The organism is Chitinophaga arvensicola, from assembly GCF_900110835.1.
Taxonomy (GTDB): domain Bacteria; phylum Bacteroidota; class Bacteroidia; order Chitinophagales; family Chitinophagaceae; genus Chitinophaga; species Chitinophaga arvensicola.
In genome coordinates this window covers 2,572,556-2,630,226 of the sequence record NZ_FOJG01000002.1, presented here as the reverse complement: position 1 = coordinate 2,630,226, position 57,671 = coordinate 2,572,556, and the positions used below count along the sequence as shown (strand labels likewise).

Genomic DNA, 57,671 nt, shown 5'->3' with positions numbered 1-57,671 from the left:
TGTAAGCACTGACCTGGCTATCTTCGATCTGCCTTCCATGCAGCTCAGTCAGTTGATAAAAGACAAGGATGTACTCAGTAATTACAGCGCCGGTAGTATGAAAGCGCCTGATGGCTATACGTATTTGTACAGCACAGAAAATGGTTATCTCACGTCTTATATGTATGTAGCCCGCGCTGCCAACCAGGACCTCAGCGGTACCTGGGAATACTATGGTCAGAACGGATGGAGCAATACGCCGGTGAAATATAATGTGTGCAACGACATTACGCAGCCCAACGTTTTTTACAAAGATGGAAAGTATTACCTGGTATCCCAGCAGAACCTTTTCGGGCTGGACATCTATATTCTTGAGTCCAGTACGCCTGTGGGGCCGTGGACGAACAAACGGACGCTCTACCATATCCCGGATCAGTACAGCGGCGATTTTATCAGTTATAATTCATTTGTACATCATGCGCTGAGCAGGGAAGGGGAGTTGGTGATTTCCTACAATATCAACCCTACAGATTTTGCCAGCAACTTTAATCATCCTGGAAGTGCCGACAGGTACCGGCCGTTTTTTGTACGCGTATTCAATTGGAAATAGGAAAACATGTTTAATAGCAAAGGAAGAAAATTGCTGGCCGGGTTGATGCTTGCAGCATTAGCCATCAAAGCACAGGAAAAGGCGATCTCTCTGAACAGCAGTAATACAGCCGTACACTGGAAAATAAAAGCAGCCCCGGCAACGGGGCTGGAGGCGGGTATACACGAGCCCGGTTATAACGACAACAGCTGGGTCAATGGCGTGGTACCCGGCACCGTTTTCGGTGCATTTGTAGAAGCCGGGCTGGAAAAGGATCCTAATTTCGGCGATAATATTTACCAGGTAGATAAAACAAAATACGACCGCGATTTCTGGTACCGTGCCACGTTCACGCCCGTACGTAGTGAAGCCGAAAAGTGGTGGTTGAATTTTGAAGGTGTAAACCGCAAGGCAGAAGTATATCTCAACGGTCAGCGTATAGGCCTGCTCGATGGTTTTATGGACCGGGGTAAATTTGATGTAACCCATATCCTGAGATATGATCAGCCCAATGTGCTGTTATTGCTCGTACACTGGCCCGGTACACCAATTGTAAATTATTCGAGTCCTACCTATATTTCAAGTGCCAGTTGGGACTGGATGCCTTATGTACCCGGTCTCAATATGGGCATTACGGATGATGTGTACCTGAGCAGTTCTGGTCAGGTGACGATCGTGGACCCGTGGATCCGTACCGCATTGACTGATTCCGCACATGCGAAACTCAGTATCAGTATGGACCTGGATAATCATTCGGCTAAAATGCTGGAGGGAGAAGTATCCGGTGTTATTCAACCGGGTAATATCCGTTTTTCAAAAAAGGTGAAGCTATCAGGTGGACAATCGGAACAGGTATCCTTTCAGCCGGAGATCGTGCAGCCCAAATTGTGGTGGCCTAATGGTTATGGTGATCAGCCGTTGTATAGCTGCGAGCTGCAGTTTGTATCCGGCGAAAAAATATCAGACCGTAAACAGGTCACATTCGGTGTAAAACAGTATAGCTATGATACCCTTGGCGGCGTGCTGCACATTAGTGTAAACGGGCGTCGCATATTCATCAAAGGCGGCAACTGGGGCATGTCTGAGTACATGCTGCGTTGCCGTGGTGGTGAATATGATACCAAAGTACGCCTGCACAAGGAAATGAACTTTAACATGATCCGCAACTGGATTGGCAGCACCACCGATGAGGAGTTTTACAACGCCTGTGATAAGTACGGGATGCTGGTATGGGACGACTTCTGGCTTAACTCCCATCCAAATCTGCCAAAAGATGTTTTTGCCTTTAATAAAAATGCAGTGGAGAAAATCAAGCGGCTGCGTAATCATCCCAGTATAGCCGTATGGTGTGGTGATAACGAAGGATATCCTTTGCCACCGCTGAATGGATGGTTGAAAGAAAACGTGGGTACTTATGATGGCAACGATCGCCTGTACCAGGCCAACTCCCATTCAGATGGATTAACCGGCAGCGGTCCCTGGACCAATTTTATGCCTGCCTGGTACTTCACAAAGTATCCTGGTGGTTTTGGTGGCACACCTGGTTGGGGATTGCGCACAGAGATAGGCACCGCGGTATTCACATCTTTCGAAAGCTTTAAAAAATTTATGCCGGACAGCAGCTGGTGGCCGCGTAACAAAATGTGGGATCTCCACTTCTTCGGACCTTCCGCCGCCAACGCGGGCCCCGACCGCTACGATGATGCGATCAATAAAAGCTATGGCGCCGCCACCGGCATCGAAGACTATTGCCGCAAAGCACAGCTGGTAAATATTGAAACCAACAAGGCCCTGTACGAAGGCTGGCTACATCATATGTGGAATGATGCCTCCGGCGTAATGACCTGGATGAGCCAGAGCGCCTATCCCAGCCTGGTATGGCAAACCTATGATTATTACTACGATCTCACAGGTGCTTACTGGGGCGTGAAAAAAGCCTGTGAACCATTGCATATACAGTGGAGCGCAGCAGATAATTCAGTGAAGGTAATTAACACTACTTTGCAACAATACAAAGGTTTACAGGCAGAGGCCATTGTTTACAACATGGATGGCTCACCTGCAACATCTTTCGGCCGGAAAGCTTTCGTGGACGCACCTTCTAATACGGCTACGCCTTGCTTCGACCTAAATTTCAATATCGACAACCTTGCTTTTAAAAAATCGGCGGTGGCATCGTCTTCCTCCGCAGAAAGCGCTGGTGCGGATGCGGTGACTGATGGCAGTACCGGCTCCCGCTGGAGCAGTGAGTACACCGACAACGAATGGGTGTACGTGGACCTTGGCACAGCACAGGAGATCAGCAGTGTGATGCTGCATTGGGAAGATGCTTATGCCCGTGCCTACAGTATCCAGGTATCCGGTGACGCGCAGTCCTGGACGGATGTGTACAACACGGATGTGGGCAAAGGAGGACTGGAAACGGTTACTTTTAAACCCGTGAAAACGCGCTATGTCCGTATGGTGGGCCGCAAACGCGCTACAGAATGGGGCTATTCCCTGTTCGACCTGGAAGTATACGGTAACCGTAGTAAGGCGTTATCTGATGTACAATTTATTCGACTATTGCTTAAGGATGCAAAAGGAAGATTACAATCAGAAAATTTCTATTGGAGAAGCAGTCGCATGACTGATTACACTGCCCTGGAAAAACTGCCTTCTGCCATGCTGAAAACATCTTCCGTATTGAAACAACGGGGCGATAGCACCTGTATTACGGCCACCATCAGGAACCCTGCCGCAACACCAGCCTTTGCGGTGCATGTGCAATTGCTGAGAGCCGATAACAATGAACGTGTGTTGCCAGCGATTATGAATGATAATTATTTTACGTTATTGAAAGGAGAGCAGAAACAGCTTGAGATCACTTTTGAGACCAAATTGTTGAAGGACGCTCAGTATAAACTTATTGTGACGCCATACAATCATTAAATATGGAGAAAGTATTGTGCTGGATTTTTCAGCACAATACTTTCTCAAACCATCTCTTATTCTGCACGCAGGCTCTTTACCGGGTTCATCAACGCAGCGTGAATACTCTGGTAGCTGACTGTTAATAAAGCAATCAGTATAGCGCCCGCACCAACGACAGCAAAGATCCACCAGGGCATACCAGATCTGTATTGATAGTGTTGCAACCAGTTGTTCATCGCATAATAGGCAAAGGGTATCGCGATAAAAAGAGCAATAACAATCAGGATAATAAAGTCTTTGCTCAGCAGCCCCCATAAATTGAATACGGACGCCCCCAGTACTTTCCGCACACCTATTTCCTTAATCCGTTGTTCCGCCATGAAAGTAGCCATGCCAAACAATCCCAGGCAGCTGATAAAAATGGCGAGTATAGAAAAGAAGCTGGCCAGTTTACCGATACGTTCTTCCTCCGCGAATTTCTTTGCATATTCTTCATCTACAAATTTGAAAGAGAAGGGTACAGAAGGAGAGTAGGTTTTACAAATTGATGCAATAGTATTGATAGCATCATGGATACTTTTATCAGGGTTGATCCGGATGTTGACGTAGCCAAACCCATCTCCCGTAATATAAAAAATGGTTTGTTTAACCGGTATGTAAGGCGATTGCATCACCATATCTTTTGTAACACCGATGATGTTTAGCGCTCGTTTGCCTACCCGGATCGTTTGTCCGACCGGGTTTTCAAGTCCCATGTATTTCACTGCCGCTTCGTTCAGGATCACTGCAGTTGAATCTGTCCGGAAGTCCGTGGAGAAATCCCTGCCATCCACAAACTGCCAACCCATGGTTTTGCCAAATTCAGTTGTGACACGGATGTTGGCAAAATCGACCGTCATGCCGGGATCTTTTCCTTTCCAGGTTATATCGTCCCGGGTGTTGTTGATTTCCGTTGCCGGGCTCGAAGAAGCCGCCACTGATGCTACCGCGCCGGACTGCAGCAGATCTGTTTTCAGTGCATGAAAATGATCACCTAAATCATCCGTGATCATCTCGATATGAATCAGGCCATCCCGGCTGTAACCTACCGGTCTGTTTTTGGCAAACTGTATTTGTTTGAAAACGATGATAGTGCCTATAATCAGGACTACAGATACTGTAAACTGTACTACCACCAATACTTTCCGCGGAACAGCCGCAAATCGTCCTGCTTTAAAAGTGCCTTTTAATACTTTTACCGGCTGAAAGGAGGTCAGGTAAAACGCAGGATAACTACCAGCTATTAAACCGGTGAATAAGGTAAAGCCTGCACTTATCATCCAGAAGAGGGGACTAGTCCACAGGATCATTATTTCTTTGTCTGCCACCTGGTTAAAGAAGGGAAGCGCCAGCATCACGAATACAATTGCCAGTACAAATGACAGCACTGCAAAAAGCAACGATTCGCAAAAGAAACGGATGATCAATTGCGATCTGAAAGCACCAATCGCTTTCCGAAGTCCCACTTCTTTTGCTCTTTTTTCACTACGTGCCGTACTGAGATTCATGAAATTGATACAGGCCAGCAGCAATACAAATAAGCCGATGATACCAAACAACCACACGTATTGAATATCGCCGCCAGTATTAATGCCATCCTTAAATTCACTGAACAGGTGCCATTTGCTCATGGGCTGCAGGAAGATAACCGGTTTCAGGCCGGGGAGTTTATTCAGCTTGATATTTTTTATCTTTTGTGAAACAGTGGCCATATCCGTATTCGCAGCCATCTGCACATAGATCAGGAAGGAGTTTTCATTCCAGTTATCCTGCCCCTCCCTGATCCATGGTTCAGATGCTACGTAATAATTCCAGGGCGCAATAAAGGCAACATTCTTTAGGGTAGTATTGCGTGGGAGGTCCTCATACACACCTGTTACTTTTAAACTGCCTTTATTATCCAGTGTGATCAGTTGGTTGATGGGATCTGTGTCGCCAAATAATGATGTCGCTACTTTTTGTGAAATTAGTACCGCAGAAGGATCTGATAATCCATTACGCGTACCTTTCAGCATATGGAGGGTAAACATCTCTGCGGCATCCGGGCTCATAAAGTTACCGGGAAATGATAGCTGCTTATCACCAGTCGTGAGGATATGATCATTGGTCCACGACGACATAACAATATGCCTGAAATCACTTCCGTAGCTATTGCGTAATGCTGCGTCCAGCGGCATCGGTAAAGCTACATCTGTAGTAACCGATCCATTATACACCTGTTGCTGCATCACCTGTGCAATGTCGTTGTAGTGCCGGTGGTATTTATTAAAGGATAATTCATCCCGGATCCATAAGCCAATCAGCATTGCCACCGCCATGCCGATAGATAAACCAGTGATGTTGATAGAGGAATGTATTTTATCCCTGTAGATATTACGCAGGGCGAGCTTTACATAGTTCAGGAACATGCGTTTGGATTTGGATTGCCTGGAACATGCCGCCAGAACGGTGCCGGAATAGTTATCGGGTGTAAGTCAGAGATGTAATACGTGGTGTTTTTTTGTAAGTTGTTCGGATTTGGACAAGGGATGTCCGGTAATACGGAGCAGGAAATTATGGCGCAAGATAAATTTCTTTCAGTGCGCGCAGCTGTATTTATGGTAATAAAAGGTATCGTCTTATGGTACGTTTTAGGATATAGCATTGTATTTTTATTGTCTGCCTGATGATCATAATGTTATTACTATGATCAATTTTACTTATATTTTAGCTATATTTTTGAAAATCCGGTGTTGGATTCAATGGATTTTACCCGGATATTTTTAACTGAGATCCTATGGGAATGACTTTAAATGATGCAATTATTGCATCTCTCGATGAAATTAAGGAGCCTACTACTTATATGCAGGTGTATAAGAAAATCATGGAGAGAAACTACTATGATTTCAGGGGTGGAAAAACGCCCTGGTCTACGGTTTCTGCGTCATTGGGAAACTTCATCCGTAATCGTGACTCCCGCGTGAAAAGGATTCCTCAGAAGGGAGGGAATTTCACCTACTTCCTGTCTAAATATGAAAGTGAGATTAGTATTACTGCCTTGGAAGTAGTGGATAATGTTTCCACCACCGCCCCTGCACAGGTATCCGGTCCGAATCAGGGATTCGACGAAAGAAGTTTACATAAGTTGCTGAGCAGTTTCCTCAAATCAACCGGTGTATTATCTAAGACCATCTTTCATGAGCAATCAAATGCGAAGGATAGTAATCAAAAATGGATTCATCCTGATATGATAGGTATCCGGTTCCTTAATCTGCATACGCAGACAAGCCAGGCATTTCTGAAAGCCATCAATCGGCTGGGAACATTTGAATTGCTGGCATATGAAATAAAAAAGGAAATTAAAACGGACTATGAGCTGAAGAAATGTTTCTTTCAGGCAGTTTCAAATTCAAGTTGGGCGAACTATGGGTACCTGGTAACTTTTGAATTGAATGATGTTTTAATTGATGAAATCAAGCGTTTGAACCAGGCTTTTGGCATTGGCATTATCCGGTTGAGCAGTAACCCGTTTGAGAGTGAGATTGTATTTCCGGCAAAATATAAGGAGCTGGACTTTATAACTATTGATAAGCTCTGCAAAATAAACCCCGATTTTGAGCGTTTCGTGGAACAGGTAGAGAAATACATTACCGCAGATTCCAGGTATATTTCTGCATTGGGAACAGAATTGACAAATTTCTGTGATAGCTTCTTTTCCTCGGAAACAGAATCAGCAACATACTGTAAGCAAAAGAATATTCCTTTAGATAAACTACTGGAAGATAACGGTGTTTTCTGACGCCGGCCTTTATAATGTTCATCCTAAAAACATTGCTAGAAATGCCTGTTCCCTTCGGTATTAAGGGGATCAATCAGTGACCTGTTGCTATAAGTAGCCGGATCAAATTCGCTTACATTCATGGACAGAAACGAAATATCCGGTAACAGCGGCGCCAGTTGCCGGATGACTACCCTGGAAAGGTTGGCCCGTTGTTCGGGCGTCCGTCCACCCATAATACTGGCGAATATGTGCAAGAAGCTGTCTTTCCCTTCTCCTAGTCTGTAATGTTCATAGCTGTTAATCCGGACTTTGATGTCATTCTCCGCAAACAAGCCGGTAGACTCAGCAGCATGGTATACAGTATTCATGATTACATCTGCGGGTTGCTGTTGTAAAATGTTGCGGGAACATTCTATTACGAAGTGAGGCATGTGTTTTTTGCTTGAGTGAAGTACTAAAATTAATTGTTTTGCGCTTATGCCACTCCGCCTTTTAAACAAAGCAATTTCCGCCTGCTGAACAAAACAGCGTGCCTTACCCGCCTGTAATTTTGCTTTATCAAAACAAGGAAACAAATGGAAAATAAAGCAAATAATTATTACGGCGCGCTGCAACAGGCTACCAGTTCAGGTTTCAACGCGGCCACAACAGCTATGGAAGTTGTTAAGGACATTGATCTCCGGGGAAAAACGGCCATCGTAACGGGCGGTTATTCCGGTATCGGCGTGGAAACCGTGAAGGCGCTGGTGGCCGCAGGTGCAGAAGTATTTGTACCAGCCAGGTCCATTGGCAAAGCGGAGGAGAATCTTGCCGGAATACCGGATGTGAGTATATGGGAGATGGATCTGATGGATACTGCCTCCATTAAGGCATTCAGTGATCGTTTCCTCGCCCTGGGCAAGCCCCTGCACTTACTGATCAATAATGCAGGCGTTATGTGGACGCCTCTACGCCGGGATGCCCAAGGTAATGAGTCCCAGTTTTCCACCAATCACCTGGGGCATTTCCAGCTGACTGCCAGGCTGTGGCCGGCGCTCAGACATGCAAATGGCGCGCGGGTGGTCAATGTATCGTCCTGGGGCCATCATATGGCATCGCTGGACCTCGATGATCCCAATTTTGATCATCAGCCTTACGACCCTTCTGTGGCGTATGCACGTGCCAAGGCGGCGAATATCCTGTTTACCGTGGAGTTGGATCAGCGGGCGCAGCATCATGGCGTAAGGGCATATACCTTGCATCCAGGCGCTATTTCAGCTACCGATCTTGCCCGAGAAATGCCTGCAGAAGTACTGGTCGGTTTAGGTGTGTACGATGAAAACGGTGGTATACGTCATGATCCTCACAATGGCTATAAAAGCATGGAAGAAGGTGCTTCAACCACTGTGTGGTGCGCTACCAGTCCAAAGCTGAACAACATAGGTGGTGTTTACTGTGAGGATACGGAAGTGGCGCCAATTGATACTACCTGGAAGGGATTTGATCCTTCAAATTTTGCGTTTACCAAAGGCGTAACCCCGGAGGTGCTGGATCCGGGGAATGCCAAAAAGCTCTGGACGCTTAGTGAGCAACTGACTGGTGTAACATTCGCTATTTAATAAATATTCAAAGGAGCGCACCGGTTGATTGGGAATTTGTGCGTTCCTTTGTCATATCAAAAGCTGTAGACCATGTCTGTATATTGGAATGCGCCGCAGGAAATTATGTTGCCCTGTGAACAGGACAAGTATTTTGAGCGGGAACTGATTTCTGGTGATCACACGTTCGGCCGTCTTATATCCGGCGAGGTGAAAATAATTGTTGCCGATCAGACCTATCTGTTAAAGCCTGGAGATACCTGGTTTTGCCCACGTAACCAGTTGGCAACATTTATCAAATATTCAAAAGATGGTAAACCATACAAATCAGTAACGATCTACCTACGGACGGAAAGGCTGAAGGCTTATTATACCCGTTATCCATTTGAGATGACCCCCGATCAGCATCATGGCATCAGACGTTATGAGAATCATCCGTTGCTGGAGAGTTTTTTCGGCTCTTTGCTTCCCTATTTTGAAATGGAAGAAGGAATTCCACCCGCTATTGTGTCTGTAAAGATAGAAGAAGCCATTACAGTACTACGTACACTAGACCATCGCATAGACCGTTTTCTGGCAAATTTTTCTGAGCCTGGGAAGATTGATCTGGCAGATTTTATGGAGAAGAACTTCATGTTTAACATGCCTCTCCAGAAATTCGCCTATTTTACGGGCCGTAGTCTGACCACCTTTAAAACAGATTTTAAAAAAGCGTTCGATGTTAGTCCGCAACGATGGCTCACGCAAAAACGCCTTGAACTGGCGCATTATCACCTCAGTGAAAGGCATCACCGGCCAGCGGATGTTTACCTGGAAGCAGGATTTGAAAACCTGTCGCATTTCTCTTTTGCTTTCAAAAAACACTTCGGCTATTCGCCGACGGAAGCCACAGGACGTAATCAGCGGCCATCGTTACTTTAAACTTAAAAAAAAGGAAACGTATTTTTGCCATTATGGATGTGACCCGGATTTATCAGCGTAAAGACTGGAATGCGCTATCTGAAAAAGAAGCCACAGCAATACTGACATTTTTAACTGAAACACAATTACCGGAGTTCAGCATCCGGTCTTTTGAGCGATTCAGTAAATTCAATCAGCACACGTTCACTGTGGTGCTGGACTACAAAGGCAGTGAGTTTGTTTTTGTACCCGGAGATACCGTTACACTTGGCCTGAATGAATACCCGATGACCAGCGCCAATAAAGAGCAGCTGGCAGCATTAAACGGAACAACACCAACGGAAACAGATGAATGGCTGCAGGCCCGTCTTTCACCGTTACGAACAGTAACCATTGCGCCAATGATAGTGGAGCGGTATGCGCAAGAGACAGGCTATTTGCCGGTTTCACCGGACGACGGGCGCTTAGTATCAGATAAATATTTTAAACAGGCCCTGAATGATCTCCTGAATTCATCCCGCGAGAAATATGCATATACTGTAAACAATAGTTTTCGTCTGAATAAAGATGGACAGGATATAACAGCATTCCTTTACCAGCCGGCTACTTACGATGAACTGGTAGCCGACGTAGCAAACAACGGCTTCCGGTTGCCGACGGAGGATGAATGGGAGTATCTGTGCGGCGGCGGTTCCCGGACCATCTTTCCCTGGGGGAATGAGATAGACCCCACAAAAAAGTACCGGCATTTCGCAGCAGATCATCACCCAGATGAACCTTTTTTCCTGGATACCTTCAATCACTTCGGCATTGTGATTGCGAATAATCCATATCACTACGAAATCACTATGGATAGTGAATGGTTTTTAAAAGCAGGAGATGGTGGTTGTAATATCTGCGGTGGTAGTGGCCTGGAATTAGGCTACCTGAGTGCAGGTACTTACTACAGGGATCCCTATATATTCGATGAAGAAATGAATTACAAAGAAGAGATCGCAGGGGAATATACTTACAGGAGGCGGCTGAAAAGACTCTTGTAAAGTATTTTTCACAGTGTTTCAGAAGGTAAACCTGAGATAGCATCTGCATAGCTACTTCAAAAAATCTCCGTCAATGATCAGCAGCTTAACCCCCAACTCCGTACTGGAACGATGATTGCTCAGATCATCAGAAACTACGTAGGTCATGCCCTGATCCAAAACAAATTCTTCCCCGTTGTCCAGTTCACTGGTAAAGCTACCTTCCAGGCAATGCACAATATGCCCTTTCTTACACCAATGATCTGCCAGGTAGCCTGGAGAGTAGGTTACTATTCGTATGCGCAAGCCCGCTAATTGAAGTGTTTGCCATAATGCGTTGCCGGTAATGCCAGCATGTGTAGTAGGAGTAATCGTACTCCAGTCAATACACTGGAAGGGATGTTTCATATCGTGAAAATACAAAAATCTACTTGTCAGCAACGTTATGTGTCGCTTTTTAATGTTGTCCTAAATTGATTGAAATTTGTCATTTCGGACAAAACGAACTAAGATTACCTTTGTCATACAGTTTAAAATCAGATAGTATGATAAAAGTTGCAATAAACGGATTCGGAAGAATCGGCAGAATGACATTCCGGAAGCTGCTGGGTAATAGTGACGTGGAAGTAGTGGCAGTAAACGATCTGAGCTCTCCTGAAATGCTCGCCTACTTACTGAAATATGATTCCGTCCACGGGGTACTTCCACATACTGTTCATAGCACAGACAAATCGCTGACCGTAGATGGCAGGGTAGTGGCTGTATACGCAGAGCGAAATCCTGAAAACCTTCCCTGGAAGGCGCTGAATATAGATGTGGTACTGGAATGTACCGGTATTTTTGAATCGAAAGAGAAGGCCGGACTGCATTTAAAAGCAGGCGCCGGAAAAGTGATCATATCCGCACCTTCTGATAAGGACGTGAAAACGATTGTATACAATGTTAATCATCAGTTGCTGAATAAGGAAGATGTATTGATCAGTGCCGCCTCCTGTACTACCAACTGTCTGGCCCCCATGGCAAAAGTATTGAACGACCGCTTTGGCATTATTACCGGCCAGATGAATACCATTCACGCCTATACGAATTCGCAGCCGCTGATGGATACACCTGATCCTAAAAATGGTTTCCGCAAGTCGAGGGCAGCAGCCGACAGCATCATTCCCTATACCACGGGAGCAGCGAAGGCCATAGGTCTGGTCATCCCTGAGCTGAATGGAAAACTGGATGGTGCTTCGCAACGCGTTCCTGTTCATTCGGGTTCTGTGGTAGAACTCTATACCTTACTGAATAAAACAACCAGTGAAAAGGAAGTAAACGAAGTAATGAAAGCCGCCGCCAACGAATCATACGGCTATAACGAAGACCCCATCGTATCGCAGGATATAGTAGGAATGAGTTATGGCTCACTGTTCGACGCTACGCAGACGAAAATCACCGGGATGGGAGATAAACAACTCCTGAAAACGGTAGCCTGGTACGATAATGAGATGTCATTTGTTTCCCAGCTGATAAGATTACTGATCTGTTTCGGTCATCTATAAATCAGGCAAAGGCTTTCCGGTAGGCGGCCGGTGTAGTATTAAGGTGGCGGATAAAAAGCCGCCTTAAGCCATTGGCATCGCTGGTACCACATTCTGCCGCTATTTCTTCAAGACTTAAACGGGTTTCTTCCAACCGGCGGCGGGCAGCTTCCACCCTGGCTTTTTCAACAAATTTGGCAGGTGTTACGCCTGCTTCCCTGTAAAATACCCTGGAGAAATTACGGGCGCTCATGGAAGCCCTGGCCGCCAGTTGTTCAACGGATAAATCTTCATCGAGGTGTTCCTGGATCCACTGCAGACTATCTTTTACAGGTCGGTAATCCGTTTTTTGTGTCTGGAGGATATTGCTGAACTGGGATTGATTACCGGGTCGTTTCAGGTATAACACTAATATCCTGGATACTTCAATGGCCACCTCTCTTCCCAGATCTTCTTCCACCAGTGCCAGTGTAAGATCAATGCCGGTAGATATCCCTGCTGAGGTGTAGATATTGCCCTGTTTGATATAGATAGGGTCTTTCTCCACTTTAATTAACGGAAATTTTTCAGCAAATTGATCGTGGAGCTGCCAGTGCGTCGTAGCGCGGCGACCATCCAATAAGCCTGTTTCTGCCAGGATAAAAGCGCCTGCACAAATAGAAGCAATGCGGGGTTTCGATTTACTCTTATTGACCTTTTGTATCCATTTTAATATATGAGCTGGCGCTCCCTTCCTATATTCCCCTCTGCCGGCAATGATAACAGTTTCTATCGGGTACCGGATCCCTCCGATACCTCCTTCGCAGATAACAGGCATCCCGGAAGAAGTAGGTACTGCAGTTGTATCATCCATGGATACCAGGTGCGTGGTATAGTATTTATCTTTTACGGTTCTATATTTCATCATGTAATCGGAAGTTTTCGAAAAAACTTCCAGTGGACCGGCAACGTCTAACAAGGAGGTTTGCGGAGGAACGAGTATAACGATGTGTTTTGTTTTATCCATGTTGGCGGAAAATGAATATTTGTGTAAAAATAAGACATTTTGCGACAATGGTCGGGTGGCAGCACCTCTTCACTGTTTTCTTAATCCTTTTGCCTTTTGATATTGGATCATTTTTTTTGACGTCCGCGCTGTTTAAATTGCGCCCAGGATTTATCAACGGCAGCTCTCTTCTGCTTCAGGTACTCCTGCATCTCTTCACTGCTTTGGTATTCTTTTTGTTTATCATTTATGTTTTTGAGCGATATTAAAAATGCAACTGCACCAATCAGGAATAGTATTCCCCAAAAGGCAATTTTCTGATGGTCTGGTTTCCATTGAAATAACGCATTAATTCCACAGGCTCCACTCACTATTGCCAGGCATCCGGCTAATATAAATGGAATTACCGGAGCGAATGGAGGGGCCGGTTTAATGGGATAAACTACTTCTGTCATATCCACTTTTTCTTCCTCCTTTTCATCTTTCACTTCTGTTATCTTTGGTTTAGCCTCCTCTGTACTCGAAGTAGCAGCAAGTATGAAAAGAGCGCTGCAATAATTGCATTGAGCCAGATCGTTGCGTTCAGGTAAGAGTTTAACAGCAGAACTGCCGCATTGAGGACAAGTCAGAACAAGTATTTCCATAGATATAGCGGATAAGGTTGAAGTGTAAAATTAACAATCCTTGTGAGAATATATGCTTGTTTGTCTGGCTGGAGAAGTTAGTTTGGATGATGATAAAAGGTCGGATCAGTCCAGTGAAAAGTTCCGTTCGCATTGTTCTGGCGCGGGATTACTCAACATCCTTCAAAAAGGTAATGATGTGTAGAAATTCAACAACAAACCTTTTATATCTGATGAACAAATCTGACTCAATGTGCCACCTCTCAATTTACCGGAATAAACAGAAGCAACGGATATTTAAAAACCAGTTGATAATTCGGCATCTGTCAACAATGAAAAAGCCGTTTGAAAGGGTCCTTGCATCAACTTTATTCCTGCAGTTTCCCGTAAGTTGTTTGTTTTGCTATTTGAAGCTGTTAAGTGTTCGTACGATGCAAAACAGGTTAAGTCTACGTTAATATAAATATAGCATTTCTTTCATAAACAAAAAAGGCACCGATTTGCATCGATGCCTTCTAAAACCTAAGAGCGTCTGCTCTAAAATGTACCCCAGATGGGAGTTGAACCCACACTCGCATTGCTGCGAACGGGATTTTAAGTCCCGCGTGTCTACCAATTCCACCACCAGGGTCTGTAGGGAATAATCAGAGCGAAAGACCGGGCTCGAACCGGCCACCCCGACCTTGGCAAGGTCGTGCTCTACCAAATGAGCTACTTTCGCATTATTTTAAGAACTTTTTCCCTTCGTCTTTTTTCGTTGGGATTGCAAAGATAGGAATCTTTTTGAAGCTGCAAAATTTTTTTACTCCCTGAACCAAAATATTTTATAGATCTCGTTTTTTTAACCTGTATCTAAGGATTCAGCTCATAGCCATATTTTACCATGCCTAACAGCTCTTTTCCTTTGCCATAGCACGTTTCACTCAAAGGTAATCCATTCGCCTGATATTCATATTGCCAGATCGTATACGTCGACGTTTGTGCGTTCACGGTAGTCATCTTCGTGAGCTTTCCCTGTGCATTGTATTCAAAGATATAATCCGGTAGCATACGTTTCTTCGCAGGCTGATAACGGTACACGTCTGTCAGTCGCCCGGCTTTATCGTAATTATAGTAAATACGTGTCCCCCGGCGCTTATCCAGTTCTTCTGTTACATGCCCTGCACTATCGGTTTTGAATGCAACTACAGTAGAATCATTTCCCTTGCGCTGTGTCAGTTGCTGCAGGTTGCCACTGGCATCATAGCTGTAAGTCCTTGATTCATCAAAACGCAGCTTGCTGTCGCGGGCAGTGGAGGTACTGCTGATATATTGCAGACGTCCCCCGTTATCATAACGGTACAACGTAGTGGTGATACTGGCGCCGGAACTGTCTACGGTTTTGGTCAGCTGTCCGCCTGGGCCAAAGGTCGCAGTCATGGCAGAATAGCCGGTAGAGCTGGACTGCGTCTGCGTCTTCATCTGCCGGTAGGTAGGGTTCAGGGTCCGTTCACAACGGAAATCCCGGTCTTGTTCCATATTGGCGTCTAATGTCATTACCTGCTGGGTTTTTACCTTGTTAGCCTTCAGCAGCGCCATAGTGGCTGCAGTTTGCCCGGTATTGTAGATGTCCTGGAAGTAATATTGACTAAATCCTCTGACTGCAATGCCCAGTATACCCAGTGCCAGTAAAATCGTTTTCTTCATGCCGTATAAATCGCTGATTGGAAATGTTTCAAAGGTAAAACGCAAAAATCATATTAAAATTTTTTAACCGGACTTTCTCGGGAGATAATTCTTGTTTATCTTTCCACTGGCAGCAGCCTTATATCAGCCAACAATAAAAGGCAGACGACCAACCAAAATTAAGTTACAACCAAAATTCTGAATCGCTTGAAATCGCAACCTTTACGTAAAGATAAACATTGTCTTAACTGTGGCACCGAAGTGCCTGAACGCTATTGTACACACTGCGGACAAGAAAATACCGTCCCTCATGAAACATTCTCCCACCTGGTTAAACACTTCGTGGCAGATATCTTTCATTACGACTCCCAGTTCCTGACCACCCTTAAATACCTCTTGTTCCGCCCTGGATTTCTCACACGGGAATATATGGCCGGTCGAAGAGTACGTTACGTAAATCCCATAAAACTATACGTTTTCGTCTCCTTTGTATTCTTTTTTGGCGTTTTTTCGCTGTATCATGACGAAAAACCGGAGCAGGAGAAAAAGGAGGCTGCCCTCGTGGCAACCAGGAACAGCAAGGATTCACTTAGCGCAACAGATGGGCCGGAAGCCATCCGGCAGGCTTTTAAGGACGATAGTTCCGCCGTTGGAGAAAATATGAACAGGCTTGCAAATGACATGGATCAGGTAAGGACGGTCGCGCAGTTCGATTCCCTGCAAAAAGCCCTGCCTGACTCAGAGAAACTCCACGGTACCGCTCGACTGGCATTCAGAAGACTTATCGGCATCAAGGAAAAATATGGCGGTGATACAAAGAAAGCCATGATCGAAATGTTTACCCACAACATTCCAAAAATGATGTTCGTACTGCTGCCACTGTTCGCACTGTTTATGAAATGGATTTACGACAAGAAGAAGTGGTTATACGCAGACCATGCCATCTTTGCTATTCATCTGCACTCTTTTGCATTTATTGTCGGACTGGCAGGCTTCCTGCTTGATCTGATCTTCCATATCGACTTCTTTGTATCTCTCGCCTGGTGGCTGTTTTTCGGTTACCTCGTCCTGGCACTTTATAACAACTATAAACAATCACTCTGGAAGTCCTTTCTCAAAAGTATCTTCCTTTTTGTGGCTTATTTCTTTGCTATTTTACTCGTTTTCGCTGGTTTTGTTGGACTCATGTTTGCGATATTTCTTTAACTTTAAAGGATGCAACCGGAATTTATCATCATACACCAGCAAGTGGCGCCTTTTGTTGCCCACATCCAGTTAAATCGTCCAAAGGAATTAAACGCACTGAACCTGCAACTGATGGGCGAACTGAGAGATGCCCTGAAACTCCTCGATGCTGATGATACCGTCAGGGTCATTGTGCTCAGTGGTAACGAAAAAGCTTTCGCCGCAGGCGCAGATATCAAGCAAATGGCAGGGAAATCTGCCATGGACATGTACAATACCGATCAGTTCAGTACCTGGGACGCCATCAAAAAAATCAAAAAACCTATCATCGCTGCTGTCAGTGGATTCGCCCTGGGCGGCGGCTGTGAACTGATGATGCTCTGTGATATGATCGTAGCCAGCGAAACCGCCCGCTTCGGTCAGCCGGAAATAAAACTGGGTGTTATGCCCGGTGCTGGTGGCACCCAACGCCTGACCCGCGCAGTAGGGAAGGCCCTGGCCATGGAAATGGTGCTCACCGGCCGCTTTATAACCGCAGCAGAAGCGCTGCAGGCTGGCCTCATTAACCGGGTAGTGCCCGAGGAGCTGTTTTTGCAGGAGGCCATCAAACTGGCTGCTACCACCGCCGCCATGAGCCCCATTGCCCTGAAAATGGCCAAAGAAGCGGTCCTCAAAACTTTTGATACCAGCCTCGAAGAAGGATTACATTTTGAACGTAAAAATTTTTACCTTCTCTTTGCATCTGAAGATCAGAAGGAAGGCATGCAGGCTTTTATTGACAAAAGGGCTCCCGAATTTAAAGGGAAATAGACCCGACTTTATTGAAAAACCATTAAACTTTTTTATTATCTGACTTGTTAACCTTCCACTGATAAATCTGACTGTTAGCTGCCGGGAAAGTGGTGCCCGTCAGTTGTTGTAACCCCGTTACTCAAAATAAATAAAAATTTAACCATGACTGCAAGAAGGATTCCTGTTGCATCTCTTTTATCGTTTACATTCTATGCGCTTGCATGTAACGGTCCTGCACAGCAGGTAAGGGCAATTGTGCTGGCCGATCAGGCGAACTTACCCCCCACAGATACCATGATCGCCAGCGGCGATACCATTCAAACCGACATGGTCGCATCCTGGAACAGCTTCCTGTCCTTTCAGGGAAAATATGCCATGGAAAGCGGCCTGTTTGATCAGGAACCTCTGAAAAGCAGGTTTAAAGTACTGGTTGGAAAAGCCCGTAAATCCTTTTTTGAAAGACTAAAAGTATCACCACCTATCGAAGTGGAAAACAAGATACTTTTTAATGAAGGTTATATGCCCGGTAAATCAGGCTTCGATGAAGCCGCCATTGCCGTCGACCTGGACAGGGATATTATTTACATCGGCTTCACGGTCAACAGTAACCTGATGCTGTTCAGTGAAAAAGGAGATACCGATTACCCGGAAAAATTCCTGCAGTGGATGCAGAAATTCGAACGATAAAGAAAAAGGGAAGGCCGATCGCCTTCCCTTTTTTATGATTAATTATCAAATTTATTCTTCAACGCAGCCAGTTTCGCCTGGAAATCATTCAGCGGCGCTTCTTTTGCCGCCGGTTTATTTGCCCGCTTCGGCTGCTCCTGCCTGGAATCATTACGCGGCTCTCTCCGCTGCCCGGATGATGCCGGCTGCGAACCACTGCTATCTTTCATCGACAAAGAAATACGCTTGCGCGCGACATCAATTTCCAGGACCGTTACCTGTACCTTCTGATTCAGTTTAACTGCCTCATTCGGATTGCTGATAAATTTATTGGAGAGATGGGAAATATGTACCAGTCCATCCTGCTTCACACCAATATCCACAAAGGCACCAAACGCAGTAATGTTCGTCACTACACCCGGTAGTACCATCCCTGGCTTTACATCTTCCATTTTATGAATGCCTTCTGCATATTCAAAAATAGAGATCTCGTCGCGCGGATCGCGGCTAGGCTTCGCCAGCTCTTTTAATATATCTTCCAAAGTCAGTAAACCTACTTCTGCACTCACATAATCTTTCGGGTTGATCTGCTTGCGCAATTCGTCTTTACCCATCAGATCCTGCACAGTACTGTGCTGTTTCGCCGCCATTTCCTTGATCAGGTCATAACGCTCCGGATGCACCGCAGAATTATCCAGCGGATTGTCGCCATTCTCAATGCGAAGGAAGCCCGCACATTGTTCAAATGCTTTATCACCCAGACGGTGCACTTTCTTCAGCTGCATACGGTTGCTGAACGCGCCGTTTTCTTTACGGTACTTCACAATATTTTCCGCGAGGGAAGGACCCAGACCGGAAATATACGCCAGCAGATGCTTGGAGGCCGTATTCAGGTTCACACCCACATTGTTTACACAGCTTACCACCACGCGATCCAGGCTCTGTTTCAGCGACGACTGGCTCACATCATGCTGGTATTGTCCAACACCAATTGCTTTAGGATCTATCTTCACCAGTTCCGCCAGCGGATCTATCAGCCTGCGGCCTATGGAGATGGCCCCACGCACCGTTACATCATGATCAGGAAACTCCTCACGGGCTACTTCTGATGCAGAATATACCGACGCACCACTTTCATTCACCATGAATACATTGATCTTTTTACCAAAATCAATCTTCTTCACAAATTCTTCTGTTTCACGACCCGCAGTACCATTACCCACTGCAATGGCTTCGGTATGATATTTATCCGCCCACTTCTTCAACAGGGCTTCTGCATGTTCGCTCTTATAATTTTTCTCAAGCGGATAAATCACGTCGTTGTCCAGCATGTTGCCCTGGTTATCCAGCGCCACCACTTTACAACCGGTCCGGTATCCCGGATCTATCGCGATCACGCCTTTGGGGCCTAATGGTGCTGCCAGTAACAACTGACGCAGGTTTTCTGCAAATACATCGATCGCTTCCTGGTCCGCCTTTTCTTTTGCTACCGCCCTGAATTCATTTTCCAGGGAAGGACGCAGTAAACGCTTGTAAGCATCTGCTGCGGCTTTGGTCACCTGTTCTGCAGCCTTGCCTTTACCTACCACAAACTGTTTGTTGATCAGCGCAGTAGCATCTTCTTCTACCGGTGCAATGGAGCTGAACAGGATGCCTTCGTGCTCTGCACGTAATATGGCCAGTACCCGGTGAGATGGCATCTCACGGAGGTCTTCGGAAAACTCAAAATAATCTTTATACTTATCGCCTTCGGCTTCTTTTCCTTCTACTACTTTGGAGGTGAGCTTGCCGGTATGAGTAAATAGTTTACGCAGCTTGTCACGGCATTCCGCATTTTCATTGATCCATTCCGCAATAATATCACGCGCACCTTTTAATGCTTCTTCTGAAGTAGCTACCTGCTCATTGATAAATGTTTCCGCTGCAGAAAGATCGCCGTCCTGTTGCTCAAACAACAACGTCGCCAATGGCTCCAGACCTTTCTCAATAGCCACGGTAGCACGGGTTTTGCGCTTAGGTTTGTAAGGCAGGTAAATATCTTCCAGTTCTGCCAGTACCCAGGTGTTCTCCAGCTTGGTCAGTAACTCAGGTGTCATTTTCTCCTGCTCAGTGATCGTTTTGATAATAAAATCACGACGATCGTCCACCTCTTTGTAACGCTTCTGCAAGTCTTCAATACGGCCTATCTGTACTTCGTCCAGACTACCCGTTACCTCTTTACGGTAACGACTGATGAATGGAACCGTAGATCCTTCAGATAACAGGGTCATGGTACTTTCTGCCTGCTTGCCGGAAATACCTAACTCCGATGAAATAAGCGCAATGTGTTTCGGATTCATAAATCAATACATTTTGGGATTTTTTGATTGCCAGAGGACAGTTTTACCCGATAAAAATGTCCCCTCCAGATCATGAAATCGCTACCATTTAATAGCTGGCAAATGTAATTAAAATGGCCTTTTAACCAAGAAAAAGTATTCCCCATTTTTACACGTTCCCCGGCCCGTCCAACCACCGGACAGATCTATGAATATCAAAATCCCCAAATGATCCCTATTTTTACAAAATATGGAAAAGACAGCTACATTTGATCGCCTCCTGCAGATCATGGACGATTTAAGGGAAAAGTGCCCCTGGGACCGGAAGCAAACCATTCAAACGCTTCGTCAGCTCACTATCGAAGAAACCTATGAGCTGGCAGATGCCATTACCGACGAAGACTGGAAGTCCATCAAAGAAGAACTGGGCGATATCCTGCTTCACATTGTGTTCTATGCCAAAATTGGATCTGAACAACAAAAATTTGATATCAACGACGTGATCAACGGCGTATGCGATAAACTCATTCATCGCCACCCGCATATTTATGGCGATGTAAAAGCCGAAACAGAAGACCAGGTAAAGCAGAACTGGGAAAAATTAAAGCTGAAAGAAGGCAAAACATCCGTACTCAGCGGCGTCCCCCTTTCCCTCCCCGCCCTCGTAAAAGCCATGCGCCTCCAGGAAAAAGCCAAACAAACCGGCTTCGAATGGGATAATACCGCCCAGGTATGGGATAAAGTAAAGGAAGAAGTCAACGAACTGGAAGTTGCCGTCAACAGCGGTAATAAAAATGATATGGAAGATGAATTCGGCGACGTGATGTTCTCCCTCGTCAATTATTCCAGGTTCCTTGATATCGATGCGGAAAATGCCCTCGAACGGACCAACAAAAAATTCCAGCGACGCTTCCAGGCCATGGAAGTACTGGCTCGCGAACAGGGACGTACTCTCAACGACATGACTTTAACGGAAATGGATACACTCTGGAACCAGGTGAAAACCACAGAGCAATTGTAAACCTGTCTTTAATAAACCCGCATTGATCGATACTAAAGAAATACGGCTTTTTTTCCTGCGACATGGCTATCTGTTGATCATTGCAGCCTGGCTGTTTACTTTCGCCTTCCTGTTCAGCAACTACTGGTCTTACTACTCCTCCCCGCAGGGCGTGAAACGCAGCATGGAGAAAAGTATCCACCAACGGGAAAAGGCCTTCGGAAAACTGACAAAAGATACGGCCCTTACGAATTCCCTTTTCCAGCGCAGCTACGACCAGAAAACACTGGATGAACTCACAAGCATGGAGTATTACCTCTTTGCCTACGATTCCAACAATACCGGTATCTGGCTTACCTTCTGGAATACCAGCCAGGTACAGCCGGAAGAACTCCAGACATCCCTGGAAGATTCGCAGCGCTTTATGAAGCTGAAAAACGGCTACTATGAAGTTATCTCCCGGAAAGTAAAATCCGCTCCCGGACATGCACAATACCTGGTAGCCGTGATTCCGGTACGACTGGAATATGCCATCAGGAATAACTACCTGGTCAGCCACTTTTATCATAAGGAAGAACTGGGAGAGGAGTACAGTATTCTCCGGGAACAACCCGCTATGCTGGTACCGGAACATATTATTCTCCCGGTAAATAACGGTGATGAACAAACGCTGTTTTACCTCGATTATAACAGCGGGATGCACGTACATCATCCCAATAACCTGAGCGTACTGCTGCGGGTGTTAGGTTGTATCTGTGTACTCATCTTCCTCAATCTCTTCGCCACCTTGCTGGCCAAAACTACGAACCCGCTATATGGCTTCCTGTTCCTCTTCCTGGTCGTATTCGGCCTGCGGGTACTCAGCTACGTATATCCGTTTCCGTTTAACCTGAAAGAACTCAATATCTTCGATCCCAGGATCTATGCAAAAGATGAAATCTTTTATTCCCTTGGCGATCTGCTCATCAATGTACTGCTCACTTTCTGGATGATTCTCTTCTTCCGGGAACACGTTAAAACCATCAATCCGCCTGTTCTCAAAAAGAGATGGGCCCAGAGCGTAGTCATTATCGTTGCCAGCCTGATCCTCTACATCGTGGAGCAGTTCCTGGCAGATCTCATACAGAGCCTTGTTATAGATTCCAAGATCTCGTTTGACGTTACAAATCCGTTCAGTCTTACAGAATACAGCATCGTATACAGTATCATCGGGTTCATGGTGCTGGGCTTTATTTCCTTCAGCTTCCTGTTCTTCTCCCAGATCATCAACTACCTGCTGAATGAGCTCACCAATTTTCAGTACCGTACCAAATACATCTGGCTGGCAGCAGTGGGTATTATCTGGCTGCTGTTCCGCATCCATAACCCCGAACTCCCGTTCTCGGTAACAATGGTGATCTGGTTGCTGATATATATTGTGTTGCTGGACTTCCTGGCCGATCGCTTCGAGAGCAGTATGGCCACCGTGCCGTTCCTCTTCTGGCTCTTCCTGCTCACTATTACCACTTCGGGGGCGCTGGTACACTATAATAATCATAAGGAACTGTATGCCCGTGAGAAGCTCGCGGAAGACCTGTCCAGGCAAAAGGATCCTTATCTCGAAATGCTCCTGAATGATATCGGCAAAAAGATTGAACACGATGAAACCATCCAGTATTTTTTCCAGGATAAAAGCACCCGCGTTCACCGTAAATCCGCATTCGACGACCTGCTGCTCCAACGGTATTTCCAGGGATACCTGAGCCGCTTCAAAGTAGGTATCTATGCCTACGATGAAAATGGTACGTCCCTGTTTCCCGGTGATACCATCAGTCTGCTGACTTTTAACCGGCAGATATTTGCTGAATCAGAAGCCTCTCCTTCGCTCGTACCGGGCAACGATCTGTACTATTACGAACGGAGCTTCAACGATTATAGTTATATCGCCAAAAAGGAATTCCATAATACCAACGGCGAAGTAACCGGTTGGCTGGTGTATACACTGGCTCCCAAACCGGTAAGCAGCGACCGGCTCTATCCGGAACTGCTGGTAGAAGGTGATATGAGTGATCCCGGCCGTGAATACGCAGGCATCTATTCCTTTGCCGTTTACGATAAAGGTATTCTCGTCAGTAACAACAACGACTTCCCTTTCCCGATCCGGTTATATACACACGAGCTGCCGAATGCAGATGTGACCGTAAAATCTATCAAAGGATATTCGGAATTGATCTACCGCGCCACACCGGAGAAAGTGGTGATAGTGGTAAAGGAAAACAGGATGTTTGTGGAATTTATCACCCTGTTTGCCTATATGTTCTGCCTGTTCCTGCTCATCATTGCAGTGTACAAGGCATTCGACCTGCTTATCAAAGCCAGGATGCGGATCAGCAACCTGCGCACGCTGATCAACGTCAGCATCCGCAAGAAGGTTCATGGTACCATCATCTTTGTCGTTATCTTCTCCTTCCTGATCCTGGGTATCACCACCATCAAATTCTTTATCTACCGCTCCGAAATGCAGAACCGCGAGCGCCTGAGCAGAACGATGCGGGAGGTAGCCAAAGATGTGGAGAAGATCTTCGAGAACCAACGCGACCTCGACCAGGTAGGGGATATGTACGACTCCGAACTGCGGAAAAAACTGGCCAACTCCCTGTCGGATATTGCCAATGAAAGAGCGCTCGATATCAACATTTATGATAGCGACGGCAACCTGCAGCTCACCACCCAGCCTATGATGACGGACAAAGGACTGATCTCCACAAAGATAGATCCACAGGCCTATTACAGCCTTTTCCGGTTGGAGCAGATCCAGTTTATTCATACGGAGTATATCGGTGTAATGCCGTTGCTCTCCGGTTATATGCCGTTGCGTAATCACGACACACACGAAGTAATTGCATACCTGAACGTACCTTACTTTGCCACACAAACAGAACTGAATCAACAGATATCTAACTTCCTGGTAGCCCTGATCAATTTCAATGCTTTCATTTTTCTCATTGCAGGAATGGTAGCTTTGCTGATCACGAACTCTATCACCCGTTCCTTCTCCCTGGTAACGGAAAAGCTGCGCCATGTAAATCTCGGTCAGCGCAACGACGAAATAGAATGGGATAAAGATGATGAGATCGGTGCACTGGTGAAAGAATACAATAAGATGGTGCGTAAGCTGGAAATCAGTGCGGTGCGTTTAGCGAAGAGCGAAAGGGAAGGGGCATGGCGGGAAATGGCCCGGCAGGTGGCACATGAAATCAAGAACCCGCTCACGCCCATGAAACTGAGCATCCAGTACCTGCAGCGCGCCATCGCCGGCGACTCTCCAAATGTGAAGGAGTTGTCGCGCAAAGTAGCCGGCACACTGGTAGAGCAGATAGAACACCTTTCGAATATTGCGTCCGACTTTTCCGCATTTGCCCGCATAGGTGAGCCTAATAATGAAGAGGTATTGCTGAATGAAGTATTGTATTCCCTCACTTCTTTGTACCAGGGACATGAGGACTGTGAGGTAACGTATATTCAGCCGCAGCAGGACTTCTACGTCTTTGCCGATAAAACGCAGATGAACCGGCTCTTTACCAACCTGTTACTGAATGCCATCCAGGCTATTCCGGAAGACAGGAAAGGGCAGATTACCGTGCGGCTGCAGTTGATTTCCGGTGGTTCGGTGATTGTGAGTGTGTCTGATAATGGCGAAGGTATTTCTACCGAGGTGCAATCCCGCATCTTTGTGCCCAATTTCACTACGAAATCTTCCGGCACCGGCCTGGGACTGGCCATGTGTAAGAATATTGCCGAACAGGCGAGAGGGGAGATCTGGTTTGAAACCAAGCTGAATGAAGGCACTACTTTTTATGTGAAGTTACCTCTGCAGGGACATTAATATCTCCGGATAGGAATGGGCAATAACAGCATCTGAGATACTGTTATTGCCCATTTTCATTTGAACAGAGTATCGCTGGTATGAGCTACTGCAGGCGGTTCCTGCTAATTGCTCACCGGCGCTCATGTTATCATTTGCTTTCCGCTTCCGGATTCCGCGCATAAAAAAACCGCTTCCTTTCAGAAGCGGTTCTTTAAAAATTTTTTCGGCGTTTACTGCTGAGCATCCTTCGCTACAACTACAAAACTCTCTTTAATTTTCTCCAGCAGTTTGCTTTCGATCATTTGTTGGGATAGCTGTATCATATTTTTAAACGCTGTTCCTTTGGAAATACCATGACCAATAATAACTGGTTTGGAAACGCCTAAAACGGGAGTACCGCCATATGATTCTGAATCAAATTTCTTCATGTAATCATCCTGAATATTGCGTCTTAATGCGATTTCATGGAATGATTCGGCCATCTTAAGAACGATGTTGCCGGTAAAGCCTTCACATACAATAACATCTGCTTTTTCAGAGAGGATATCTCTACCTTCAATGTTGCCGACGAAATTGATTTGTTTGCTTTCTTTTAACAGCGGGTAAGTTGCCTGCGCAAGCAGGTTGCCTTTGCCTTCTTCCTCGCCGATATTCAGTAAACCCACCTTAGGGTCAGGAACCCCGAGGATATGTTTGGAATAGAGGGATCCGAGAAGGGCAAATTGTGCCAGGTTTTCAGGTTTGCAGTCGGCGTTGATACCTACGTCAAGCAAGAGGCCGTACGTACCGTTTTCACGGGGTACCAGAGTAGATATAGTAGGACGTTGCACTCCTTCTATGGCTTTAATGGAATAATAGGTGCCCACCATCATGGCGCCGGTATTACCTGCGCTGATGAAAGCATCTATTTTCTCATTTTTCAATAAATGAAAACCGATAGAGATGGAGGATTGTGGCTTCTCTTTCAGTGCCTTAGTAGGGTGTTCATCCATCCCGATTACCTGGGATGAATGAACAACTGAATATTTTGATTGGTCCAGCTGTGCCTCAGCTATTAAAGGAGCTAACTGTTGCTCGTCTCCAATTAATACCAGGTGCACATCAGATGCAACAGTGTCTAAATATAGTTTTACTCCTTTTACTGCTTCTGTGGGGGCAAAATCGCCACCCATCATATCAAGCCCGATTCTCATGTAACTCAAGGTTTGTTCTTGTTAGCTCGGGTAAAAATAGTAAAATAATTATTTAGCTGCGCTCTGTTTTTCCAACACTACCTTTCCTCTGTAGTACAGTTTGTTTTCCACCCAATGAGCACGGTGTCTCAGGTGCACTTCACCGGTTGCGCTGTCAGTGCTTAATGTATCCGCTACCGCCTTATAATGCGTTCTTCTCTTTGCTGATCTTTGCTGAGAATGTCTGCGTTTAGGATTTGGCATTTTATTTAATTTTTAATTGTCCTTAAATTTATCCAATCCTTTCCAGATTGGGTTATCGTTTTCTTTTGCCTGCTGGTTCATTTGCTCCAGCATTTCAATCACTTTCGGATTACAACCGCTTTTGCCATCGGCATTGTCAGGATGTATACGTTGCATTGGAATGCTCAGATGGATAAACTCGTATATAAATTCTGCCACATTCAGGTGGCTTTCTGTCTTCAATATATACGATACATCCGGATCTTCTTCTCCACTTGCCAGCTCTTCCGGATTTTCTACCAGCTTCACTATCTGGTTGAAATCATCCCATAGCTGCATCTCAAAGGGCTCTCCACACCGGTCGCAGGTAACAGTTACCTTACCACCTATTGCAAATTTCAGTAAAAAGAAGTTACTCTTCTTGTCCAATGTGAGATTCACACTCACCGCACAATCACTGAAATCTCTCGGCTCTTCAAAATTATCAAAGAAACGCTCTCCGATAGCATAATGAAATGAATGTTCCCCTGGGTTTAACCCTACAAAGGCTATATCAAATTCGCGGAGTGGTTTCATATCAATATCCTCACTTTTAGAGGGATGCAAAGGTAATTAAATATTTGCAATTGCAAAAATTTCATAAATTTGTTCACTAACGATATCTTATTTATATATATATTTATATCATAAAATATCAGCCATATTGATGTGTGATCATCAGGCGTGAGGCGCAAAGGTAAGAAATTCGGCCTTATCTTATACCTGTTTTTCACAATTCATCTATTTAACTTGAAAACCCGTAGTCCCCATTCCATCAAATAAAGATGAAGGCCACAGGAAAAAACAGTAAGAAAATAACTGCTACTGATAGTACCGGCATGCCGTTAAACGGAGCCCCGGATATCTTTTCCCTGCCCATAACTGCCTGGCTTAACAATACCAGCGCCGGTTTATTGGTCACCAATGAAAAGCACCGCTGCATCTGGGTAAACGACATCTTCAGCCAGTATATGAACCATCATACCCCCCTCCACTATTCCTATACTGAACTGATCCGCTACTTTAAACCTATGGTGGAACCCAACTTCCCCCTGGAAGCCAAAATGAAAGCCCTCCGCAAGGAAAAGAAACCCTGGTTCGGCTGGGAAGTACCTTTCATCAACGGGCAAACCTGGGAAATCAATTACCTCCCCATTTTCAATGGCGAAACATTCAGCGGCGCCATCTGGCAGGCCATCGATATTACCCGCCGCCACCATGTGCAGGAAGAAATAAAACGCAATGAGGAAAAATTCAGGGTCATCCTCAATAACCTCAATGCCGCTATGTGCGAAACCGATGTCAATGGTAACATTACCCGCGTATACGAAAGCTTTTGCCGCCTTTCCGGGTACAACGAGGAGGAACTCATCGGGAAAAACATCACCGATATATTTGTACCGGAAAATAACCGCGCCTTCGCCCGGGCGCTCCGCAGGAAACGCCTCGATGAAAACGTACCCCTCGTTTATGACATGGAAATAAAGCTGAAAGACGGCTCCAACCGATGGATCCTCGCCAGCTCCGCCAATATCTACGACCGGCACGGCAACATCACCGGTGGCGCAGGTATCCACATGGATATCACCCACCAGAAAAAGCTCCAGCAAGACCTGGAACTCGCCCGCCGCCAGGCAGAAGAAGCCCAGCGCGCCCAGAAAGATTTCCTCGCCAGCATGAGCCATGAAATAAGAACACCCCTCAACGCGATTGTGGGGATGGCCCACCTGCTCGAAGAAACCCGCCTGGACCCGCAACAACAGGAATATGTAGACATTCTCAAAAACTCTTCCGCCATACTGCTGGGCATTGTCAGTGATATTCTCGATATTTCCAGGATAGAAGCCCGGGAAGTTCAGGTTAACCAACGCGAATTCAACCTCCGCGAACTGATACAGTCTTTACGGAACACTTTTGAACACAAACTAGGCCGCCGGCCGGTTAAAATAACCGCCGAACTGGACCCCAGCCTCAATACATGGCTGATCGGCGACGATGTGTTACTGAACCAAATACTAATCAATTTGTTAGGAAATGCAGAGAAGTTCACCAACGATGGTGAAATTGCTATCACTGCCACCCAGGAAAGCTGGCAGGATAATAAACTCTGGATTCGCTTCCTCGTCTGCGATACCGGTATCGGCATCAAAAAAGATAAACTGGAACTGATCTTTAAAAACTATAAACAGGCAGAAGGAGATATCCGCGAAAAATATGGCGGCACCGGCCTTGGCCTCGCCATCGTAAAACAATTGGTGGAAATCCAGGGCGGAAACATCACCGTGGAAGAACGGACCGGGTTCAATACCTGCTTTAGCTTTAATATTCCCTTCCTCGACAGCCGCCGCCCACTCACCACACAGGCAGGTAAACTAAGCAGGAAACTGCTGCAAAGATCCTTTGAAGACGCAAGAGTACTGGTAGTAGAAGATAACCCGATGAACCTCAGATACATCATGAGCCTGCTGGAAAAATATAAAATCAATTACCAGCTGGCTACCAACGGTCCTGATGCTACCTGGTTCCTCGAAGCAAGACAATATGACCTGATCCTCATGGATATCCGCATTCCGGGCATGAACGGCCTGGAACTCGCCCAGAAGATCAGGGCCGATGAAGATCAACCCAATGTAGCAACTCCCGTTATCGCCACCACCGCCGTGGCCATGGAAAGTACCGCTACAATGGCCAGAGCCGCAGGAATAACAGATATACTGACCAAACCCTATACACCGGATCAGTTACTACAGATTTTTAATAAATATCTCAACGAAGACGAAACAGAACTAATAATGGAAGAAGTGCAGAACCTTAGCGGATTTGAGTTTAACAACGATTTGGATGTCAAATATCTCACAGACCTCTATGAGAGTAATATTTCCTATGCCGCAGACCTATTTGAAATTTTTATCAGAACTATCCGGGATGAAATAGTCAAGCTACAGGGAATGGTCGATAACCAGAAATGGGAAGACATGAAATTCCAGGTACACAAACTCAAACCAAATTTTGCCATGGTAGGCCTTACCTGGATCAGCGCCAAAATGCAGGAACTGGAAAACTACCTCCGGATCAACCAGGAAACCTATGCCACCGATATTACCCGGCTTTTTAATGAAATTAAGGAAGACGTAAATAAGTTTTATCCCCTCGTGGAAGAAGAATATGGCAAAATGCGTGATTTTATTGATACACCCAGCGAATAATCAATAAGATTGTAATACCTCCCGGATACTGTTGTAGTAATTACCCCCGAACAAAATATAATGCACCATCAACGGATATAACTGGCAGATGCCTATCCGCTGTTGCCACCCCGGCGACAAGGGATAGGCCGCCTGGTATGCGTAGTAAAAACGTGTGTCAAATCCACCGAAGAGCCGCGTCATGGCAAGATCCATCTCCCGATGTCCATAATACACCGCCGGGTCAAAAATACAGGCCTTCCCGTTGCTCCCCACCATAAAATTACCCGACCACAGATCTCCGTGTAACAACGCCGGCGCCTCCACCGGGAACAATTGCGGCAACTGCCGGCACAACCGCTCTACCTGCTGCACCATCTGCTGATCCACCAATTGCTGGTCATAAGCCATCCGGATCAACGGCAATAAACGGTTGAACGCATAAAATACCGTCCAGCTGCTATAAGGCGTATTATATTGCTTTAAACTTCCCACATAATTGGGGCCCGGATACCCAAAATGGGGCCGCGTTACCCGGTGCTGCTTCGCCAGCGACACCGCAAAGTCATCCCAGAAATCGGTTACCGCCTGCCCCTTCGTCAGGAATTCCTGCAACAGGTAAGCCTTCCCGTTCACACTCCCGTAACCCAGCGGCTTCGGCGTACGCAACGCCCCGGCCCCCTGCAGTTCCTGCAACCCAGCATACTCCTGCGCAAACATATCCGGATACTTCCGGGCATCATTCATCTTGATAAAAAAATACCCTTCGTTGGTGGCTATACGAAAAGATTCGTTAATATCGCCACCATGCACGCTTTTTGCATCATTAATATGTATTTTTACTTTCAAATGTTCGGAAAGTGCAACGCTTAACTGTTTTTGTAGAATTTCATCTATCATGTTCCGCCACATTATATGGAGACAAGAGTCAGGATTAAAAAGAAAATTGTCCGTATTGTACTAACACTTACGGCTATACTGTTGTTGAAAGGATTTTTCGCCTGGAGTAACCGCTTCAGTGATTTCTACTTTCATAGGTGGTATGAGTGGAGTAGTGTGGCGTTCAGACAAGTAACAGGTATAGTACCATTTAGCATTGGCGATGTAATATATACTGCCTGGATTATCGGAGGAATACTTTATTTGTTAAAACTATGTTATAAACTCTTCCGGGGAGCCTGGGAAGCCCTCGGCCTCCAGGTTTTAAGCGGTATCAGCTTCCTGCTCAGCGCTTACCTGGCCTTCCTCGTCCTCTGGGGCTTCAACTACGAACGCAACTCGCTCACCTACGATACACACCTCGTTACAGGGCCATATAATACGCAACAGCTCTATCAGTTGTCGGATACCTTACTGCAACTGGTGAACCAGGAAAAGGCCAACACCGGCGACACCATCGGTACCATGAAAACAGATACCAGTGGTAAACCCGTGTTCGAAAAGGCCATCGCAGCCTACGAGGCTGCTGCCAGAACCTGGCCTGCCCTGCGTTACCGCGCTCCCAGTGTAAAACCTGCCATGTTTGGCCACTGGCTCAACTATCCCGGTGTAACAGGCTATCTCAACCCATTTACCAACGAAGCACAGGTAAATACCACCGTGCCCGATGTGATCCTGCCATTCGTATCCTGTCATGAAATTGCACACCAGATCGGATATGCACCGGAAGAAGAAGCAAACTTTGTAGGTTACCTGGCCGCTACCAGCATCCCGGATAGCCATTTCCGTTATGCCGCCAATTTTGATATGTTCCTGTATAGCGTGCGTCAGCTCGCCCGCCGCGATTCTACCCTCGCCCACAATATCTGGAAAAGGGCCGTCCCTGGTGTGAAAGCAGATTATAAAGCCATCATCGATTTCTATGAACCCTATACAGGGAAAGTGGAAGATTACTCCTCCGTGCTATACGACCGGTACCTCAAAGCCAATAAACAGGATAAGGGTATCCGCAGTTATAGTGAAGTAACCGGCTGGCTTGTGGCTTATTTTAAGATCAAACCCTAGTTCATCATCAGCACATTCACACTGCGTTGCAGGATGTTAAAGGCAATTTCTGCCATCAGGTTCTCCCGGTCAAGGGTAGGATTCACTTCTGTAATCTCAAAACAGCAGATTTTACGGTGCTGCATAAATTTGGCAATCAGATCTTCCGCCTCCCGCTCTCTTAATCCGTTACTTACAGGTGTACCGGTGCCTTTGGAGATGGAGGCGTCCAGGCTGTCCACATCAAAAGAAACATAGATATACTCACAATCACTGAGATAACGGAATACAGAACGCGAAATATTCTCCGGACCCTTGCGGCGTACCTCGCTGGTGGTAATTACCTTCATCCCGTATTGCTTGATCAGGTAATCTTCTTCCTTTTCATAATCCCTCAGGGAAATGAATACAATATCTTCCGGTAATACTTTGGGGGCTATTTTGCCGATGTTTTTCAAAGCATTCCACATCTTGACCGTATTCTCATCCAGGTCATGCACCTTACAGTCCATATTGTCTTCTGCAATAGCGGTGGCCAGCGGCATCCCGTGCATATTGCCCGAAGGCGTGGTATAAGGCGTATGCAGATCGGCATGGGCGTCTATCCAGATCACTCCCAGTTTGGCTTTGGGATGCGCCATTTTCAGACCCGCAATGGTGGCTCCTGCCGTACTGTGATCACCTGATAATAATACCGGGAACCAGTTGGCCTTCACCGTTTCGCACACACTTTTGCTGATGCGCTCATACATATTGAAGGTGCCTTTGATCCTTTTGGCGTAGGGCGACTCAATCGGTTCAAATAGCAGCTTGTTTTCCGTTTCGATGGCTTCGGTGGGGAAATGCACAAAAAAGTTGCTCATAAAGTCCAGCGCGGCAATCTTAATGGCGTCTACACCCAAACTGGCGCCGCGTGTTCCTGCTCCTATTTCTGATTTTACTTCTATTATTTTAATATTCTTCATAAAAACATCATTACAGGCAAGCTACAGGTTTTTATGTGAACACCCAAAGCAACAGAACGTGTAATGGTGGAAAAATTGCATATAATAGGTGAATCAAATCCAATACAGTAGCGTTATCGTAGCGATTTGTTCAATATTTTCCCGGTTCTGGTTGACAACGTTGAATTTTAATCCGGCTATTTTTTTAGGTGCTTATTTATAAATAATTTGGGTCTATTACTATATAAAATTAAAACCATGGATTTTCAACTGACGGAAGAGCACCTGATGATACAAAAAGCTGCACGCGATTTTGCTGTCAATGAGTTGCTGCCCGGTGTTATAGAAAGGGATGAACACCAGAAATTCCCTGCTGAACAGATCAAGAAGCTGGGAGAACTCGGTTTCCTGGGCATGATGGTGAGTCCGAAGTACGGAGGAGCCGGCCTGGACACCATTTCCTATGTACTGGCAATGGAAGAAATCTCTAAAATAGACGCCTCTGCTTCCGTAGTCATGAGCGTAAACAACTCACTTGTTTGCTGGGGCCTCGAAACATTTGGTACGGAAGAACAAAAACAGAAATACCTGGTGCCACTGGCCTCCGGCCAGGTTATCGGCGCCTTTATGTTAAGTGAACCGGAAGCGGGCTCTGATGCTACTTCCCAGCGCACTACCGCAGAAGATAAAGGAGATCATTACCTTCTCAATGGCACCAAAAACTGGATTACCAACGGTAATTCCGCCAGTGTATACCTGGTAATGGCCCAAACCCATCCGGAAAAAGGCAGCAAAGGTATCAACGCCCTGATCGTGGAAAAAGATATGCCCGGTGTAACCATCGGCGCAAAAGAAAATAAACTGGGTATCCGTGGCTCCGATACCCACAGCGTAATGTTCCAGGACGTAAAAGTTCCTAAGGAAAACAGGATAGGAGAGGACGGCTTCGGGTTTAAATTTGCCATGAAAACCCTGGCCGGCGGCCGTATCGGCATTGCTTCCCAGGCATTGGGCATCGCCAGCGGCGCCTATGAACTGGCCCTGAAATATTCCAAAGAAAGAAAAGCTTTTGGTAAAGAAATCTCCCAGCATCAGGCCATCCAGTTCAAACTGGCCGATATGGCCACCCGCATAGAAGGCGCACGCCTCTTATGTCTGAAAGCCGCATGGGATAAAGATCAGCATAACGACTACACCCTCAGCAGTTCCATGGCAAAGGTATTTGCGTCTGAAGCAGCCATGTGGGTAAGCACGGAAGCTGTGCAGGTGCATGGTGGCTATGGATATGTGAAAGAGTACCACGTGGAGCGCCTGATGCGTGACGCCAAGATCACCCAGATCTATGAAGGTACTTCGGAAGTACAACGCATCGTGATCAGCAGGGCCATCCTGAGCTAAAATTTTGTATTCCGGGAGATTGGAATCCGCAAGGTGATTCCAATCTCCCCGGATAGTTCGCCGTTTTCCCCATACTCCCTTCTCCATCGGCAGTAACACAAATTCCGCGTATATTTGCCCGATGGCAATTAATCTCGACGCATACAACGAAGTCCTTTCCCGGCTGAAACCATATCATGCCCGGCTGGTAGCTGTTTCCAAAACGAAACCGGCGGAAGATATTGCAGCATTTTACGCAGCAGGACAAAGGATCTTCGGAGAAAACTACGTACAGGAACTTACCGAAAAACAAGCCCTTTTACCGGCAGATATTGAATGGCATTTTATTGGTCACCTGCAATCCAATAAAGTAAAATTCATTGCGCCATTTGTACATACCATTCATGCAGTGGATAGCTTGAAACTGCTGCAGGAAATCAATAAACAGGCGGCCAAACAGCAGCGCATCATTTATTGCCTGTTACAGGTACACATTGCAGCAGAAGAAACAAAGTTTGGTATGGATGAACAGGAGTTACAGCAACTGTTACAGGCATACCAGGCCGATCCTTCCGCTTTTTCACAGGTGCGCATTGCCGGCATGATGGGAATGGCCACTAACACCACCAACGAAACACAGATCCGTAAAGAGTTCCACCAGCTCCAACAGTTATTCGGATCCGTTAAAACCACTTATTTTAACAACGAAACGTACTTTAAAGAACTGTCCATCGGGATGAGCGCCGACTACCAACTGGCCCTGCAGGAAGGGAGTACCCTGGTACGTATCGGCAGCCTGCTCTTTGGCGAAAGGAACTATTCACAAATGTAGTCTTATGAAGAAATTATGGATCTATTGCATGGCAGGTATAGGTATGGCCTTTACTGCCTGCAACAACGGCAACGCCGCTAAAAACCTCGCCAATGGTGTGTGGCAGGCAAAGCTGCACCGGGCCGACGGAGCAGCTATCGTATTCAATTTTGAAGTAAAAGATACCGCCGGTAATAAGGTACTTTATGTCATCAATGCCAACGACAAACTCCTGGTAGATGATGTAAAAGTAACCGGCGATTCCCTCTTTATTAAAATGCCTTTCTTTGATTCGGAATTCAAAGCAAAGCTGTCTTCCGATAGCGCCGTAGAAGGCCTCTGGATCAGGCACCTGGCAGATAAAGATGTGAGCATTCCATTCTCGGCGGTAGCCGGCAAAGCAGAACGCTTCGCCGTGAATACACCCGCCACTGTGAACGTTTCCGGCCGCTGGGTTACACAGTTCGTGTCTTCAAAAGATAAGGACAAAGCACCCTCTACTGCGATCGGTGAATTCAAGCAATCCGGTAATATCGTACACGGTACCTTCCTCACCACTACCGGCGATTACCGCTTCCTCGATGGCGTGGTAGATGGCGACACCCTGCGTCTTTCTACCTTCGACGGCTCGCATGCGTATCTCTTCACTGCCCGCGTTGGAAAAGACAGCATTACGGATGGCCGCTTCTTCGCCGGTATCGGCGACGGACTGGAGTTCTGGTCTGCTGTGAAAAATGATACGGCTGCTTTACAGGACGAAAGAACTATCGCTACCATGAAGCCTGGTCAGCAACAGCTGGACTTCAGCTTCCCGGATCTCAACGGTAATAAGGTGAGCATCAAGGATGACCGCTTTAAAAATAAAGTAGTGATCATTACGCTCATGGGTTCCTGGTGCCCCAATTGTATGGACGAAACCGGCTTCCTGAGCAAATGGTATGAAAAAAATAAAGACCGTGGCGTAGAAGTCATCGGTCTGGCTTACGAACGCACCACCGATTTCGAGAAGTCGAAACATGCGCTTGAAGGCTTCCTTAAACGCTTTGATGTAAAGTATCCGGTACTCATCACCGGAGTAACACCCGCTGACCCGGAGAAAGGGCCTAAAACGCTTCCGCAGCTCACTGCTATCAAAGGCTTCCCTACCACCATCTTCATCAATAAAAAAGGAGATGTGCAGGAAGTACATACCGGTTTCTCCGGTCCTGGTACTGGCGAACATTATGAACAGTTCCAGGCCGACTTTAACCGCCTTGTCTCCAATATGCTGGACGCGAAATAGAACGTCGCTTAACGATACGAAGGGGTGCATTCCGGACAGGAATTGCACCCCTTTTCTATAATATCTTCCTGTTAAGTTTTATTTTCCGGCCTGATGTTTTTCAGATATTCAGGTTAAAAAGGTATTAATCCGATGGTATGATATAATTATATAATATCATACCGGAAGAAGCAAACCCACACTGGTATTTGCTCTCGGGGCATACTTCACTTTTTAATAAAATTTATTATTTCATTTCTTTCAAAAAGGTTTGAAAAATACCAGAATGTAATTATTTTACTGCTCCGTTTGACTTTTATAAATTCCATTATCTAATACGCTTATCTTATCCACCTGCCGGGGCAATGTCAACTCTGATGTTGTCCTGGATAGCGTTCCCTTCGATTTTTACGATACTGATACTGGTTACGTTTACTCTCACTCAGCAGGTGGTTTTTTCTCCTCCCTTTATACAATAACATTTCTTTAAGAGCGGATCCTCCTACATGGGCTTTTACTGGCCTGATATTTGAAAATTTCAGTTAGTAGTGTGATTTGAACTATGCACACGAATCATTTGTTAAACCATAAAAATCCAGAAATTATGTCTACAACGAAATTTCTTGCAGGTGCTATAGCCGGATTAACTACCGGATTAGTAATCGGATTATTAACGGCACCGGATAGCGGTGACAGAACCCGTAAAAAAATTAAAACAAAAGCAGACGACTGGCGCCATAAAATCAATGGCATTGTGGGAAAGGGAGGAGAGGACTTATCCGATCTGAAAGAAGTATTTGAACATGAAGTAACCGGTTTACAGGATGATGTGCGCGAAAGAGTACTGAAACTGATCAACAAAAGTCAGGGCGTTTACAACAGATTCAAAAGAGAAGCTCTGTCCTGATAAAGGTAATTGCCTTAATAAAAAATGCAGCGAAAGATATAAGTTATCTCCGCTGCATTTTTTATTAGAAAGGACAAGATGTTATTGCAAAATTTCTCCCGTTTCCATATAGTTTTTGAAACGTTTGATATCTTTTACAATCATATTTTCAAAAGCAGGATTCAACAGCCAGGCCATTCCGGAGCCCACATATCCGGCTGGTGGGCGATAAGTGATCATCACATCTATTTCGGTGCCACCATTGAATGTTTCGCGGAATGTAACCCTTCCGGCTGTAGCGATAGATGATCCCGGTAAAGAACGCCAGCCGATGATTTCACCCGGCACTTCTTTTACAATTTCTGCATCCCACTCCAGGGTACCAATACCGCCCGGTCCTTTTACAATCCAATGCGAATGAAAAGGATCTTTTTCTTCTACCGATTGCAGGTGTTTCATAAACACCGGCAGGTTATTCAACTGCCGCCAGAAATAGTAAACTTCCTCTCTTGGGTTATCAATGGAAAGAGTGGTACGGATATTCACAGCAGCAGTATGACGGTCGGGTTTACGTTTACCTAAAAAGCCATTCACGAGGTCGTTCCCGCTGATGCCACGATACAAGAGGTAACCCGCGCCTAACAGCTTTAACAAGCTTCCTACCGGTGATTTATCGACCTTGCTGATAGCACTCCCCACCAGCCACGCACCCGTGAATATGGAAACAATTCTACCTTCCGGCGTTACATTGATGATATTGGAGCTATCATATAAAGAACCTGCTTTTGGTTGTGATGAAAGATCATGTTGTGTTAAGGTAGTCATATATACAGTTTGGGGAACTACCAGCTAAAACCCTGCACTTTTGTTCGAAATCGATTAAGTTATTGATTGTTAGTTAGATAGATATGGTATTGCTCGTCATGTTCCTGTGGCACATCGGGTACGGTGCGTAATTTCTTACACACTACCGGTAGCTTGTTTTCGGGAGATGTTCGTCACGCCGTTATTCACCGGGGTTGTAATCGTTGCAGCCTTTTCATTAACGGTAAGAAGCCAGCAACGCATCAAAGATTTGTTGTCCCCAACGGGGCGCCAGCGCATTGTCCGGTTTGAAAGCGGCAAACTTTTCTGCTACGATATCTACAGTACTCTTCGCCCGCTTCTTGCCTCCACCGAATATTGCCGGAGTGTAGTAAATATTCAACGCTTTGATCAGCCAGGCCCGTGGATTTGTAGAATCTGCTGCAATAGCCTTCTCTGCATAACTCCGGCTTTCTCCGCCCAGCGAAGCGCCACGTGAAGGCGCCGCATTGATCCGGGCAGATAACCAGTATCCCATCAGCGTCAGCGTTTCTGTATTGCCGGGTTGCATTTCCAACGCCTTCTTCACAAATGGTTCGGCCTTCTTACAAAGTGCCTCCGCTGCTGTTTTATCCGATTTAAAAGAGAGTTGTGTAGCCGCCCAGCCTGCATAATACTGCAATAACCATTCTTCCGGATGCGCATTGGCCAAAGCCATCAGCGTGTCTATTCGTGGTGGCCACTGTGCAGGGGCTGCGGTTTCCAATACCATGATCTGTTGCCGGAGATCAGTTTGCCAGCCATCTTTTTCCTGTCCGTAAACAGTGATCATGACGCATAACAGCAGGGGGAATAACATAAGTAGTCGTCTCATAAGATAGTGTGTGAGCCAACAATGCCTTTACGAATTATATGCCAGCTTGCATTTCTCTGAATGAAGGGTTATCTTGACGCTTGTTAAATAAAACGAACATATGAAAAAACTACTGACCGCGTTATTCATGCTGGCTGGCCTTCACAGCTTTGCACAAAAGGAAATAGCCCCCAATAAATGGCTGAAACTCTTCAACGGAAAGGATCTTAAAGATTGGGATATCAAAATAACCGGGCATGAACTCAACGACAACTACGGTAACACCTTCCGGGTTGATAGCGGCATGCTGAAGGTGAGTTACGAAAACTATGATGAGTTTAAAGAACAATACGGACACATCTTCTATAAAAAGAACTTCTCCGCTTACCTGGTAGTCGTAGAATATAAATTTACAGGTGAGCAGGTAAAAGGTGGGCCGGGTTGGGCTTACCGCAACAGTGGCGTGATGCTGCACGGCCAAACGGCTGCCAGCATGACGAAAGACCAGGATTTTCCTATCTCCCTGGAAGAACAGCTCCTGGGTGGTAATGGTACTGATCCCCGTTCTACCAGCAACCTCTGTACACCGGGTACCAATGTGGTAATGAATGGAAAACTGATCAAAGACCATTGCATCAGTTCCACCTCAAAAACCTACCACGGCGATGTATGGGTACATGCTGAAGCACTGGTACTGCGCGATTCCGTGATTAAACACATTGTAGAAGGAGATACGGTGATTGTATACAACAAGCCGCAGATGGGCGGAGGTAATGTGTCTCACCCTAAACCAGGCCTCCTCCAGGAAGGCAAACTGCTCACAGAAGGATCTATTTCCCTGCAGAGTGAAAGTCACCCGGTGGCCTTCAGAAAGGTAGAACTGTTCGACCTTTCTCCCTACATCAATGATCCCGTTAAGCTGAATAAAATTCTCCATCAGTTGCAAAACCGGCCGGGAGCGAAAAAAGCAAAATAACGTGATGACGGGGGCGGGGTGGCCTCGGCGGCCGGGGTGGTCTGGGCGGTAAACAGCTGGCGCTGAGTAACAACAGGCAGGCAGCCAATGCTGGCAAGGATTTCCTTTTCATATGAAAATGTTTATGCTTGGAATAAAATGCGCATATCTGCTCATTTCTTGCAAATAAGGCAAATCCGGTACCATTTTTAGCCGCTTTCTGCTACCTTTGCCCCCTCGAAAGACACAGCATGGAAAATTGTACCCTCTATACGCACGAGGTTGAAATGGAGAAAGTGTTGACCCGCATGCGGGCACATTTTGGAGAACAGGCAGTAAAGGTAACCGGACCGGAACACCAATGGGAACAGCTGACCATCAGCTCAGGAAAAAAACTCCTGAGAAAGGGCAACACCCTCACTATTACCTACCGTCAACGCGCTATTCCCGGCTATCAGCTGGTACGCAACGATGACCCGGTAACCGCAAACCTGCTGGGCATGTACGGCTTCGTACAACAACTCCCGGCAGATAATCCGGACCTGAAAGAACTATTGCTCGCAAAAGTAGCCACCCTCAATACAGAAATCGCCTTCCTCGCCACACCTTCCTTTAATGGCGACCTCCGGGCCGCTGTCATGGAACTGGCGCACGAACTCGATGGCATCTTCTTCTGCGAAAACAATTTCATCTTTAAAACAGATGTACAGGGCTTCTGGGATAAAACCGGCGCACTGCTCCTGGATGTCAACGGACACTCTACCGCTACCAATCTCACGGTAAATATCAATACCCGCTACTTCGACAGTCAGGAGGCTCCTTCCGATACTGCTACTGCCAGAAAAGAAAGAAACCGGCAGCTGCTGGAGGAAATGAAGGTGAAAACCACCCCCAATCTTCCTGTAATTGCAGACGAAAGCCAGGTGGTACTCCGCTCTGTGGAAGAAGTAGCGCAACGGGCAGCTGTTCTTGCAGCTGTAAACACGGTAGCTTTTGGATATCTCGAAAGTCCGGCCGTAATCAGCTATCTGCAACAACACCAGCTCTGGGATAAAACAACGCCCGCTGAAAAGGCTTTTCTCGAAGATCCGCAGGACGAAGCAAAAACACGGGAAACCTGGAAATGTGAAGATATCTGGGTATTGTTGTGGGCACTCAACAAAGTGCCTTCTCTTGGGGAAATGGACGCCCTCTGCAACCTGGATATGGTACCGGAAGAGGCATTCCCTTTCCGTGGCCCGGCTTCCGATCCGGCTGTATTCCTGGCTGGCGCTACCTCCTTACGCAACGCATCAGAAATACTGGATGCCAACGATCTTTACTACCGCGCCAACTGGGCTTGTGTAGACGCCCGCTTAAGAAGCGAAAAAGAACCTGTGCATCCTGGTATTGTATACGAAAGACATTACGCCCTTAACTGGCTGATCAACTACCGGGATCAAACCTGGGATGAGGTGACCTGCGATACCTGATGGTATCAGGAATTTTCTCAAAACTTATTTGTAAAAATATTTCGGGGAGATAAAAGCGAATATCCGCTTCTATCTCCCCGAATCTTTTAGACATAAAAAGTAAGAGGCGCCTTTACTCGCCTTTCAGCATCAGCTGCCGGATATACTTTACCGGTGCGCTACCATAACTTAAAAACGTTTCGTTGAACTTCTTCAGATTATAGTTTTGTCCCTGCTGCTGTTTGTAGGCTGCACGCAGGTCTATGATTTCCTTGTAGCCGGTGAAATAGCTGGTCAGCTGTACGCTGGTTACACTCACCCGTTTCCATTTGCCTTCTGCTTCTGCGGCCTGTTGGAATGCCTCTTTGGTCAGCAGGTGAATGGCGTCTTCCTTGCTCATATCTTTCACGTGTACGCTGTAATCCAGGATGGTATTGCATACGGTGCGCAGGTTCCATTTGTACCACATCAGCCACATTTCAGGTTCGTCGTTGCCATAGCCGTTTTCCAGCATCATCTGTTCTGTGTATACCGCCCATCCTTCAATCATGGCGCCGTTGCTCATCAGTGATTTGATCAGGCTGGGAGAGCGGTTGGCATATACCAGCTGTGTGTAGTGACCCGGAATAGCTTCGTGTATATCAAGGATCTGCAGGATGTAGTGATTGTATTCGCGCAGGTAACTTTCTGCTTTATCTTTCGGCCATCCTTCCAGGCTGCCTACATTGTAGTAGGTGTTGCCGCCTTTGTCGTACGGGCCGGGGGCACTGATAGAAGCGCCTGCCACTCCTGCCATGTAAGCTGGTTCTTTACGTACCACCAATGGTTTTGAAGGATCGATATACAGCAAATCTTTTTCTTTGATAAAAGCAATCAGCGAAGGCAATTGCTTTTCAATGGCCGACTGGAATTCTTCCGGTTTCACATGTTTCACAGAAAGCGTATCTATCATAAGGCCTACCAGTTCCAGTGAATCGGTGGGCATAGGAGCAGTACCAAAGTATTTACTCCACAACTGACGGCTGATCTTTGTCATTTCTCCGTGTACAAACGCTTTACGGGCAACGGCAGAATCATAGATCTGTCCTGCGCTGAAAGAGGATTGTATGTCGTATTTGAATTTCTGATCGTACAGTGCTTTGCCCAAACGGAAGCTGCGCGGATGTTCCGGCTTCAATGCCTTTAACCAATCGGCATAATCGCGGATGGCTTTGGTGGCGGTTTTGGCGCTGTTAATCATGGCAGTTTGTTCAGCCGCAGGAATACTGGTTTTTTTCAGCGAGTCTGCAAAGTCTTTTTCGAAAACAGATAAGCCGCCATTGTTCTGGTCAATTGCCAGGGAGGTGAGTTCAGGAACCGGATCCTTGATCTGTTTTTTAGCGGCTTCATAATAGGCCGGAATATTTTGCAATCTGCCGCCAAAGGCGCGCAGCCTGGTTTCCAGCGGTGCATAATTTTCATTCAGGATAAACGCAAACGTATTGCTCACATTATAGGAAGAAGGATCCCATTCACTGCCTTTCTGTTCTTTGATATTCCATTGCACGGATTCCAGGTAATTCTGAATCAGTTGGTAGTCGATTTTGTTGGCATCACTCAAAGCCTTGAGATCATATGATTTCAGCGAGTCCAGGTGTTGCTGTGCAAAAGCCAGGCTGGATTGTCTGGCGGCACTATCCGGCACAATCAGCACGGAATCATATTGATGGAAACCAACGTTGGTGGCCCAGTCAGGGTTTTCTTTCCACAGGGCATCAATAAAATGAGCTTCATAGTTACTGAAGGCATGATTCAGCGTACTATCGGTACCACTGGTTTTGCTGCCGGCGCCGTTGTTGTTACAGGCTGCGAGGGCAGCTGCGGCGGTGGCGCAAAGGAGGAATCTTTTCATTGCAGTAGATTGTTGTTGTTTCAAAAAAGCCACCGTAATATACTATTTAATTATTTTCTTTACTTTTGCTGCTCATTAATAATAAACACTGCAAACACTTGCGCCATGTAATGTCACAGGCATATTAGTTTTATTCCTTTCGCCGTTCCATCCCGGAACCGGCCTGTGAAAATATTGTTTCATTCAAACCCTGCTAACATGGCAATTTCTCAGAAATATGGCCGTACCTGGCATTATCCGTTTTCACCCGGCACTACGAGCGATGACCGTATTCAACACGAATACTGGCAATCGCTGCAACAGATCCCGGTGTTGATTCATACGGAAAAGCTGGACGGTGAAAATAATTGTTTGTCGCGATACGGTGTATTTGCGCGCTCACATGCAGCGCCCACTACATCGCCGTGGACAGCTACCATTCGCCAGTACTGGCAAAGTATCCGGAACGACCTGGGTAACCTGGAGATTTTCCTGGAGAATCTTTATGCGGTGCATTCTATAGAATACCGTAACCTGGATCATCATTTTTATGTGTTTGGCATCCGGGAGGGCGACCGCTGGCTCAGTTGGGAAGAAACCCACTTCTATGCCGCTATGCTCGACCTGCCGGTGGTGCCGGAAGTAAAACGCATCACACCACCACTGGTACGCACTGATTTTGAGCGTGATATTTTATCGCTTGTAAACGGTCCGGGTGCTTTTGATCCGCATGATGTGCATACCGGTGAACCCGCTACCATGGAAGGTATTGTGTCCCGTAATGCTGCCGGATATGCGGTCAGCGATTTCGCAGATAACATGTTTAAGTATGTCCGTAAGGGACATGTAAAAACAGACCAGCACTGGACCCGTCACTGGCGCCGTGCAAGGTTAAATAACGAAGGAGGTAATTATGTGGCAGCTCAGTGAAAATAAAGACTGGTCCCACCTCGAAAATACATTTGAATGGGTACGCGTAATGGCTGATGTTCCGCAGGATGCCATTCATCATGCGGAAGGTAACGTGGCCGTACATACGCAGATGGTGTTGGCGGCATTGCAGCAGTTGCCCGCTTACCAGGCGCTTGGCGCGCAGGAGCAGGAACTGCTCTGGGCGGCGGCACTACTGCATGATGTGGAAAAGTTCAGTACCACGGTGACAGCGCCTGATGGCAGCATCACATCGGCGGGGCATGCCCGCAAAGGGGAGGGGAAGGCCCGGCAGATCCTTTACCGGGAAGTACCGGCGCCTTTCTTTCTCCGGGAGCAGATCGCCAAACTGGTCCGGTATCACGGCCTGCCCCTATGGGTGTTTGAAAAGCCCGATCCGCAGAAAGCTGTGATCACGGCCAGCCTGGAAGTGAATACGGAATGGCTGGCATTGCTGGCCCGCGCCGATGCGTTGGGCCGGATCTGCAGCGACCAGGCCGATCTGCTGTACCGCATTGATTGTTTTGAAGAACTGTGCCGCGATAATCAATGCTGGGGCAGGCCACGTGCGTTTGCTACGCCTGAAGCCCGGATGCAATACCTTCAGAAGGCCGACAGCTCCCCGGATTACGTGCCGTTTGATACGCCGCAAGCCACCGTGATCATGATGAGCGGCTTGCCGGGAGCAGGCAAAGACACATACGTCCGTAAACATTACCGGCACCTGCCGGTCATCTCACTGGATAATATCCGGCAGGAAATGAAGATCAGTCCTACCGATAAAAGCGGTAATGGTACAGTGATTCAGGCTGCGAAAGAACAGGCGCGTGTGTATCTCCGGGAAAAAAGATCCTTTCTCTGGAATGCCACTAATATTACCCGGCAGATGCGGGAACAGGTGATCAGTCTTTTTACAACTTATCAGGCAGCAGTAACAATTGTGTATGTGGAAGTGCCGGCGGCGAAGTTATTGCAACAGAATAAAGACAGGGAAGCAGTGGTGCCGGTAGCGGTGGTGGAGCGGTTGATCAGTAAGCTGGAAGTGCCGTCTGTAACGGAAGCACACGAAGTGATTTATTGTTGTTAACCGGCGTATGCAGCGGAATACTTCCGCTGCATACGCTTTTATCAGAATTCATTCCGCCACATCATGCTCTCTACGGGTTTCACCGTGCGACCATTATATTTGGCATTGCCTTTTTTGTTATAGAAAGTTTCTACTTCTCCTTCTACTACGAAGTAGATCAGCTGTCCCACAGGCATTCCTGCGTATATGCGTACGGGTTGTGCGCAGGAAATTTCCAGGGTCCAGGTATTGCAGAAGCCTACATCGCCTTTACCGGCAGTGGCGTGGATATCAATTCCTAAACGGCCTGTGCTGGATTTGCCTTCCAGGAACGGCACATGCGCATGCGTCTCCGTATATTCTTCTGTTACGCCCAGGTAAAGGGTACCGGGTTGTAAAACAAATCCTTCTTCCGGAATTTCAAAGTGATCAATTTCATTGTGTTTGCGCGCATCCAGTACACGGTCTTTGTAGGTAGCCAGGTATTTGCCCAGGTGCACATCGTAGGAGTTGGTCCCCAGGAATTTACGGTCATAGGGAGCAATGACGATAGTGCCTTTTTCAATTTCCTCCAATATCCGTTTGTCTGACAGAATCATGCTTTGGTTCGTTTAATTTTAGTGAGCTATAATGGTAGCTTTGAGTTTTCAGCTGTTAGCATTTCGTTAAAGACGCCCTGCCAAAAGCTGTTTTTTCTGCTTTTTTGCTTTAATTTGGCAAGATATGCCATTAATACGAACGATACAAATTGATCCGGAAACGAAGCTGGGTGTATGGAAGATAACGGAACCGGAAACTTTTTTCCGGGAGAAGGTAAACATCAGCCCGGCTATTCATCATCCGCATAAGCGATTGCAGCATTTTGCCGGCAGATACCTGCTGGTAACGCTTTTTCCGGAGTTTCCCATCGAACAGATTACTGTCACCAATTCCCGGAAGCCGGTACTGGTATGCGATAGTCATCATTTCTCTATTTCTCATTGCGGTGATTACGCGGCTGCTATTGTGAGTACCAAAGCCGCTGTGGGCATTGATATTGAAGAAGTGAAACAAAAAATAGAGCTGGTATCGCATAAGTTCCTGTCGCCCGCTGAACGGGCATTTATTGATCCTGCCCATGAGCTGCCTCATAAAACGATCTGCTGGAGTGCCAAAGAGGCGATGTTTAAATGGTATGGATTGGGAAGCGTTGATTTTAAACAGAATATGAAGCTGCATCCCTTTGTTTTTCAGCAGGCCGGTTTCATCACCGCCGATTTTAACAAAGAGGAAGCAAATACGCGGTTATATTTGCAATACATTATGGAAAATGACCTATGCCTGGCATGGACTCATCCTGCGTGAGGAAAGATTTTATTAAGCACTGTTGCGTTTATTTATGAAGATTTATTTACTCGGTTTTATGGGTGCCGGAAAATCCTATTGGGGTAAACAACTGGCAGACCACTGGCAACTGCCCTATTATGATCTGGACGAAGTGATTGTGGAAGCAGAAGAGATGGCCATCGCAGATATTTTCGCTACGAAAGGGGAAGACTATTTCCGCGAAAAAGAAAGTGAGTTGCTGCGGGAGTTATCTGCACAGGAAAACTTCCTGATCTCCTGCGGAGGCGGAACACCCTGCTTCCAGGAGAACATGGATTTTATGAATGAGAATGGTACGACCATCTGGATCAATCCATCCGTGGAAGCGATGGCAGAAAGACTGCAACGTAAGAAATCGAAAAGGCCATTGATTGCTGATCTGGAAGATGAAGACCTGGCAGGTTTTATAGAGAAAAAGATGGCAGAACGACTGCCTTTTTACGAGCAATCGAAGCATATAATTACATCGGATAATATTTCATTGGATACCTTTACGCAAAATTTCTAGTATGCATAAGAGTTTTTTAGTTTGGGCGGCGGTATTAGGCGCATTGGCAGTTATTTTAGGCGCATTTGGCGCACATAAACTGAAAGAGCTGGTGCCTCCTGAAACCGTATCTACTTTTCAGACGGGCGTTACTTACCAGTTCTATCACGTATTCGCATTGATTGCTACCGGCATTTTGTTTGCACATCTGCCCGGCAGCCAGCTGGTATGGGCAGGCAGATGCTTTATTATCGGTATTATCCTGTTCTCCGGTTCACTGTACGCACTCACCCTCCTGAAAGCCACCGGCAATGTAGGTTTGAGAGGCATCGGTATTGTGACACCTATAGGCGGTGTATTCTTTATTGCCGGCTGGATCTCTTTGCTGGCAGGTATTTTAAAATTAAAAGCGTAAAGCATTTTCGTATATGTACAGAGGTTTCTGGGTGTTGATAGTGAGTTTGCTGACTGGTTCAGTAGTGATGGCACAGGACAATGCAAATATTGCCGGTAAATGGTACGGCGCCTTTAAACTTTATTACGGAGATAAGTACCGCGTGATCCTGGAACTGGAAAAGGACGGAGCCGGTTACAAAGGCAAGCTCCTGTTACCCGATCTGCCGGAAAGTGAATCGCTGGAAATGGAAACAGTCGTGTACCGTAAGGATACCCTGCTGCTTCGGGTGGATGATGTGAATTTTACGTACACCGGCGTATGGGATCCTGCAGTGAAAAAGTTCCGTGGCGTGGCCCGTATAGGCAATGATGACAGCCAGATAGAACTGGGACGTAAAGAGATTGCGCTGGCCGACATCTACAAAAGACCACAGGAGCCAAAGCCTCCTTACCCTTACTATACAGAAGAAGTAAAATTCAATAATGTAAAAGACAGCGTTTCATTAGGCGGTACCTTTACCCGTCCGGCGGCTAACGGAAAATACCCGGTAGTGATCCTGCTGACAGGTTCCGGTCCGCAGAACAGGAACGAGGAAATGGCAGGTCATAAACTGTTCCTGGTACTGGCCGATTATTTTGCCCGTAATGGAATTGCGACCCTGCGTTACGACGACCGTGGGTATGGTGCTTCTACGGGTGACTTTGAATCAGCCGATATTTACGATTTTTCACATGATGCGCTGACAGCATTGGGTTACCTGAAAACCCGGAAAGACATTGATCCGGCAAGGATCGGTTTTGTGGGCCACAGTGAAGGGGCCAGCGTGGCCTGTATTGCTGCAGCAAACAATCCGGCCGTGGATTTTGTAATTTCCATGGCAGGTGTAGGTATTACCGGCAGGGAGTTGGTAGACCAGCAGGCGGCTGCCAAAGGTAGAATGACAGGCAAATCAGATAGCCTGATCCTGGCAGACCGGCAGCAGTTGAAACCCTACTGGGATCTGCTGGCCAGCGACCGCCCGATAGCAGAGATCAGACCCGAAGCAGAAAAAATGCTGCGGGAAATATACCGTAATTCAAGTGCAGACGTTAAGAAAGGACAAACAGAAGAAGAACTGATCCGGGATGCCAATATGACGCCAGAAACATTAACTTTATTAAGATACCGGCCACTGACCTATCTGAAACAGATCAAGTGTCCGTTTATGGCGATTAACGGCACCGCCGACATACAGGTAGATGCCAATACAAATCTGAAAGAAATTGAACGTGCATTAAATGAAAATGGCAATCTGCTCACAACAATCCGTAAGTTTGATGGGTTGAATCATTTGTTCCAACGTTGTAAAACATGTGATGTAAGTGAATACGGAGAGTTAGAACAAACCATTGATCCCCTGGTCCCCGAGTTTATGGCGCACTGGATTTTGCAGTTGCCGCCAGCGGCGGACAGGTAGTCCCAAAATTTAAAGTTAGCTGTCAAAAGCTGTTGCAGTCACACTAAGAGCTATAAGCTGAGAGCTAACAGCTAAAAAACGAATATGTCCAAGAATAAACTGAAAACTGAAAAACCGGAAAGCAAAAAACCACCGAAAGGCCCTGCAACGAACCCTGATGTACTGAAAAAAGATAAAGAGCCGGAGGTAAAGGTAAAAGAGCTGGTGAAAGATGAACGCACCCATAAGGTATTGGGCGTGTTCTTTCTTTTATTGTCTGTTTATTGCTTTATTGCGTTCACTTCCTATCTTTTCACCTGGGAAGATGACCAGGATAAAATCTTCCATTATTCTACCCGGGAATTATTCTTTGGGGATGTAAAAGTAGACAACCTGCTGGGCCGTTTGGGTGCCTATGTGTCACATAACTTCTTCTTTTACGGTGTAGGAATTGCTGCCTACCTGTTCTGTTATTTCTTTTTTATTGTAGGAGTTAACTTTATCGTAGGCCGCCGGGTATTCCGTATCTGGCGCAGTATAAAGTATATCCTGTTTGGTTTGCTGTTTATCAGCATGACCATGGCCTTTGTCACCAATGGCCACGATTTTCCCTGGGGAGGCGCCATGGGCGATGCCCTGAATAAGTGGATGAGCGGCTTTGTAGGTAAAACAGGGACTGCACTCCTCCTGATTGTGGTGGGCTTCTCCTGGCTGATCTGGAAATTCAATTTTGATTTCAAATGGCCGGAGAAAAAGATAAAACCTCCCAAACCAGTGCCCGCAGCAGCACCTGCAGCGCCTGTAGCATCTGCTACTGCAACACCAGCTGCTCCGGCAGCCACCAATACAGCTCCGGTAAGGGAAGATCCGCGCAAAAACGGTCTCCGCGACGATGGCGGTGTGATGGTGATCCCTCCACATGCGGAAGAAGAGGAAGAAGACCTGCCACCAATGGAGTTGGTGGAAAGGGAAGATATTACAGTCATCCCGTCTCACGCACCTTATATGCCTCCTGTGCCCGCTTCTTCTTTTACGGAAGAAGAAGACCTGCGTACAGAGGAAGAGGAAGCGGAAGATCCCGGGCCATTGCTGTATATAGAGGAAACCCCGGAGCCTCCGCCACCTCCTGCCAAAAAGAAAGGCGCCCCCACAGAAGTGGCGTTTGAAATAAAACCTACCTACCAGGATGAAGAAGACGAAGTAGAGGAAATTGCCCCGGTAAGGCCCGTGGAACCAGTAGATCCCTATGATCCGTCACTGGATCTGAGAGATTACAAGTTCCCTACCCTGGACCTGCTGGAAAATCATAATGCCGATAAAGTAATTGTACAGGATACCACGGAACTGGAAAAGAATAAGAACCAGATCATTGATACCCTGAAAAACTACGATATTTCCATCCAGAAAATAAGTGCTACCGTAGGACCTACCGTGACACTGTACGAAATTGTGCCGGCAGCCGGCGTTCGTATCTCCCGTATTAAAAACCTGGAAGATGATATCGCATTGAGCCTGTCGGCGCTGGGGATCCGTATTATTGCCCCCATCCCGGGAAAAGGTACCATCGGTATAGAGGTGCCCAATGTGAAAAAGACCATTGTATCGCTCAAGAATATGCTCGCTTCGGAGAAATTCCAGAGCAGCACTATGGACCTGCCCATCGCGATCGGTAAAAAGATCGACAATGAAAACTTTATTGCCGACCTCGCGAAAATGCCCCACCTGCTAATGGCAGGTGCTACCGGTCAGGGTAAATCTGTGGGTATCAACACCCTGCTGGTGTCGTTGCTGTATAAAAAGCATCCTTCCCAGCTGAAGTTTGTACTGGTAGATCCGAAAAAAGTGGAGCTGTCCTTATATAAGCTCATTGAAAAACACTTCCTGGCCAAATTACCCGGCGAGGATGATGCAATCATTACAGACACCAAGAAAGTAATCCATACCCTCAATGCGTTGTGTATTGAGATGGATCTGCGTTACGACCTGCTGAAGGAAGCCGGTACCCGTAATATCCGTGAGTACAACGGTAAGTTTACCCAACGTCGCCTCAATCCGCTGAAAGGCCATCGTTACCTGCCCTTCATTGTGCTGGTAGTGGATGAGTTTGCGGATCTGATCATGACGGCGGGCAAGGAAGTGGAAATGCCGATTGCCCGCCTGGCGCAGCTGGCCCGTGCGGTAGGTATTCACCTGATCATTGCCACGCAACGTCCGTCTGTAAACATTATTACCGGTACCATCAAAGCCAACTTCCCGGCCCGCGTGGCCTTTAAGGTGTCTTCCAAAATAGATTCCCGTACTATCCTGGATATCGGCGGCGCGGAGCAGCTGATAGGACAGGGGGATATGCTGGTGTCGTTCAACGGGGAGCTGGTGCGTTTGCAGTGTGCTTTCGTGGATACACCGGAAGTGGAAAATGTAGCCGAATTTATCGGTAACCAGAAAGGTTACCCGGATGCTTTCCTGTTGCCCGAATATGTAGACGATAAAGATCCGGATGGCAGGGAACTGAGCATTGCCGACAGGGATCCGCTTTTTGAAGAGGCTGCCCAGGTGATTGTAACCGCCCAGCAAGGGTCTACCTCCCTGTTGCAACGCCGTATGAAACTGGGCTACAACCGCGCCGGCCGCCTGATGGATCAGTTGGAAGCCGCGAACATTGTGGGTCCTAATATGGGCAGTAAAGCCAGGGATGTACTTGTGAAAACAGAGAGCGAGCTGAACGAAATCCTTAATAATTTGTTATAATATGTTAAGGAAGACCGAATTTATTACCCTTTTTCAGGAAATATCATGAATTTTGCACCCTGTAAAAGACCAACTAAGCTTTACCGGCATGGCATTTGTCTTTGCTGGGAGAGCACAAACTAAAAAAAACTACGATGAAGAAATTTGTATTAACAGGAATGTTGTTGAGTGGTATCATTTTCAGCGGCATGGCACAATCTAAGGGAGCCTCAGACCCAAAGGCTAAAACCGTACTGGATGGTGTTAGTAATAAATTCAAATCATTAAAAACAGTAGTCGCTAATTTCATCCTGAAAGTAGAAGGCGCCAACAACAGCGTATCCGATTCCAAGAAAGGTACCGTATACCTGAAAGGAGCCAAATATAAAGTAACGCTGCCCGGACAGGAAATCATCAGTGACAACAAAACTTCCTGGACGTATGCGAAAGACGTGAATGAAGTAACCGTAAATACAGTAGACCAGAGCAGCAGCGCCATGACACCGGCAAAACTGTTCACCAATTTCTACGATAAGGATTATCTGTACAAACTGGATGGTGAAACCACTGAAAAAGGAAAAGTGTTGCAGAATATCGAGCTGACACCTACCGACAAATCCAAAAATGTATTCAAGGTAATCGTTTCGGTAGATAAGAAGAACCAGAGCATTGCGAAAATGAAAGTGTTTGAAAAGAATGGTAATCACTATACCTACGAGATCACCAACTTTACGCCGAACACCAACCTGAGCGATGCGACCTTCACTTTTGACGCCAAAAATTATCCTGGTGTAGAAGTGGTAGACCTCCGATAGGATCAACTTTCTATAATAAAGGCCACCGGAACAGTAACAGGAGCGGATTTATACCCCGTCTGTCGCTGTTCCGGTGGCTTTTACCGTTTGAAAGGGTCCTGCTATTCCGCCACCACGGGTGATTTAGCGCTACGCAGCAGGCCGGTGGTGAATAGGGCTGTACCAAAAGCTTTGTCCTTTCTTGTTATTTATTTACCTTTGGCGAGTTCAATTTAAAATTAAACAATATGGCATACGACGTAATCGTAATTGGTAGTGGGCCCGGCGGATATGTGGCTGCTATCCGTGCTTCTCAGCTGGGATTTAAAACTGCAGTAGTGGAAAGAGAGAGTCTGGGTGGTATCTGTTTAAACTGGGGCTGTATTCCAACGAAGGCTTTGTTAAAAACTGCACAGGTTTTTGAATATACACAGCATTCAAAAGACTATGGTATCACTGTAGGTGATGCAAAAGTAGACTTTGAGGCCGTTATTAAACGTAGCCGTGGTGTTGCTGATAAAATGAGCAGGGGCGTTCAGTTCCTGATGAAGAAAAATAAGATCGACGTATTAATGGGCAATGGTAAAGTAAAATCCAAAGGCCAGGTGGAAGTAACCGATAAAGACGGTAAAGCCACCACATACGACGCAAAACATATCATCCTGGCTACCGGCGCACGTGCACGTGAGCTGCCTAACCTGAAGATCGACGGTAAAAATGTAATTGGTTATCGCGAAGCGATGGTACTGCCTCAGCAACCTAAATCCATGATTGTGGTGGGTTCCGGTGCTATCGGCGTTGAATTTGCTTACTTCTACGCTACCCTGGGTACGAAAGTAACTATCGTTGAATTCCTCCCGCGCATCGTACCGGTTGAAGATGAAGACATCTCCAAAGAACTGGAAAAAATATACAAAAAGAAAGGTATCGATATCATGACCAACGCTTCAGTAGAAGCAGTGGAAGCAAGTGGTAACGGTGTGAAAGCGAAAGTAAAAACTGCCACCGGCGAAATCACCCTGGAAGCAGACGTGGTACTGAGTGCGGTAGGTATCGCTGCCAATATCGAGAACATCGGTCTGGAAGGACTGGGTATCAAAACCGATAAAGGCCGTGTATTGGTTGATAAATACTACCAGACAAATATCCCGGGCGTTTACGCAATTGGTGATATGGTTCCTGGTCAGGCACTGGCACACGTGGCTTCCAAAGAAGCGATCGTTTGCGTAGAAGCTATCGCATACAACGAAAAGAAATATGCACACAAACCGGAAACCATTGATTACATGAACATTCCAGGCTGTACTTATTGCGCACCTGAAATTGCTTCTGTTGGTTATACCGAGAAGGCAGCTAAAGAAGCCGGTTACGAAGTGAAAGTGGGTAAATTCCCATTCTCTGCGTCCGGTAAAGCTTCTGCAGCCGGTGCTACCGAAGGTTTTGTGAAGGTAATTTTCGACGCTAAATACGGCGAATGGTTAGGTACCCACATGATCGGTGCTAACGTAACTGAGATCATTGCTGAAACAGTAGTAGCGCGTAAACTGGAAACTACTTACCAGGAAGTGCTGGATTCTATCCACCCGCATCCAACCATGAGCGAATCTGTAAAAGACGCCATTGAAGTAGCTTACGGAGAAGCGATTCACCTGTAATCATCATATTATTGTAAGTATAATGCCAGCCGTTCCGGATTTCCGGAGCGGCTGTTTTTGTTTCCGGCAGGATGCGTGCTAAAAACTTATATCAGCCTATTCCTGCTTCACAAACTTCGCTGAATAGATCCGTTTATTATCTGCATAGATCCCGCAATGATACACCCCATTCGCTAATTGCTGTACCGGCACTGTTTCCTGCGTGCCTTCCAGGTTGCGTTGTAAAACAATGCGACCGCTCATGTCTGTGATCAACAGCTTGCGGGAGCGTGCAGCGCCATCCAGTATAGTCAGCTGTGTACTAACAGGGTTGGGAAAGAGCAGGATATGGTTGTCAGCAATAAGGGTAATGGTGACCGGATCAGCATACACGTAAGTGCCAGTGCTGGTAAGCAGTTTAACCCGGTAGTGCAGCCATCCTTCCGGAGGTTGCGGATCTACATAATTCAGGTGCAGCGCGTTGTTGATGGGCTGTTCCTGCAGGGTGATCCATCCTTCCGGCGTAAGCCGCTCCCAATAAAGGGTTTGAAGATGCCAGGTGCTGCCCAGTGTGAGCGACAGCAATACCTGGTTGGTGGTAGTTGGATCTGCCAGCAGAGTTTGTACATAGCAACCTACGCCCTGCTGTGTGTAATTCATGGCGTAACTGCGGAGGCCCGCCCAGCCGGTAGTAGCCACCGGGCTCACTGCAAAGTATGCAGAAGATACCTGCGAAGCAGGCAGGAAGATAAAAGTATCACGGACCTGGCTATACGGTATCAGCGAGGTCTTATCCAGTGTGTACAATTGATAAGCAGCAGCACCTGGTTGTGCATTCCAGTAAAGCAATACGGTATCCTTGCAATTAAATCCGGTATGAATGGTTGGTTGTGGTGAAATATAGAAAGGAGCACTGATAAATGAAGTATCAGGTAATGTTAGTTTCAGCAATACCGGTTGAAAAATATCCGGTGTGGTCCAGTTGACAGGGCCGTTGGAGAGTGGAATGTTTTGTGCAACCGGCTGCCAGGACCGGCCACTGTCCGTACTATAGGAGATGTCACTGTTACCACTATACGTAGTTTGCCATTGCAATGGGATGGTTTGGGCAGCGCGGGAAACACTTCCGGGCGCCGGGTTTTGCCATTGAAAACTTTTTACCGGGATCCATTCATAAACCAGGTAAAAGGGTTGCGTTGTGGTGGATACGGCAGCTCCGGATACTTGTAGTTGCAGGTTTCCTGCCACCGGGTGCATAACACTGATTTGTTCTATATTATTTATGCTGTCCCTGCCGCGCTTTGCCGGCAAAGCGAGGGAATCGGGGTCCGGATTTAATATCCATGGCAGCCAGGTTTTGCCATCTGCAGTAATAGCTGCCAGATCAAGATCATTTATAAGCGCTTTAGGCGCGTTGACGGCTGCGGGTGGATCATTCCAGCAAAGCGTTACTTTCAGCTCCTGTATGCCCTCCGGAACCGTTATGTCGAAACGTTTGATGGTGCCTTTGCTTACAGCTCCCTGCAGCAGATGTTGTTGGGTAAGTGTTTGTAAAGCTCCATACGCATGAAGGTCGCCGTATCCATGAGAGAAGGAGGGGCCGGTACCCGCTGCCCTTGTAGCGCTGTTGATCAGCAGTGCCCTGCCCAATGCCGCTGCCATGGGGCTGTTGTGCTGTTGCCTCCAGGCATCCTGCAGCAATGCTACTACGCCGCTGGTAAGTGCTGCTGCACCCGAAGTACCATCTTCTCCAAAAGCAGTTAATTCCGGCTTGAGACGACCATCGTATGCAGGTCCCCTGGAACTCAGCGCCATTACCAGTGAGGATCCGTCTGTACCACCTGCTGTAATAATATTTTTTGCCTGTTTGAAATTACCAGATAAATTGGCATAGCCCGAAATGCCGCTGTAGCGGCCAGCGGAAGAGGCCAGTGTGCCGATATTTCCGGAAGAATATACATGTACCATTGTGTCTGATGTATACACCTGCTGATCATAGGCCGCTGCTTCTGCACCGTAATAATTTTCTATCGTGGTACCATACGAATGATTCTGTACTGTGATACCGGATTGCTGATAGTAAGCGTCATCGTCCGGAAACAAACTGTTGTTGTAATCGGCAGAACTCAGCTGTACTTCCGGCGCTACGCCTTTACCATTTATCCCGCTGTTACCTGCGCCACCGATCAGCGTGGCCATGATGAGTGCATGCGTGCTGTTGAGTGCTGATGCGTATACTGAAGGACGGTATCTTCCCTGCAGATCAATATCGGTAGTGTCAAAAAGATCTTCTTTAACGGAAACGGATATACGTTTTCCTGTGACTCCGGGAAACTGTTGTTGTGCATAGGTGATCCGGTTGAGCGTCAGGTTGGCGGTATTGATAATGATTTCAGGAGAAGGCCGTCGGATAAGATCTGCAAACTGTATAACCGGATTACTGATAACAGTTTTCCAATCTTTCTTCCGGATGCTTGCTACTGCTACTTTATAACGGGGTGAATAAGAGATTATATGCGCATTTTGTAACGTATTATCAGTGAGCATGCAAGCCAGTTGTACGGTAATGCTATCGCAGTCGCGTATTTTTTCCAGTTGCTGCAATAATGCCATACTGGCTTTAAAATTGTCATTTGCAGTATAGCAATACGTGACGGTGCTGTCATCCGGATGTTGCTGTAATATATAATGGTAGCGGCTTAGCGGCTGCAGTATCCTCCACTGCTGCAGTTGTGATTCTTTCGGCCGTTTTGAAAATTTTACAAAGAAGGGACCACCGGTTCGTTGTAATGAAAAGGTATCTGTTGCGTATCGTTGCAGCAGGCTATCTGTTTTTACGGCCGGTTGTGCAGCGGTGTAGTAACAGTAACAAAGCTGAAAAAGCAGCACAGGCCATATTTTCCAGGATGGTAAACGCATAAGGGGCGCGGGCAACAGGTAAATGATTTTGGTTTTATGTTGCTACCTAAAGCTAGTGCATTTAGTTTTTCAACACAATTTTTTCCCGCGCATAAAACAAAATATTTTTTTTAAATAAAACGAATGTTGTAATATTGAAACAGGAAATCCTTAATATAAAATTCAACAAAATCTGAGCAACGATCTGGAAAACCATTTCACAAACATTTAATCTGTAGAGCAAGTCTTAGTCGCCGGAAACAGCCGGTATTACTGAATCATCACCAACCCAGCGCATCTGATGCTATGCCATAACGGGCATATTAGCGATTGTATTGTACCCGGAAACGAGCGCACTGTTTTCAGGAAATAATCAAAGCTAAGCGATTGTATTTGTGGTAATAAAAATGAAAGAACAGGCATGCCTGAATGGGAATGCTATTATTTATTTCATGTTTTATTCAGCCACGATACAAGACATGCATTAAATGCTGTTAACCTTTGCCAGTAAGCATCTGCGGGTAATGGCATGATCTTGTTGTAATTGCTTGTATAGCCAGCGTTATAACTATTTGTCAGCAAGCATCTGCGGGTAATGGCATGATCATGTTGTAGTTGCTTGTATAGCTAGCGTTATAACTATCTGCCAGCAAGCATCTACGGGTAACGGCATGATTATGTTGTAATTGCTTGTATCGCAAGTGTTATAACTATCTGCCAGCAA

At 46.4% G+C, this 57,671-nt stretch carries 46 protein-coding genes and 2 tRNA genes (1 of these 48 cut by a window edge); 29 read left to right on the top strand and 19 right to left on the bottom strand.

Annotation, left to right across the window (positions count from 1 at the left end; genetic code table 11):
- Together BMW79_RS27960 and BMW79_RS27955 are read left to right on the top strand one after the other, a co-directional pair.
- Positions 1 to 589, top strand: the final stretch of a protein-coding gene (locus tag BMW79_RS27960; protein ID WP_089901054.1) for a DUF5005 domain-containing protein. 815 nt of this gene lie to the left of the window's left edge; only the last 589 of its 1,404 coding nucleotides appear in the window; the start codon falls outside the window, past its left edge; it ends in the stop codon at positions 587 to 589.
- 6 nt (positions 590 to 595) lie between these two features.
- Positions 596 to 3,499: a discoidin domain-containing protein gene (locus tag BMW79_RS27955; RefSeq protein WP_089901050.1), complete on the top strand. Its 2,904-nt coding sequence runs from the start codon at positions 596 to 598 to the stop codon at positions 3,497 to 3,499.
- 56 nt (positions 3,500 to 3,555) lie between these two features.
- Here BMW79_RS27955 and BMW79_RS27950 read toward each other — a convergent pair whose 3' ends face one another.
- Positions 3,556 to 5,928, bottom strand: coding sequence for an ABC transporter permease (locus BMW79_RS27950; RefSeq protein ID WP_089901047.1), 2,373 nt, complete (start codon positions 5,926 to 5,928; stop codon positions 3,556 to 3,558).
- A gap of 368 nt (positions 5,929 to 6,296) precedes the next feature.
- Between BMW79_RS27950 and BMW79_RS27945 the strand changes: the two genes are divergently transcribed.
- Entirely contained in the window at positions 6,297 to 7,298 is a 1,002-nt protein-coding gene (locus tag BMW79_RS27945) for an HTH domain-containing protein (protein WP_218150466.1), read from the top strand.
- Between the two features lie 35 nt (positions 7,299 to 7,333).
- On the opposite strand, the gene BMW79_RS27940 is transcribed toward BMW79_RS27945, so the two are convergent.
- The gene (locus BMW79_RS27940; protein ID WP_089904347.1) at positions 7,334 to 7,711 is read right to left on the bottom strand and encodes a 5-carboxymethyl-2-hydroxymuconate Delta-isomerase; all 378 of its coding nucleotides are present in this window, start codon (positions 7,709 to 7,711) and stop codon (positions 7,334 to 7,336) included.
- A gap of 144 nt (positions 7,712 to 7,855) precedes the next feature.
- Between BMW79_RS27940 and BMW79_RS27935 the strand changes: the two genes are divergently transcribed.
- The 3 genes from BMW79_RS27935 (at position 7,856) to BMW79_RS27925 (ending at position 10,797) form a co-directional block, all read left to right on the top strand.
- Positions 7,856 to 8,878: an SDR family NAD(P)-dependent oxidoreductase gene (locus BMW79_RS27935; RefSeq protein ID WP_089901044.1), complete on the top strand. Its 1,023-nt coding sequence runs from the start codon at positions 7,856 to 7,858 to the stop codon at positions 8,876 to 8,878.
- Positions 8,879 to 8,950: 72 nt separating this feature from the next.
- Complete coding sequence (locus BMW79_RS27930) at positions 8,951 to 9,778, top strand: helix-turn-helix domain-containing protein (protein ID WP_089901041.1); 828 nt, start codon at positions 8,951 to 8,953, stop codon at positions 9,776 to 9,778.
- A gap of 32 nt (positions 9,779 to 9,810) precedes the next feature.
- Positions 9,811 to 10,797, top strand: coding sequence for an SUMF1/EgtB/PvdO family nonheme iron enzyme (locus BMW79_RS27925; protein WP_089901038.1), 987 nt, complete (start codon positions 9,811 to 9,813; stop codon positions 10,795 to 10,797).
- 51 nt (positions 10,798 to 10,848) lie between these two features.
- On the opposite strand, the gene BMW79_RS27920 is transcribed toward BMW79_RS27925, so the two are convergent.
- The gene (locus BMW79_RS27920) at positions 10,849 to 11,184 is read right to left on the bottom strand and encodes a DHCW motif cupin fold protein (protein WP_089904344.1); all 336 of its coding nucleotides are present in this window, start codon (positions 11,182 to 11,184) and stop codon (positions 10,849 to 10,851) included.
- 137 nt (positions 11,185 to 11,321) lie between these two features.
- Between BMW79_RS27920 and gap the strand changes: the two genes are divergently transcribed.
- Positions 11,322 to 12,320 carry a type I glyceraldehyde-3-phosphate dehydrogenase gene (gene gap, locus BMW79_RS27915; protein WP_089901034.1) on the top strand — a complete coding sequence of 333 codons (999 nt, stop codon included), beginning with the start codon at positions 11,322 to 11,324 and terminating at the stop codon, positions 12,318 to 12,320.
- 1 nt (position 12,321) lies between these two features.
- On the opposite strand, the gene BMW79_RS27910 is transcribed toward gap, so the two are convergent.
- The 5 genes from BMW79_RS27910 to BMW79_RS27890 all read right to left on the bottom strand — a co-directional run bounded on the left by BMW79_RS27910 (position 12,322) and on the right by BMW79_RS27890 (position 15,593).
- Complete coding sequence (locus tag BMW79_RS27910; protein ID WP_089901030.1) at positions 12,322 to 13,305, bottom strand: GlxA family transcriptional regulator; 984 nt, start codon at positions 13,303 to 13,305, stop codon at positions 12,322 to 12,324.
- A gap of 107 nt (positions 13,306 to 13,412) precedes the next feature.
- Entirely contained in the window at positions 13,413 to 13,928 is a 516-nt protein-coding gene (locus BMW79_RS27905) for a hypothetical protein (RefSeq protein WP_089901027.1), read from the bottom strand.
- Between the two features lie 524 nt (positions 13,929 to 14,452).
- Positions 14,453 to 14,538, bottom strand: a tRNA-Leu gene (locus BMW79_RS27900).
- Between the two features lie 17 nt (positions 14,539 to 14,555).
- A tRNA-Gly gene (locus tag BMW79_RS27895) sits at positions 14,556 to 14,628 on the bottom strand.
- A 131-nt stretch (positions 14,629 to 14,759) separates the two neighbouring features.
- Positions 14,760 to 15,593 carry an RHS repeat protein gene (locus tag BMW79_RS27890; RefSeq protein ID WP_143059285.1) on the bottom strand — a complete coding sequence of 278 codons (834 nt, stop codon included), beginning with the start codon at positions 15,591 to 15,593 and terminating at the stop codon, positions 14,760 to 14,762.
- A 186-nt stretch (positions 15,594 to 15,779) separates the two neighbouring features.
- Between BMW79_RS27890 and BMW79_RS27885 the strand changes: the two genes are divergently transcribed.
- The 3 genes from BMW79_RS27885 (at position 15,780) to BMW79_RS27875 (ending at position 18,236) form a co-directional block, all read left to right on the top strand.
- On the top strand, positions 15,780 to 16,778 hold the full coding sequence (locus BMW79_RS27885; RefSeq protein WP_177192362.1) for a DUF3667 domain-containing protein: 999 nt from the start codon (positions 15,780 to 15,782) through the stop codon (positions 16,776 to 16,778).
- 9 nt (positions 16,779 to 16,787) lie between these two features.
- Positions 16,788 to 17,567: an enoyl-CoA hydratase-related protein gene (locus tag BMW79_RS27880; protein ID WP_089901018.1), complete on the top strand. Its 780-nt coding sequence runs from the start codon at positions 16,788 to 16,790 to the stop codon at positions 17,565 to 17,567.
- Positions 17,568 to 17,711: 144 nt separating this feature from the next.
- Entirely contained in the window at positions 17,712 to 18,236 is a 525-nt protein-coding gene (locus tag BMW79_RS27875; RefSeq protein ID WP_089901015.1) for a hypothetical protein, read from the top strand.
- A 38-nt stretch (positions 18,237 to 18,274) separates the two neighbouring features.
- Here the strand turns inward: BMW79_RS27875 and BMW79_RS27870 are convergent, their stop codons facing one another.
- Positions 18,275 to 20,554, bottom strand: coding sequence for a Tex family protein (locus BMW79_RS27870; protein WP_089901012.1), 2,280 nt, complete (start codon positions 20,552 to 20,554; stop codon positions 18,275 to 18,277).
- Between the two features lie 229 nt (positions 20,555 to 20,783).
- On the opposite strand from BMW79_RS27870, the gene mazG reads away from it, so the two are divergent.
- Positions 20,784 to 21,554 carry a nucleoside triphosphate pyrophosphohydrolase gene (gene mazG / locus BMW79_RS27865; RefSeq protein WP_089901009.1) on the top strand — a complete coding sequence of 257 codons (771 nt, stop codon included), beginning with the start codon at positions 20,784 to 20,786 and terminating at the stop codon, positions 21,552 to 21,554.
- Between the two features lie 22 nt (positions 21,555 to 21,576).
- A complete protein-coding gene (locus BMW79_RS27860) occupies positions 21,577 to 25,398 on the top strand; it encodes a sensor histidine kinase (RefSeq protein ID WP_089901005.1) in 3,822 nt (1,273 codons plus the stop codon).
- A gap of 212 nt (positions 25,399 to 25,610) precedes the next feature.
- Here the strand turns inward: BMW79_RS27860 and plsX are convergent, their stop codons facing one another.
- Genes plsX through BMW79_RS27845 form a run of 3 tightly spaced genes read right to left on the bottom strand, consistent with a single transcriptional unit; the run spans position 25,611 to position 27,371 of the window.
- Positions 25,611 to 26,573, bottom strand: a complete 963-nt coding sequence (plsX, locus tag BMW79_RS27855) for a phosphate acyltransferase PlsX (RefSeq protein WP_089901002.1) — start codon at positions 26,571 to 26,573, stop codon at positions 25,611 to 25,613.
- A gap of 48 nt (positions 26,574 to 26,621) precedes the next feature.
- Positions 26,622 to 26,816, bottom strand: coding sequence for a 50S ribosomal protein L32 (gene rpmF / locus BMW79_RS27850; protein WP_079473289.1), 195 nt, complete (start codon positions 26,814 to 26,816; stop codon positions 26,622 to 26,624).
- A gap of 12 nt (positions 26,817 to 26,828) precedes the next feature.
- Positions 26,829 to 27,371 (bottom strand): YceD family protein, encoded by a 543-nt coding sequence (locus tag BMW79_RS27845; protein ID WP_089900999.1) that lies wholly within the window; start codon positions 27,369 to 27,371, stop codon positions 26,829 to 26,831.
- Positions 27,372 to 27,619: 248 nt separating this feature from the next.
- Here BMW79_RS27845 and BMW79_RS27840 point away from each other — a divergent pair, with 248 nt between their 5' ends.
- Positions 27,620 to 30,040: a PAS domain-containing hybrid sensor histidine kinase/response regulator gene (locus BMW79_RS27840; protein ID WP_089900996.1), complete on the top strand. Its 2,421-nt coding sequence runs from the start codon at positions 27,620 to 27,622 to the stop codon at positions 30,038 to 30,040.
- Here the strand turns inward: BMW79_RS27840 and BMW79_RS27835 are convergent, their stop codons facing one another.
- Positions 30,041 to 30,919, bottom strand: coding sequence for a fructosamine kinase family protein (locus tag BMW79_RS27835; protein ID WP_177192361.1), 879 nt, complete (start codon positions 30,917 to 30,919; stop codon positions 30,041 to 30,043).
- A 15-nt stretch (positions 30,920 to 30,934) separates the two neighbouring features.
- Here BMW79_RS27835 and BMW79_RS27830 point away from each other — a divergent pair, with 15 nt between their 5' ends.
- Complete coding sequence (locus tag BMW79_RS27830) at positions 30,935 to 32,023, top strand: DUF3810 domain-containing protein (RefSeq protein WP_089900992.1); 1,089 nt, start codon at positions 30,935 to 30,937, stop codon at positions 32,021 to 32,023.
- On the opposite strand, the gene BMW79_RS27825 is transcribed toward BMW79_RS27830, so the two are convergent.
- Complete coding sequence (locus BMW79_RS27825) at positions 32,020 to 32,967, bottom strand: arginase (protein ID WP_089900989.1); 948 nt, start codon at positions 32,965 to 32,967, stop codon at positions 32,020 to 32,022. The two genes, BMW79_RS27830 and BMW79_RS27825, sit on opposite strands and share 4 nt — an antisense overlap.
- A 237-nt stretch (positions 32,968 to 33,204) precedes the next feature.
- On the opposite strand from BMW79_RS27825, the gene BMW79_RS27820 reads away from it, so the two are divergent.
- The 4 genes from BMW79_RS27820 (at position 33,205) to BMW79_RS27805 (ending at position 37,302) form a co-directional block, all read left to right on the top strand.
- Positions 33,205 to 34,344: an acyl-CoA dehydrogenase gene (locus BMW79_RS27820; RefSeq protein ID WP_089900986.1), complete on the top strand. Its 1,140-nt coding sequence runs from the start codon at positions 33,205 to 33,207 to the stop codon at positions 34,342 to 34,344.
- Positions 34,345 to 34,465: 121 nt separating this feature from the next.
- Positions 34,466 to 35,155, top strand: a complete 690-nt coding sequence (locus BMW79_RS27815; RefSeq protein WP_089900983.1) for a YggS family pyridoxal phosphate-dependent enzyme — start codon at positions 34,466 to 34,468, stop codon at positions 35,153 to 35,155.
- Between the two features lie 4 nt (positions 35,156 to 35,159).
- Positions 35,160 to 36,416: a TlpA disulfide reductase family protein gene (locus BMW79_RS27810; RefSeq protein ID WP_089900980.1), complete on the top strand. Its 1,257-nt coding sequence runs from the start codon at positions 35,160 to 35,162 to the stop codon at positions 36,414 to 36,416.
- 583 nt (positions 36,417 to 36,999) lie between these two features.
- A complete protein-coding gene (locus BMW79_RS27805; RefSeq protein ID WP_089900978.1) occupies positions 37,000 to 37,302 on the top strand; it encodes a YtxH domain-containing protein in 303 nt (100 codons plus the stop codon).
- Between the two features lie 81 nt (positions 37,303 to 37,383).
- Here BMW79_RS27805 and BMW79_RS27800 read toward each other — a convergent pair whose 3' ends face one another.
- Positions 37,384 to 38,106 (bottom strand): SRPBCC family protein, encoded by a 723-nt coding sequence (locus BMW79_RS27800; protein WP_089900975.1) that lies wholly within the window; start codon positions 38,104 to 38,106, stop codon positions 37,384 to 37,386.
- A gap of 217 nt (positions 38,107 to 38,323) precedes the next feature.
- A complete protein-coding gene (locus BMW79_RS27795; RefSeq protein ID WP_143059283.1) occupies positions 38,324 to 38,959 on the bottom strand; it encodes a hypothetical protein in 636 nt (211 codons plus the stop codon).
- 100 nt (positions 38,960 to 39,059) lie between these two features.
- On the opposite strand from BMW79_RS27795, the gene BMW79_RS27790 reads away from it, so the two are divergent.
- Positions 39,060 to 39,914 carry a 3-keto-disaccharide hydrolase gene (locus BMW79_RS27790; RefSeq protein WP_089900970.1) on the top strand — a complete coding sequence of 285 codons (855 nt, stop codon included), beginning with the start codon at positions 39,060 to 39,062 and terminating at the stop codon, positions 39,912 to 39,914.
- A 230-nt stretch (positions 39,915 to 40,144) separates the two neighbouring features.
- Entirely contained in the window at positions 40,145 to 41,365 is a 1,221-nt protein-coding gene (locus BMW79_RS27785; protein ID WP_089900967.1) for a DUF4272 domain-containing protein, read from the top strand.
- A gap of 112 nt (positions 41,366 to 41,477) precedes the next feature.
- Here the strand turns inward: BMW79_RS27785 and BMW79_RS27780 are convergent, their stop codons facing one another.
- Complete coding sequence (locus BMW79_RS27780; protein WP_089900964.1) at positions 41,478 to 43,235, bottom strand: DUF885 domain-containing protein; 1,758 nt, start codon at positions 43,233 to 43,235, stop codon at positions 41,478 to 41,480.
- Between the two features lie 198 nt (positions 43,236 to 43,433).
- Here BMW79_RS27780 and BMW79_RS27775 point away from each other — a divergent pair, with 198 nt between their 5' ends.
- Complete coding sequence (locus BMW79_RS27775) at positions 43,434 to 44,144, top strand: RNA ligase family protein (RefSeq protein WP_089900963.1); 711 nt, start codon at positions 43,434 to 43,436, stop codon at positions 44,142 to 44,144.
- A complete protein-coding gene (locus BMW79_RS27770; RefSeq protein ID WP_089900960.1) occupies positions 44,128 to 45,231 on the top strand; it encodes an AAA family ATPase in 1,104 nt (367 codons plus the stop codon). Before BMW79_RS27775 ends, BMW79_RS27770 begins: the two co-directional genes overlap by 17 nt.
- A 41-nt stretch (positions 45,232 to 45,272) precedes the next feature.
- Here BMW79_RS27770 and dcd read toward each other — a convergent pair whose 3' ends face one another.
- Positions 45,273 to 45,809 carry a dCTP deaminase gene (gene dcd / locus BMW79_RS27765; RefSeq protein WP_089900957.1) on the bottom strand — a complete coding sequence of 179 codons (537 nt, stop codon included), beginning with the start codon at positions 45,807 to 45,809 and terminating at the stop codon, positions 45,273 to 45,275.
- Between the two features lie 124 nt (positions 45,810 to 45,933).
- Between dcd and BMW79_RS27760 the strand changes: the two genes are divergently transcribed.
- The 7 genes from BMW79_RS27760 to lpdA all read left to right on the top strand — a co-directional run bounded on the left by BMW79_RS27760 (position 45,934) and on the right by lpdA (position 54,070).
- A complete protein-coding gene (locus BMW79_RS27760; RefSeq protein WP_089900952.1) occupies positions 45,934 to 46,554 on the top strand; it encodes a 4'-phosphopantetheinyl transferase family protein in 621 nt (206 codons plus the stop codon).
- A gap of 34 nt (positions 46,555 to 46,588) precedes the next feature.
- Positions 46,589 to 47,083: a shikimate kinase gene (locus BMW79_RS27755; RefSeq protein ID WP_089900949.1), complete on the top strand. Its 495-nt coding sequence runs from the start codon at positions 46,589 to 46,591 to the stop codon at positions 47,081 to 47,083.
- Position 47,084: 1 nt separating this feature from the next.
- Positions 47,085 to 47,477, top strand: a complete 393-nt coding sequence (locus tag BMW79_RS27750) for a DUF423 domain-containing protein (RefSeq protein WP_089900947.1) — start codon at positions 47,085 to 47,087, stop codon at positions 47,475 to 47,477.
- Between the two features lie 13 nt (positions 47,478 to 47,490).
- Positions 47,491 to 48,915: an alpha/beta hydrolase family protein gene (locus BMW79_RS27745; protein WP_089900944.1), complete on the top strand. Its 1,425-nt coding sequence runs from the start codon at positions 47,491 to 47,493 to the stop codon at positions 48,913 to 48,915.
- 84 nt (positions 48,916 to 48,999) lie between these two features.
- The gene (locus tag BMW79_RS27740) at positions 49,000 to 51,642 is read left to right on the top strand and encodes a DNA translocase FtsK (RefSeq protein WP_089900941.1); all 2,643 of its coding nucleotides are present in this window, start codon (positions 49,000 to 49,002) and stop codon (positions 51,640 to 51,642) included.
- Positions 51,643 to 51,776: 134 nt separating this feature from the next.
- On the top strand, positions 51,777 to 52,436 hold the full coding sequence (locus BMW79_RS27735) for a LolA family protein (RefSeq protein ID WP_089900937.1): 660 nt from the start codon (positions 51,777 to 51,779) through the stop codon (positions 52,434 to 52,436).
- A 227-nt stretch (positions 52,437 to 52,663) separates the two neighbouring features.
- A complete protein-coding gene (lpdA, locus tag BMW79_RS27730) occupies positions 52,664 to 54,070 on the top strand; it encodes a dihydrolipoyl dehydrogenase (RefSeq protein WP_089900934.1) in 1,407 nt (468 codons plus the stop codon).
- Positions 54,071 to 54,166: 96 nt separating this feature from the next.
- On the opposite strand, the gene BMW79_RS27725 is transcribed toward lpdA, so the two are convergent.
- Positions 54,167 to 56,983 (bottom strand): S8 family serine peptidase, encoded by a 2,817-nt coding sequence (locus tag BMW79_RS27725; RefSeq protein WP_177192360.1) that lies wholly within the window; start codon positions 56,981 to 56,983, stop codon positions 54,167 to 54,169.
- Between the last annotated feature and the right edge of the window lie 688 nt (positions 56,984 to 57,671).

Excerpts from the sequence above, each read along its gene's own strand:
- BMW79_RS27955 (WP_089901050.1), top strand. The coding sequence starts at position 596 with ATGTTTAATAGCAAAGGAAGAAAATTGCTGGCCGGGTTGATGCTTGCA.
- BMW79_RS27950 (WP_089901047.1), bottom strand. The coding sequence starts at position 5,928 with ATGTTCCTGAACTATGTAAAGCTCGCCCTGCGTAATATCTACAGGGAT.
- BMW79_RS27945 (WP_218150466.1), top strand. The coding sequence starts at position 6,297 with ATGGGAATGACTTTAAATGATGCAATTATTGCATCTCTCGATGAAATT.
- BMW79_RS27940 (WP_089904347.1), bottom strand. The coding sequence starts at position 7,711 with ATGCCTCACTTCGTAATAGAATGTTCCCGCAACATTTTACAACAGCAA.
- BMW79_RS27935 (WP_089901044.1), top strand. The coding sequence starts at position 7,856 with ATGGAAAATAAAGCAAATAATTATTACGGCGCGCTGCAACAGGCTACC.
- BMW79_RS27930 (WP_089901041.1), top strand. The coding sequence starts at position 8,951 with ATGTCTGTATATTGGAATGCGCCGCAGGAAATTATGTTGCCCTGTGAA.
- BMW79_RS27925 (WP_089901038.1), top strand. The coding sequence starts at position 9,811 with ATGGATGTGACCCGGATTTATCAGCGTAAAGACTGGAATGCGCTATCT.
- BMW79_RS27920 (WP_089904344.1), bottom strand. The coding sequence starts at position 11,184 with ATGAAACATCCCTTCCAGTGTATTGACTGGAGTACGATTACTCCTACT.
- gap (WP_089901034.1), top strand. The coding sequence starts at position 11,322 with ATGATAAAAGTTGCAATAAACGGATTCGGAAGAATCGGCAGAATGACA.
- BMW79_RS27910 (WP_089901030.1), bottom strand. The coding sequence starts at position 13,305 with ATGGATAAAACAAAACACATCGTTATACTCGTTCCTCCGCAAACCTCC.
- BMW79_RS27905 (WP_089901027.1), bottom strand. The coding sequence starts at position 13,928 with ATGGAAATACTTGTTCTGACTTGTCCTCAATGCGGCAGTTCTGCTGTT.
- BMW79_RS27890 (WP_143059285.1), bottom strand. The coding sequence starts at position 15,593 with ATGAAGAAAACGATTTTACTGGCACTGGGTATACTGGGCATTGCAGTC.
- BMW79_RS27880 (WP_089901018.1), top strand. The coding sequence starts at position 16,788 with ATGCAACCGGAATTTATCATCATACACCAGCAAGTGGCGCCTTTTGTT.
- BMW79_RS27875 (WP_089901015.1), top strand. The coding sequence starts at position 17,712 with ATGACTGCAAGAAGGATTCCTGTTGCATCTCTTTTATCGTTTACATTC.
- BMW79_RS27870 (WP_089901012.1), bottom strand. The coding sequence starts at position 20,554 with ATGAATCCGAAACACATTGCGCTTATTTCATCGGAGTTAGGTATTTCC.
- mazG (WP_089901009.1), top strand. The coding sequence starts at position 20,784 with ATGGAAAAGACAGCTACATTTGATCGCCTCCTGCAGATCATGGACGAT.
- plsX (WP_089901002.1), bottom strand. The coding sequence starts at position 26,573 with ATGAGAATCGGGCTTGATATGATGGGTGGCGATTTTGCCCCCACAGAA.
- rpmF (WP_079473289.1), bottom strand. The coding sequence starts at position 26,816 with ATGCCAAATCCTAAACGCAGACATTCTCAGCAAAGATCAGCAAAGAGA.
- BMW79_RS27845 (WP_089900999.1), bottom strand. The coding sequence starts at position 27,371 with ATGAAACCACTCCGCGAATTTGATATAGCCTTTGTAGGGTTAAACCCA.
- BMW79_RS27840 (WP_089900996.1), top strand. The coding sequence starts at position 27,620 with ATGAAGGCCACAGGAAAAAACAGTAAGAAAATAACTGCTACTGATAGT.
- BMW79_RS27835 (WP_177192361.1), bottom strand. The coding sequence starts at position 30,919 with ATGATAGATGAAATTCTACAAAAACAGTTAAGCGTTGCACTTTCCGAA.
- BMW79_RS27830 (WP_089900992.1), top strand. The coding sequence starts at position 30,935 with ATGGAGACAAGAGTCAGGATTAAAAAGAAAATTGTCCGTATTGTACTA.
- BMW79_RS27825 (WP_089900989.1), bottom strand. The coding sequence starts at position 32,967 with ATGAAGAATATTAAAATAATAGAAGTAAAATCAGAAATAGGAGCAGGA.
- BMW79_RS27820 (WP_089900986.1), top strand. The coding sequence starts at position 33,205 with ATGGATTTTCAACTGACGGAAGAGCACCTGATGATACAAAAAGCTGCA.
- BMW79_RS27815 (WP_089900983.1), top strand. The coding sequence starts at position 34,466 with ATGGCAATTAATCTCGACGCATACAACGAAGTCCTTTCCCGGCTGAAA.
- BMW79_RS27810 (WP_089900980.1), top strand. The coding sequence starts at position 35,160 with ATGAAGAAATTATGGATCTATTGCATGGCAGGTATAGGTATGGCCTTT.
- BMW79_RS27805 (WP_089900978.1), top strand. The coding sequence starts at position 37,000 with ATGTCTACAACGAAATTTCTTGCAGGTGCTATAGCCGGATTAACTACC.
- BMW79_RS27800 (WP_089900975.1), bottom strand. The coding sequence starts at position 38,106 with ATGACTACCTTAACACAACATGATCTTTCATCACAACCAAAAGCAGGT.
- BMW79_RS27795 (WP_143059283.1), bottom strand. The coding sequence starts at position 38,959 with ATGAGACGACTACTTATGTTATTCCCCCTGCTGTTATGCGTCATGATC.
- BMW79_RS27790 (WP_089900970.1), top strand. The coding sequence starts at position 39,060 with ATGAAAAAACTACTGACCGCGTTATTCATGCTGGCTGGCCTTCACAGC.
- BMW79_RS27785 (WP_089900967.1), top strand. The coding sequence starts at position 40,145 with ATGGAAAATTGTACCCTCTATACGCACGAGGTTGAAATGGAGAAAGTG.
- BMW79_RS27780 (WP_089900964.1), bottom strand. The coding sequence starts at position 43,235 with ATGAAAAGATTCCTCCTTTGCGCCACCGCCGCAGCTGCCCTCGCAGCC.
- BMW79_RS27775 (WP_089900963.1), top strand. The coding sequence starts at position 43,434 with ATGGCAATTTCTCAGAAATATGGCCGTACCTGGCATTATCCGTTTTCA.
- BMW79_RS27770 (WP_089900960.1), top strand. The coding sequence starts at position 44,128 with ATGTGGCAGCTCAGTGAAAATAAAGACTGGTCCCACCTCGAAAATACA.
- dcd (WP_089900957.1), bottom strand. The coding sequence starts at position 45,809 with ATGATTCTGTCAGACAAACGGATATTGGAGGAAATTGAAAAAGGCACT.
- BMW79_RS27760 (WP_089900952.1), top strand. The coding sequence starts at position 45,934 with ATGCCATTAATACGAACGATACAAATTGATCCGGAAACGAAGCTGGGT.
- BMW79_RS27755 (WP_089900949.1), top strand. The coding sequence starts at position 46,589 with ATGAAGATTTATTTACTCGGTTTTATGGGTGCCGGAAAATCCTATTGG.
- BMW79_RS27750 (WP_089900947.1), top strand. The coding sequence starts at position 47,085 with ATGCATAAGAGTTTTTTAGTTTGGGCGGCGGTATTAGGCGCATTGGCA.
- BMW79_RS27745 (WP_089900944.1), top strand. The coding sequence starts at position 47,491 with ATGTACAGAGGTTTCTGGGTGTTGATAGTGAGTTTGCTGACTGGTTCA.
- BMW79_RS27740 (WP_089900941.1), top strand. The coding sequence starts at position 49,000 with ATGTCCAAGAATAAACTGAAAACTGAAAAACCGGAAAGCAAAAAACCA.
- BMW79_RS27735 (WP_089900937.1), top strand. The coding sequence starts at position 51,777 with ATGAAGAAATTTGTATTAACAGGAATGTTGTTGAGTGGTATCATTTTC.
- lpdA (WP_089900934.1), top strand. The coding sequence starts at position 52,664 with ATGGCATACGACGTAATCGTAATTGGTAGTGGGCCCGGCGGATATGTG.